Genomic DNA, 57671 nt, shown 5'->3' on the forward strand with positions numbered 1-57671 from the left:
GTTCCCTTCGTGGTGGAACTCCCCCAGGGTTTGCTGAGCACGGTGTTGTACGGACTGCCCACCCGCCGACTCTGGGTCCGACTTTTAGTTGATCGGCGTTGGCGGCTGCTGACCGCCGAGCACGGCGAGGGCGTTGTCCGCTGCAAGTACTGCCATTGCGGTGCGTGTTTCCACAGTGGCGGAGCCCAGGTGGGGCACGAGTGCCACGTTCTCGAGCTCAAGCAGCCAGGGGTGGACCTTGGGTTCTTGCTCGAAGACGTCCAAGCCTGCACCGGCGATCTGTCCCTCGCGCAAAGCCAGCGCCAGCGCGGCTTCGTCAACGATGGGTCCGCGGGCGGTGTTGACCAGGTATGCGGTGTCCTTCATAGCTGCGAGTTGTTCGGCGCCGATCAGATGATGCGTGTTCGGCCCGTACGGGCAGTGGAGCGATACGACGTCGGAGACGGCCAGCAGTTCGTCGAGTTCAACCCTGCGGGCGCCCAGTTCCGCGGCGATGGCGGGATCGATTTCACTGCGGGACTGGTAGACGATCTCCATGCCGAAGGCCTTGGCGCGGCGTGCCGTGGCCTGACCGATGCCGCCCATGCCCACCACGCCGAGGGTCTTGCCTTGCAGGCTCGAGCCGAGCAGGAAGAACATGCCCCACTTCCACGCCTGGCCGGCGCGGATGAGGCGTTCGCCCTCGCCGAGGCGCCGGGTTGCCATGAGGATAAGTCCGAAGGCGATGTCCGCGGTGGCTTCGGTGAGCACTCCGGGAGTGTTGGTGGCGGTGATGCCGCGTTCGGTGCAGGCGGGAACGTCGATGTTGTCGTAGCCGACGGCGACGTTCGCCACGACCTTCAGCTGTGGGCCGGCGGCGTCGAGCAGTTCGGCGTCGACGCGTTCGGTGAGGAGGCTGACGATCGCGTCGGCTCCGGCCATGCGGCGGAGGAGTTCTTCGCGGCTGATTGATTCGGAACCTTCCCAGGCGTCAACGTCGTGGGAAGCGCGGAGCTTTTCGAGTGCGGCTTCGGGGATGCGTCCCGTGACGACTACGCGGCTCATGCGGTTTCGATCCATTCACGCAGGCGGCCCAGGCCTTCACGGATGGCGTCGGCCTCGATGCCGGAGTAGGCCAAGCGGATGTACTGCCGGTCTTCGCCCGGCAGGCGGCGGCCGAAGTGTTCGCGGGTACAGAAGGACACACCGGTCTTGTAGAGGGCGTCGGAGGCAAAATCGCCGACGGCGGTGTAACCCAGACGCTGCATGGCTTCCGTTACGTCGGGGAACAGGTAGAAGGTGGACTGCGGAACAGCCACGCTCATGCCCGGGATCGCGTTGACGATCTCGCAGGCGGCGTCGCGGCGGCCCTTGAGGATGTCGAGCATCTGCTGGACCGGTTCCTGCGGTCCGCGGAGCGCTTCGATGCCTGCCCACTGGACGTAGTGGGTGGTGCAAGACTCGTCGTTGGTGTTCAGGGTGGACAGGACCTGGGCGATCTCGCGCGGGGCAACAGCACAGCCCAGGCGGGACCCGGTCATGGCGAACTTCTTGCTGAACGTGTACAGGATCACCGTGCGCTCGGCCATGCCGGGCAGGGAGGCGATGGAGCTGGAGACGCCCTCGTAACGGGTCTCGAAGTAGGCCTCATCGGAAAGTACCCAGAGGTCGTGCTCGATCGCGATCTGGGCGATCGCCTCACGCTCGGCCGCAGTGGACTCGGCGGAAATGGGGTTCTGCAGGTCGTTGTAGATGATGGCTGCAGTGTTGGGGGTAATGGACGCCCGGACCTGGTCCAGGTCAATCGCGAAGCCCTTGGACGTGGGCACGTAGCGGTACGGAACAGCGGTGCCGCCAAGGTATTCGATCTGCGACTCGTAGATCGGGAATCCGGGGTTGGGGTAGAGCACTTCCTGGCGCGGGTTCATCACCGCCTGAAGGAACTTGGTGATCACGGGCTTGCCGCCGGTCATGACAACGACGTTCTCGGGGGAGAACTCGATGCCACGCCGTGATCCCAGGTCCTCTGCCAGGGCTTCCCGGAGTTGGGGAATGCCCGGGCCCGGGCAGTAGCCCGTGTAGCCGTCGGCGATGGCCTTGTTCATTGCCTCAACGATGTGCGGGGCCGTGGGGATATTGATGTCGCCAAGATGGAAGGGATACACCAGGTTCCCCTTCGCCTTCCAGGCAGCCGCGGCCTGCGCGACGCTGAAAGCAGTTTCCGTTCCCAGGCGTTCGAGCCGGTGTGCGAGTTTCTGCATGTGCTGATTAACTCCTCGTCGAGTACACAATCGATCTGCTTACCAGCTCTAGTATAAGACTAATATATTAGAGTTCGGAAGATGATCGGCGTCTGAAGTTTCAGCGATGTGAACCAGTGGACAGCGCTGAGCGCGTCAATGACGGAAGATGCCCGACGTCGTCGGGGAAACGGGCCTACGCCGCCCGGGCGATCGCGCCCTCGGAATCCGGCCGATCGACAGGCCCTGCTAAGGCTAAAAATCCACCTCAAGCAAGGTGCGTGACAGCAGGACTGCGCGGTCCGTCAGCGCTTCCAGTTCGGCGTCATTGGACTCGGGTGACGCCCACCGGGTGGCCCCTTCCAGTAATGTCATGACCACTTTGACCCGTTCCTCCGCCTGGGGAATTCCCATGTCCACTGCGGCGGCAACGTACATCTGCTGATGCAGGTCAACCCAGTCGTCAACCTGTGCGCGGAGTTCGCGGGGGAGGACGTTCGCCATCCTGTCCGTGGCAACCAGCAGGTCCCAAAGATTGCTTTCCGGCAGCCGCACCTGCCGCGTGAAGTGGAGCCTGACCATGCAATCCCAGAATTCCCCGGCAGACTGCGCGTGGTCAACGGCTTCCAGGAGTGCCACTCCGAAGCGGTGGAAGTGCCAGCGCAGCGATTCCGCCACGATCTCGTCCCTGCCGCCCGGAAAATGCGAGTAGAGGCTGGGCGGTTTGATGCTTACTGCGTTGGCGATGGTCCGCATCGAAACAGAATTGAAGCCATTGGCAATGGCAAGCTCCAGGAACGCCTCGAGGATGTGCTGGCGCGAGGCCTTTTGGCCTGCCCAATCCCACTCTTCCATGCGCTGAGCGAAGGTGTCGCGGGCTTCCTTGTAGGACGTGCTGCTCATGGTTTGACCCTAACAGGAAACCTACAAAAAACCCTTGGCTAACGACCATTAGTTAGGTACTCTGAAAGAGGCGCGAAGCAGCACCAGTTGGTTCCGCCATACGAGTGCCTTGAGCAGGAAGGGGCGGATCATGAACGCCGAAGATTCGGGTCGGGGGACCAGCGGTAACAACATCATCCTTGGCAGTGGACTCTCGGGCATGGTTGCGGCCTATATCAGCGCCAGGGCGCTGGAAGACGACGCAGCCCGCAAGGACAACTGGCAGGCGCAGCAGGCTTTCAAGCCCGTCGGCCAAAGCCGGCGAAGCAAGTGGTTCGCCTCCCGCCGCGGTGGTACCGCCGTCGTCTCCTAGATTTTCCAGGATCCTCCAGAAAGAACCATCCATCATGGCCTCCGCAGAAGTGCTTTCCCCTTGGCCGCATGAATCCCTGCGCCAAACAGACCGTGTGCGCGAACTCTTCCTGATGCAACCCCACGCCGACCTGACCGGGATCCGGCCCATCGTGGCGCGTTCCTGGTACAGAAGCCGGGCCGCCGGTGTTGACGCCGTGGCAGATCGAGGATTTTTCGATGAGGGACGCGTTGACGAGTACACCATCCACGCAGCAGGTCCGCATCTGCAGAAACTGGATGAGGTAGCTGCAGACCTGGGCGGATACGTAAGCCTGACTGCGCCCAACGGAGTCTTGGTCAAAGCGAACTTCCTGCGGGACGACGGCTTCCCCGCGGGCTATTCACTCCTGGAAGAAAGCTGCGGCAGCAACGGTGAAGGCCTCGCGCTGGAAGAGGGCCGCGGGGTTTGGCTCGCCCCGGAAGAGCACTTCCGCGAGGACATGCGGGGGAACTGGTGCTTTGCTTCACTGGTCCGGGACCCATTCCACAACAGGGTCAGGGCCGTCATAGGGCTGACGCTCCCCGCCAACCGGGTTTCCACGCTGGAACCCTCCTCCACGCTACTGATGCTTGAGGGCGTCGCCTCGCGGATCGAACGCGATATCGAGGTGCGGACGTCCTCCAGGGAACGGGCGCTGCTCAGCGAGTACTTGAGGGTCTCCCGCCGCAGGGGGAACCGTGCTGTCATAGCGTTCGATGGCAAGAACTCCCTCCTGAATGCCTCGGCAACGGCATCTTTGGAGGACAGCGATTTCTCGATCATTTCCGGGTATGCCAAAGCCGTGATGTCCTCCGGCCGGGAAATGAACTGCGAGGTTTCGCTGCAGGGCCCCGGTGTCTCAACCCTTGAAGTCTCACCAGTCACCCTGTCGGCAGCCAACGTCGGGGCGGTCGTTGTCGTCCGGCCACACCAGCCTGCCAAGGAGCGCACCTCTGAAGTCCGGACTTTGCCACTGAAGCCGGAGTTATCGTTGCCGGACACCGCGGACCGTCTGATGAAGCACCTGGACGGGACGAGCACGGAATTCAAGCGAACCCTGAATCTGGCCCGAAAAGCCGTTGACCAGGATCGCTCCGTGGTAGTGCTCGGTGAGCTGGGCAGTGGGAAGCGCCGACTGGCTGGAGCCATCGCCGCCTTGCGTGGGTCGGAGATGGTGGTAGATGCCAGGAGCGGTGCACTGAGGAGTCCCCAACTCCGGGACATCATTCACCGCGTATCCACTGATCTGCCATCAACACTGATCGTTGAGCACGCGGACGAGCTCTCCCAAAACGAGGCGGCCGAGCTGACGTCCAACCTCCGGGGCAACTCGTCCACCAAGGTGGTCTTCACCATCACGCGTCCCACCGATGCCACACTGCTTCTCTCCGAAGCGTTCGACGTCCTGGAAATCTCCGTGGCACCCCTGCGCAACAGGAGGGAAGACATCCCGCAACTCGCCAACGCCATAGCGGAGGAACTGGGGGACCGCAGGCTGTCCCGTCGGCTGATCACCACACTCACGCATGCCGACTGGCCCAGGAACATCGATCAGCTGCGGGCAGTGGTGTCCAATGCCGTTGAACGGGCAGACGGCGCCGAAGTGACGATGGATGATCTTCCGCAGGGCTTCCACCGGGTTCTGACCAAGGGCCGCCTGTCACGACTGGAAGACGCCGAACTCAGCGAACTCCGTACCGCGCTCCAGGAAGCCAACGGCAACCGCAGCCTTGCGGCAGAAACCCTCCAAATCGGCCGATCCACCCTCTACCGCCGGATGGACTACTTCCGTAGCCGGGGATTCGACCTCTAGTTCCATACGAAGTGAAGCAGCCGGCCACCATGGTGGCCGGCTGCTTTGGGGTGCCGGATCCCGTTTCCTGATGCGTGGGACAGTGTCCCGCGCGGGTGTCTCGATCTGGCACGGATGGCACTTCCTGTATCGCGTTCTACTTGAAATCACCCGGACACCGGCACCCTCCCAGGAACTGCTTGGCAGAGGACGGGGGTACGACACGAACAGGACGACGACTATGACCCGCGATGCCCAGGGAACCATTCTTGTGGCCCCCCATCACTTTCCGAACCTCGACCGCGAGCACGCGCTCGCCGAGGAGTTCGGCTACGCACTCAACCCGGCGGCGGACGCGGAAGCGTTCCGCAAGGCACTTCCCGAGGCCGACATTGTGATGATCACCCCCTACGCGAAACTCACCGCCGCTGACTTCCCGGTGATGTCCAAATGCCAGGCGGTCATCAGGTACGGAATCGGCTACGACAACATCGACGTTGCCGCAGCCACCCAAGCCGGAATTCCCGTCTCAATCGTCCCGGGAACAGCTTCGGAGGAAGTTGCCTCTCACGCATTCGCCATGGGCCTTGCCTTGGCCCGGCGGTTACCGGCCGGCAACGCTTCGATCCGCGACCTCGGCTGGGCCGGAACCATCGGCTACGACACCCCGGTACTGTCCGAGCTTGAAGTCGGTGTCCTTGGCATGGGGCGCATCGGCCAGCACGTGGCGAGGATGTACCAGGCCGTCGGCGCCCGTGTCCGGGCCTACGATCCGTTCGTCACCGAAAGCTTCGTGGAGCTGACCGACCTGGAAGACATTTTGGAAAACTCCGACGTCGTTTCGCTGCACCTGCCGCTGAACGACGAGACGGCGAACCTCGTCTCAGCAGACGTTCTGGCCCGGATGCGCAAGGGCGCAGTGGTAGTCAACGTGTCGCGCGGTGGCCTCATTGACGAAGCCGCGCTCGCCGAGGCCCTGGCGTCGGGGCACATCGCCGGCGCCGGCATCGACACGTTCGCGCAGGAACCGCTGGCCGCCGAACACCCCCTGCGCTCAGCACCCAACACCATCCTCACTCCGCACATCGCGTGGCGTTCCAACCGGTCAACGGGAGCCCTGCAGGACGGCGCTGTGGAGCGGGTCCGCCTTGCGCTGACCGGCCAGCCGCTCATCGACCTCGTGAACTGAAAAGACTTGAGAACTGAGAAGACTGGAGAACTCGAATTGGGAACAACCAACCATCTGCAAGACCCTGCACAGCTAAGTCCTGCGGAGGACCCGCATCTGCGCCGCGGCCCTCGCGGTTTCCCGTTGCTGCCAGGCGGTTACGGGCGGTCAACCTACTACACGGGAGCGCCGAGCCCCTACGCCATCAAGGGCGAGGGTTACCGGGTGTGGGATGACCGCGGCCGCGAACTGATTGACGCGAACAACAACTTCACCTCCCTGATCCACGGGAACGCACACCCCGAAATTACCGAGGCCGCAACCAAGGCACTCACCTCCGGCGCGAGCTGGGGCATTCCGAACCTCTATGAGTGGGACCTGGCAGAGCTGCTGCTGTCCCGTCTGCCCGACCTTGACCAAGTCCGTTTCGCGAACTCCGGCACCGAAGCCGTTATGTCTGCGATCCGCATCGCCCGTGCCAGCACCGGCCGTGAGCGCGTTATCGTCACCAAAGGCGGTTACCACGGAACGTCGGAGGTGGCCCTGGTCCCGGGAGGACCGTCCTACCAGCGCGGCGTCACCCGCGGCGTCATCGACGACGTCACTGCGGTGCCGCTGAACGACGTCGAATTCCTGCGCCAGGCGGTCGAATCCGCTCCGGACGCCTACGCCGCCATCATCCTGGACCTCCTGCCCAACCGTGCAGGCCTCCTCACCATCAACGAGGAATTCGTCCGGACGGCCCGGGAACTCGCCACCCGGTACGGGATTGTCCTGATCATCGACGAAGTGATCAGCCTGCGTCTTGGCTACAACGGCTTCAGCGGCGAATACGGGGTTGCCCCGGATCTGCTGACAACCGGCAAGCTCATCGGTGGCGGTTTCCCCGTGGGCGCGGTCTGCGGGAAGGCCGAACTCATGGCCGAGGTGGACCCGACCCGGCCGGGTAGCCTGCCGCATGGCGGTACCTTCTCGGGGAATCCCGTCAGCATGGCCGCGGGTGCAGTTGCGCTGCGCCTCTACTCGCAGGAGGAAGTAAAGCGGCTGAACCACCTGGGAGATTCCGCAAGGGACACCGTCAACTCCAGGATTGCCGACGCTGGCTGGGAGATCCGCGGCCGGGGTTCGCTGCTCCGCGCGGTTCCTGCCGGAGCGGAGAAGGTGGACGAGCACATCCAACACCAGTTGTGGTGGGCGTCGTACGAACGGGGGCTGCTCGGATCTCCTGCCAACCTGCTGTCCCTCTCCACACCCATGGACGAGAAAGTGGTGGGAGACATCGCGGACCGCCTGGCCGATGCTGTGCTGGCGGTCGCCGCGCAGGCTCCCGCAAAGGCTGCGCAGGCTCCTGCAACGGCTGCCCAGGCTCCCGCAACGGAAGGCGGCAAGTAACCATGAAGATCGTTTCCTATGAACACGAATCCGATATTCGGGGCGGCGTCCTGATCGAAGGCGAGGTCTATGACCTGGAACTTCTCCTTCAAAGCTCGAAGGAGGCCGTGCACGGTGCAACCACGTCCGTCCGCGAATTCCTTGCGCTCTACGGCGACCGGATCGGAGCGATTTCGGCCGAGATCAGCACGCTGGCCGGCCAGGACCCCGAAGCCCACGTGGGTGCACGGGCCGATATCCGCCTGACCACACCCGTGCCTAACCCGTCCAAAGTGCTCTGCATCGGGCTGAATTACAAGGACCACGTGGCAGAAACCGGCCGTGCTTTCCCTGAGTACCCGGACGTCTTCGCCAAGTTCGCGTCCACCATGGTGGGTCCCGAGGACGAGATCGGCGGGGCGAAAGTCAGCGAAAACCTCGACTTCGAGGGTGAACTGGCCGTGGTCATCGGGCGGAAGGCCAGTGAGGTCACGGAGGAGGAAGCACTGGACTATGTCGCCGCGCTCGCTCCGCTGAACGACGTCACAGCACGGGACCTTCAATATCGCGGAACGCAGTGGCTGGCGGGCAAGGCTGTTGACGGTTCAACCCCGTGGGGTCCTGCGTTGGTCACCTTGGATGAAGTCGGCGATCCCCAAACCCTGGACCTGGCCACGCGCGTGAATGGCATTGAAGTACAGCGCTCCAACACGAGCTACCAGATCTTCCCCATCGCCCGGATCGTCTCCTACCTCTCGAGCTTCCTCACGCTCGAACCGGGCGACGTCATTGCCACGGGAACCCCGCAAGGCATCGGTGCCAAGCGGAATCCGCCGGTCTGGCTGGAGCCGGGGGACACGGTGGAAATCGAGATCGAAAAGGTCGGGCTGCTCCGCAACACGGTGGGCAAACCCCAGCTCTAATTCCCTGCAAGCTCAACGAAAGTAATGAAGACCCATGAGTGAAGTACAGACACAACCAGATGAGGCCAGGTACCGCATCGCGGTGGACACCGGCGGTACGTTTACCGACGTCGTGGTCGACTCCAACAACGGCGACATGGCCGTGGGCAAGGCGCTGACCACCTACGATCGCGTGTTCACCGGCTTCGAAGCCTCCGTCCGCCGTGCGGCGGAATCCGTCGGGTGGAGCGGCGACGATGTTCTGCGCAACGCAGACGTCATTGTTTACGGCACCACCCACGCAACCAACGCAGTGCTCACCGGCAAGGTGGCCAAGACCGCACTGCTGACCACCGAAGGTTTCGCGGACACCCTGCTGCTCCGCGAAGGTGGCCGCCGTGACGCCTTCGATTCCAAGGCTGCCTACCCGCCGCCTTACATCCCGCGCCACCTGACGTTCGAGATTACGGAGCGCATGTCCGCAGAGGGCGATGTGCTTGTCCAGCTCGACGAAGAGCAGGTCCGCAACGTCCTGGGTTCCTTCAAGGAACAGGGCATCGAAGCTGTTGCAGTCTCCTTCCTGTGGTCGATCATCAACGACGCGCATGAAAAGCGGGTTGCGGAGCTCATCCGGGAGATCCTGCCCGGCGTCCCCTACACGCTCTCAAACGAGGCCAACCCCACCATCCGCGAATACCGCCGTTCGTCGGCGGCTTCGATCGACGCTTCCCTGAAGCCGCTGATGGCCGACCACCTTGGCAAGCTCCGCTCGGACCTCCAGGAGTACGGCTTCGCCGGCGACCTCCTGGTGGTCACCTCCGAAGGTGCCGTGCTCGACGTCGTCGATGTCCTGGACCGTCCGGTCCTGCTGCTGAACTCCGGACCGTCCATGGCACCGCTGGTAGGCGCGGCTGCCGCTCCGGATCGCGACACGGTGGTTGTCTGCGACATGGGCGGCACCACGTTCGACGTATCCCTGGTTGAAGAAGGCGTTGTCCGCCACACCCGCGAGGCCTGGCTGGGGGAGCCTTTCGTAGGGCACCTCACCGGCCTGTCCTCCGTTGCGGTGTCCAGCATCGGCGCCGGCGGCGGCAGCATCGCATGGATCGACGGCGGCGGCTTGCTTCGTGTGGGTCCGCAAAGCGCCCGCAGCACTCCCGGTCCGGCAGCCTATGGCCGCGGCGGCGAAGAACCGACGGTCACCGATGCCTGCGTGGCACTGGGCTACCTTGATGCCGATGGCTTCGAGGGCGGGTTCACGCTGGACCGCGAGGCTGCAGTCCGGGCCATCGATACCCGGATCGCCGGACCCCTCAACATGGGCACTTTGCAAGCAGCTCAGGCCATCCTGGACGTTTCGGCGAACCACATGGCCACGGCCATCCGCCAGGCTTCGCTGGAACAGGGCGTGGACCCTCGCGGTGCCTTGATTGTTGCCGGCGGTGGCGCCGGCGCCATGGTCGCGGCCGCGATCGGCGTCCTGCTTGAAGCCGACACCGTCCTGATTCCTGCGACCGCGGGTGTGCTGGCCGCCTACGGCGCCCACCGTGCTCCCATTGCTACGGAGTTCCTCTCGCCGCTGCACAACGACACGCGCAGTTTCGACGCCGGTTCGGCCTCCCGGGCGGTGCAGGACCTGACGGCCAAGGCCGAGGTCTTCGCCAAGCGCTTCGACGGTGTTGGGGAGGAGCCCAACGTCACCTACTTCGTGGATGCCCGCTACCCGGGCCAGGCCTGGGACCTGCGGGTCTACCTGGACGCCGCACCTGACACTTCCGGTGACGCGGCCGGAATCATCGAGCGTGCGTTCCACGAAGAGCACGACCGCCGCAACGGCACACACGATCCCGACAGCCGTGTGGAAATCATCACCTGGGGCGTCCGGGTGGAGATCCCGCGGCCGGAACACACCAAGGACGAGACCGCAGTCTCCGGCACCGCTGAAATCCACCGCACCGATGACATCGTCTTCGGCGGCGAACCCTTCAGTACCCAGCGCTACCGTGGCGTCACACTCGCTCCACGCGACAAGATCGTCGGTCCGGCCGTCATAGACCAGCCCACCACCACCATCGTCGTGCCCCCGGAGTGGGACGCCACGCTCGATGAACGATCCAACATCTACCTCACCCGTAAGGAGGCGTAACCGTGACCCGCGAATTCGATCCCGTAAAGCTCTCGGTACTTGCCAACGCATTCGACGGCATTGTCCGCGAGATGACCAGCGGCCTGCTCCGCTCCGCCCGCTCATCCGTCATCAACACGGCGCGCGACTTCTCCTGTGCCGTGCTGACCGCGGACAACCAGCTCCTTGCCGCTGCCGAAGGTGTCCCGGTGCACGTCTTCGGTGCAGGCCCGCTGGGCGAGGACATGGTTGAGCTGCACAAAGACATCAAGGAAGGCGACGCGTTCCTGCACAACGACCCCTACATGGGCAACTCCCATGCTGCGGACCACGTGATCCTGGTGCCGATCTTCATCCAGGGCCGCCACCTTTTCACTGCCGTGACCAAGGCCCACCAGGCCGACTGCGGCAATTCGCTTCCCACCACGTTCTTCGCCACCGCCCGGGATGTGTACGAGGAAGGTGCACTGATCTTCCCGTGCGTGCGGATCCAGCGCGACTACACAGACATCGACGACATCATCCGCATGTGCCGGTCCCGCATCCGTGTGCCCGACCAGTGGTACGGCGACTACCTGGCCTCCGTCGGTGCCTCGCGCATCGCCGAGCGACGCATCCACGAACTCGCCGAGAAGTTCGGCGTGGATGACCTGGTGGACTTCGTGGACGCTTGGTTCGACTACTCCGAACGCCTCACCGCCAGCGCAATCGAAACGTTGCCGGAGTACGTCCTCCACGGCACCTCCTCCCACGATCCCTTCCCCGGTACAGGCCCGGACGGCGTGCACCTGCAGGCAACCCTCGAGGTGAAGCCCAAGCAGGGCAAGATCGTCATTGACCTGCGCGACAACCCGGACAACCTGCCCAACGGCCTGAACCTCACCAAGGCAACAGCCACGGGTGCCGCACTGGCCGGCATCCTCTCCGGCATCCCGGAGAACCTGCCGAGCAACGCCGGAACCTTCCGCCGCGTGGAGGTGCTGCTGCGCGACGGCTGCGCCGTTGGTGTTCCCAAGCACCCGTACTCATGCTCATCGGGAACCACCAACCTTGCAGACCGGGTCGTCAACATCGTCCAGGCCGCTTTCTCCCAGATCGACGACGGATACGGCACCGCTGAAGGCGCCGCCGGTCAGGCGCCCGCCAAGTCGGTCATCTCAGGTACCGACGAACGTAACGGCAACGCCTATGTGAACCAGATCCTTGTAGGCGGCGTCGGCGGTCCGGCCACCCCGTACGTCGATGGCTGGCCCACCTATCAGCGCCCCGTGTGCGGCGCGCTCCTCTACCACGACAGCGTGGAAGTGGATGAGCAGCGGTACCCGATCCTGGTCCACGAACGCACCTTGGTTGCCGACTCCGGCGGAGCCGGTCGCCAGCGCGGTGGGCTCGCCACGCGCGTCACCATGGAACCCCGTGGCGAGAGCGTCACCCTCACCTACGGCATCGAAGGCAAAATCAACCCGCCGAAGGGTGTCCGTGGCGGTCACGACGGCGCCGAGCCTTCCACCTGGGTGGAAGACCTCAAGACCGGCGAACGCCGTGAGATCCCGGTAGTCGGCCGCTACGACCTGCAGGCAGGCGAGAAGGTCGTATCCATCACGCCCGGTGGTGGCGGCTACGGCGACCCGCTGGAGCGCGACGTCCTGGCTGTGCTCGACGACTACCGCGAGTCCCGGGTCACGGTCGAGGCTGCGGCCGCCGACTACGGCGTGGTCATCACCAACGGTGCCGTGGACGAAGCAGCCACGGCGAAAGCCCGCCAAGAGCGCCTGGCCGGCTAGCTTCCACTAGCCATCGCAACTCATCCCGGGGCGAGGTATTCTCGCCCCGGGATGTTCCAACAATCATTAACGGAGATTCACATGGAACCCATTCGAGTCGGCATTATCGGCGTCGGAAACGTCCTCAATCAGTACCTGGACAAGATCGGCGTCCACCCCGACGTGGACATCGTGGCGCTCGCGGATGTGAACCCCGAGGCCGTGCGGAAGCGTGCTGCCGAGTACGACGTTCCCAAAGCCCTTACGCCCGACGAGCTGCTGGCGGATGACGAGGTGGAGCTGGTCCTCAACCTCACGCCGCCCAAGCTTCATGCGCCGGTCACGCTCCAGGCGATCGCGGCCGGCAAGCATGTCCTCTCGGAGAAGCCCTTCGCGACCTCCCTCGAGGAAGCCAAACAGATCCTGGACGCAGCGCGGGAAGCCGGAGTGAAGGTAGGTTCCGCGCCCACAACGTTCCTGGGTTCCGGCATGCAGACCAGCCGCAAGCTCATCGACGACGGCTGGATCGGCAGGCCGGTGGCAGCCTTCGCTTCCTTCGCGTGCAGGGGCTATGAGCACTGGCACCCGAACGTGGATCCCTTCTACAGCCCCGGTGCAGGTCCCATGCTGGACATTGGACCGTACCTGATCACCAATCTTGTGAACTTCTTCGGCCCCGTGAAGAGGGTCTCCGCCACGGCACCACGCTCGTCCGAGACCCGGCCCCGACCGGGCCAGGAGGGGGAAGTCATCCAGATCCAGACCCCGACCCACGTCACGGGGACCATTGACTTTGAGTCCGGCGCTGCTGCCACCGTGATCGTCAGCTGGGATGTCTGGAACCACAACCTGCCGCACCTTGAGGTCTACGGCACCGGCGGCTCGCTGGCCGCGCCGAACCCCGACCACTTCTCCGGCGCCCCCGTGCTGCGCCGCGGCGAGCCGGGTGACCTCGCGCTGGACATGACCCCTCCCGGCGGCGGTGATTGGCGTGAAACGCCCATCACGCACCGTGACGACGCCTACCGCGGCATTGGCCTGGCGGAGTTCGGCCACGCCATCCGCAATGGACTGGAGCCACGGACCGGCGGCGACTTCGCCTACCACGTGCTGGAAGTCCTCCTGGCCTTCGAGGCGTCCTCGGAGCAGGGCAAGCACATAGAGATCGAAAGCACGTGCGAGCGGCCCCGGCCGCTGCCCTCGGTTGGCCCGCAAGAGCCCTACCGATTCGACTAGGGGCAAAGCAAAACAGCAGCCGACGGCGGTACACAAGTGCCGCCGTCGGCTGCTGTTTTGTTGTGTCCCGGCTTGGGTAGCCCCCGTCCCAAACTGGGACACAACTTTGCTTCTCCCCGGTGAAAACCTGAAGTTCGGGCGAATCGGTTTGCAAGTGCCGACGCACCTACGAATTTAGGAGAACGCATGACTAGCACAGCCGCCGCTGATATCGGCACGGAGGTCAAGATCGCAGCCGATCAAAAGGCCGTCCGTCGCCGCACTGTCGCGCAAGCAATCGTCGAATACCTTCAGGTCCAGTACAGCGAACTGGACGGTGAAAAACGGCGCTTGATCGCCGGCATGTACGGCATTTTTGGGCACGGCAACTCCGTGGGCCTGGCCCAGGGCATCGACGAATACGGTGTGGACTTCCCGCACTACCAAGGCAAGAACGAACAGTCGATGGTCCACGCGGCCATCGGTTTCGCCAAGGCCTCCAACCGTGCCGCCACCTTGGCCTGCACCGCCTCGGCCGGACCCGGATCCACCAACATGGTCTCCGGTGCCGCCACGGCCACCACCAACCGCCTCCCGGTGCTGCTGTTCCCTGCCGATATCATCAACAACAGATTCGGTGACCCCGTGCTGCAGCAGATCGAACACCCCGTGGAACGCGACGTGTCCGCCAACGACTGCTTCCGCCCGGTCAGCCGCTACTTTGACCGCATCACCCACCCGGCGCAGCTGCTGTCCACCCTGCCGGAGGCCATGCGGGTCCTGACCGATCCCGTGGAAACCGGTGCCGTGGTGGTGTGCCTGCCGCAGGACATCCAAGGCGCCGAATTCGAATTCCCGGAGTCCTTCTTCACCCCGCGCACCTGGCACATCCGGCGTCGCCCGGCTGTGGAGGACGAGATCCGCGACGCGGCAGAAATCATCCGCAACGCCAAGCGCCCCCTGCTGATCGCCGGTGGCGGCGTCCGCTACTCCAAGGCGCAGGAAGAACTGGCACGCTTCAGCGCCGAGTTCGGCGTCCCGGTCTCCGAAACCTACGCCGGCAAGGGCAGCGGGCCCATCAGCGAACTCAACCTCGGGGCGCTGGGCGTGACCGGCACCGTGGGTGCCAACGAGATCGCCGACGGCGCGGATGTTGTCATCACCGTGGGCTCCCGCCTGCAGGACTTCATCACTGCCTCACACTCGCTGTTCCAGAACCCTGACGTGAAGTTCGTGAACCTCAACGTCGGCTCGTTCGACGCTCACAAGATGGGTTCGTTCCCTGTGATCGGCGACGCCAAGCTGAACCTGGCAGCCCTGCGGGAGCGGCTTGCCGCCGTCGGATACTCGACGTCGGACGAGTTCCGCAGCGACATCGCGGACGCGCGCAAGGCCACGCTGGAAGTGCGCAAGCACGACCTCCAGGCCTTCCCGGGCGAACTGATGAGCCAGGCGCAGGTGATCGACGTGCTCAACCAGCGCACCACCAGCGAGGATGCCTTGATCCTGGGCTCCGGCGGCGTCGTCGAAGGCATCCACAAGGCATGGGACCCGTCCAACGGCACAGAAATCCACTTCGAGTACGCGAACTCCTGCATGGGCCACGAGATTCCCGCCGGCCTCGGCTACCGTTTGGCTCGTCCTGATGCGCCGGGCGAGGTATATGTCCTGATCGGTGACGGTACCTATTTCATGCAGCCCACAGAACTGGTGACGGCTGTGCAGGAACGCAAGAAGATCATCACGATTGTGATCGACAACCGCGGACACCAGTGCATCTGGCCCCTCCAGGTTGCCAAGGGTGGTCCGGGCCGCGAATTCGGCACCCAGTACCGTGAGCGCAGCAAAGAGTCCGGTCGACTGGACGGGGCGATCCTCGACTTCGACATCGCCGCCAACGCGGCCAGCATGGGCTGTGCTGCCTGGTCCACGACGACGATCGAGGAGTTCTCTGCCGCCCTCACCGAGGCGAAGGAGGTCGAAGGTCCTGCGGTGATCGTGGCCCGTGTGGAGCCTTGGCGCTACCTTTCCGGCAACGGCGCCTTCTGGGACGTTGGAGCTCCGATGACCTCCGAGCGACCCGCCACCCAGGAGGGTATCGTCAAGCACCTCAAGGGCCGTGAGCGTCAGCGCTTCTACGCTGCCACCACCGCACCTGAAACGCGCTAAGCGCACCGGGCGGGACCGCTCCATCCGGCGGTCCCGCCCGCCTCTGTTACGGGATTTATTACCAAGGAGCATTCATCATGAGCGCATTTGCCGTTACTGATCCGGCTACCGGAACCATCCATGCCGAGTACCCCGCAGCCACCGATGCAGAGGTGGAGGCCGGACTTAGCGCAGCCCAGAAGACCTACCAGGAGTGGTCCCGCAGCACCACGGTGGCCGAACGGGCAGCCCTGGCCAAGCGACTGGCTGACCTGTTTGTTGAGCGCAAAGACAAGCTTGCCGCCATCATCAACCGTGAAATGGGCAAGCCACTGCAGCAGGCTGTTGGCGAGGCGGAGTTCTCCGGCTCCATCGCAGCCGCTTTCGCCGAACACGCGGAAGAGTGGCTCGCGGACGAGGAACTGGAGGTAGCGGACGGCCTCCGGACCTTCTTCCGATACCAGGGCCTCGGCGTCATCCTGGGCATCATGCCGTGGAACTACCCGTACTACCAGGTGGCACGGTTCGCGATCCCCAACATCATTCTGGGCAACACGGTGATCGTCCGTCACGCGAGCCAATGTCCGGAATCGGCGTTGGCGCTGGAGGAACTCTTCCGCGATGCAGGTTTCCCGGAGGGCGCTTATGTCAACCTGTTCGCTACCCACCAGCAGATATCGACCATGATCGCGGACGACCGCGTGCAGGGTGTCTCGCTGACCGGCTCCGAACAGGTGGGAGCGATTGTTGCCGAGCAGGCCGGACGCGCGCTGAAGAAGTGCGTGCTGGAACTTGGCGGCGCAGACGTATTCCTGGTGCTTGATACCAACGATGTGGACCTCGCGGTGAAGAAGGCCGTGATGGGCCGCATGGGCAACACGGGCCAGTCGTGCAACGGTTCCAAGAGGATCGTGGTGCTGGACAAGTACTTCGACGAATTCTCGGCGAAGTTCAAGGCCGCCATCGCCGGCCAGTCCTACGAAAATGGTGACTTCGGCCCGATGTCCTCGGATTCGGCAACCAAGTTCCTGGCCTCCCAGGTTCAAGGGGCACTGGACCAGGGCGCGGAGATCCTGGTGGGCAACAACCAGCCCCAGGGCAACGTGTTCACCCCGACGGTGATCACCAACATCACCCCGTCCATGGACGTTTTCAGCGAGGAACTGTTCGGTCCCGTGGCCCAGCTGTACAAGGTCAGTAGCGACGAGGAAGCGATCAAGCTCGCAAATTCCTCGCCGTATGGCCTTGGTTCCGTGGTAATTTGCGACGACGCTGAGCGCGCCGAGCGCGTCGGAAACCAGCTCGACGTCGGCATGGTCTTCGTGGGTGCCTACGACCTCAGCGGTGCGGACGTGCCGTTCGGTGGCGTCAAGAAGTCCGGTTACGGCCGTGAACTGGGCAAGGTGGGCATGCTGGAATTCGCCAACAAGAAGCTGTTCCGTTTCGCCAAGTAGGCAGCGCCTGAGACGAGAAGGAGGCCGGATCATCGCGATCCGGCCTCCTTTCTGGCTTTTAGCAGCGGGCTGCCCTATTGCTCCTGCTCTGCGTACGGCATAGTGCCGGCCTCCATCGCCGCCAGTTGCAGCGCAAGCAGTTTGGAGTAGAACCTGCCATCGCCGATGCCGAGGGAAACCATGAACCACAGCTGCTCCACGCCCGTCCGTCGCCATAGGCGGCCGTATTCGCGGTCCGCCCCCACCTTGGCGAACTCTCCGACCCGGTCAGCGATGTCATCGCCGAGGACTTGGCGGACCACGGACGGAGCACCCTGGTAGCCGGTGGCGAACACCACCAAGTCAGCATCCAGGGTGCGGTCGCCGTCCAGCAGGACGCCGTTGGGGGTGAGGCCCTCCACGCTGCCATGGCGGAGCTTGATGGTTCCATCGATGATCAGTTCGGAAGCGCCGGCGTTGTAGTAATAGCCGGTTCCGTTAAGGCCAAAAATCAATCCGAGAACGCCCTGTCCGTCCGGGCCGTCGCTCAGTTCGAAACCGGCTTCGACCAAGCCGTCCAACAATTCCCGGTCCATCGCCTTGATCAACTCCACGTGCTTCGGACCGTGCGCAGGGAGTGCTCCAAAAGGCGTTGAAGCGTTGAGGAGGTCGGCCTCTTCGGTGCTGTACTTTCCGCTGACGTGATTTGCATGCATCACCTTGTGGAAAGTGGAGGTGTTCATGACAAAGGTTCCGGACCGCTGGATCATGGTGACGTCCACGCCGTGCTCGGCCAGGTCCTGCGCAATGTCGTGCCCGCTGACTCCGGAGCCCACAACCACGGCACGCTTCCCTCGCCATTCTGCGTGGCCCTTGTAGTCCACGGCGTGCATGACAGTGCCTTGGAAGTCCGAACGTCCGGGTACTTCAGGGATGTTCGGTGCAGCGTTCATCCCGGTGGCGAAAACCAGATGCCTGGGGTTGATCCTGCGGCGCTTTCCTTGCCGCTTGATGTCGACGATCCACCGGCGGGATGATTCGTCGAACTCCGCGCCCTCTACTGTGGTGGCGGTCCAGACGGCCAGATCCAGGAGTTTCGCGTAGCTCTCCAGGAAGTCGCCCAACTTGTCCTTGGGAGTGAACCGGGGCCACGTCGATGGGAACGGAAGATACGGCAAGTGGTCGGAAGCAAGCGGGGTATGGAGCGCCAGCGAGCTGTACCGCTTCCGCCAGTTGTCCCCAACGCGCTGGTTCGGTTCCAGAACCAAGGCCGGAATCCCGAGGGCCCCCAGGCGTGCTGCCAGCATGAGTCCGTTGTGCCCTGCGCCGAGGATCACAACGTCCGGCTCCTGCCGGGTGAACTCGGGGTCGAGTCCCTCCTGCCAGCCAGTGCGGTTCCGGACCGGCCCGTGGGTTTTTCCGCTCGGGCGGGCGTCAAGATGGCACTCCGGGTGGCTGTCCACGGCGTCGAGGGCAAGGACCAGGCTCGCCGCGAGCCAGGTTCCGTCGTCGTTCTGCTGAACGAGGCGGACGTGACCGAAACCGTTGCCTGCGCTGTTCCTGAACTGCAGGAAAGCGGAGATCGTGCCGGGATTTCCCTCCTCGACAAGCACCGATGCGTTGCCCGGCCGCACCTGGATCGACGTCGGCCGGTGTGCTGCCGGAACGGCGAGGATCGCGGAGATCTCCTGGTGTCCGATTGCATTGCGGAAATCCCAGGACAGGGCCAGGAGGTCACGGATAACGCCGTCGGGCAGGAAAAGCTCCGCGGCGGCGACGTTCTGGGAGGACAATGCGTTCGTGAACTGTCCAACCCATTCGTCCACGATCATGCGGGGTGTTGTGGTGGAGCCCGGCTCCCTTGCCGGGGCGATGGCTACATCAGTCATGAGTGCCGATTCCTTTGTGTGTGTCATGTGTATGGTCTCTTTCCCTGCTGGCGTCCCTTGACGAGCCGCCCGCATTACTGCGCGGTGTATCCGCCGTCGATCAGCAGGTCCGCCCCGGTGACGTAGCTGGCTTCGTCGCTCGCCAGGTACAGGACGCCATAGCTCACCTCGATGGGCTGGGCAGCCCGCTTCATGGGGGTAGCGTTGCTGAACTCGCGGTTGGACTCTTCGCCCTCTTCCACTGCCATGGGCGTCATCACGAGCCCCGGCGAAACGGAGTTGATACGCACTCCGCGGTGTGCGTATTCCATGGCAGCGGCACGGGTCATCATCTTCACGGCCCCTTTCGAGGCCTGGTAGGAGAAGCCTCCGGGGTTGCCGACGGTGCCGTTGATGGAGCACGTGTTGACGATTGCGCCGCCCCCGCTTCGCTCAATCGCTGGTGCACCATGCTTAAGGCCAAGAAAGACGCCCTGTTGGTTGATCGCGGTGGTCTTGGACCAGCCCTCCAGGCCTTCTTCCTCGACGGACTTCATGGTGCCGACGATTCCGGCGTTGTTGATCAGGATGTCGACGCGCCCCCAGCGTTCTTCGGCGGCAGCGATAACCGACTTCCACTCCTCCTCCGAGGTCACGTTCAGATGCAGGTACTGCACATCGTGACCCAAGTTTCGGAGATCACCGGCAACTGCCTCGCCTGTCTCGTCCAGCATGTCGGTGACAAGCACCGATGCGCCTTCTTGGGCAAAGAGGCGTGCATGCGACTCGCCCTGTCCTCTGGCGCCGCCCGTGATGATGGTTACCTTGCCTTGCACACGGCCCATGAGTGTCTCCTTTGGTTATGGATGATGTGAAGTGCTTCACGCTTGGGAAGACGTTACTGCCGCCATTTGACGGGATTTGTGTCAGAAGGAGACATTTTTCGCCTCGGCATCCGGGCCAGCATTGGGCAGAAGCGTGGCACTGAGCCGCGCCGGGATCAAAGGGGATCGACAGTGGGCATGCGGCTTGAAGGCAAAACGGCAATCGTCACCGGCGCAGCATCGGGGCAGGGCCTGGCGACAGTACGGGCTCTGGTAGGCGAGGGGGCCAATGTGGTGGCGGCAGACATTGATGAGGCCGGGCTGGATCGACTGGCAAAAGAGAAAGCGCAAATCGCCACACAGCGTTGTGACATGAGCAAATCCGCTGACGTGGAACGACTCGTTGCTACGGCAGAAGAGACATTCGGAGCAGTCCATGCCCTACTGAATTGCGCCGGATACCTGCGTGCGGCCTCAGTTCTGGAGACGAGTGACGAGGTCCTCGATCGGATCATCGATATCAACCTCAAGGGGGTGTTCTACGGCTGCAAATATGTCATCCCTGCACTGCGACGTGCCGGCGGGGGATCAATCGTGAACTGGGGCTCGGTCAACTCCATGGTGGCCGAACCGGACATCGCGGCGTATTCCGCCTCTAAGGGAGCGGTGCTGATGCTTACCAAATCGGTGGCTGTGGAATATGCCAAGGACAACATCAGGGCAAACTGTCTGTGTCCCGGCGGTGTCCGCACTCCCATGGTTGCCGGTTTTTTCGACGAGGAGTTCCTCAAGGACGAACAAGCACAGAGGGCCTACCAGCCCCTCGGTCTGATCAGCCCGGAGGAAGTAGCGGACGTCGCGGTGTTCCTGGTTTCGGACGAATCACGAAAAATGACGGGTTCAGCCGTCATAGTCGACGCGGGCTATACGGCGGTCTGAACAGATGTCTCACCTTGGGACAGTAGGCGCAGCCCTTGCTGCGTAATCTCGACAGGACCATCCCGCCAGTCGGGGCGCAAACAATCCATAGAGGAGCAATCACGCGATGACCATTGACCAGCAACAGGCCTTCGCAGCCCGAATGACGGAACAACGGCGCAGCCGCCACACAACAGTTCCCCACGTCATCGCGGGACAGAAATACTTCGAGGGCACGCTCCTGCAGCGGGAAGACCCCAGCAACCCCGGCTCGGTGGTCAGTGCTTGCCACGACGCGCCGACGGAACTCGTGGAGCTGGCTGTTCAGGCGAGCCGTGATGCCCAACGCGCATGGTCCCGGGTTCCGGCTGAACAGCGCATTGAACAGGTGCGTCGGGCCATTCCCTTTATCGAGGAGCGCATCGAAGAGTGGGCGGTCCGGGTGGCCCTTGAGATCGGCAAGCCCTACGCGGGTGCGCGGGCCGAAGGCGCAGAGGTTCTTGAAATCGTCCGGCAGTACGCCGATTACGCGTCGGCTGAAGGAGCCTTTGAGGATCAACGCGAAGACGATCCGTCGGGACTGGCCAACGAATCCGTGCTTCGGCCCTACGGCGTGTTCGGCGTCATCACACCGTTCAACTACCCGATTGTCCAAGCTGCAGGTCCTGCCGTTGCTGCATTGATCGCGGGCAACGGAGTGGTGGTCAAGACATCGCACGATGGTCCGTGGTCCGGGCACGCCGTATATGAGCTCTGCGAGGCAATGGGACTCCCTCAGGGATTGGTGAACGTGGTCCATGGAGGCGATGGTCCAGGACGGGCGTTGGTCGCCTCGGATATCGACGGCATCTGCTTCACGGGTTCGGTTGCCGTAGGGAAGTCGATCCTGCGGGACTTCGCCTCCGGTCCGTATCCGCGCCCCGTCATTGCCGAAATGGGCGGCAAGAATCCGGTCATTGTCACTGATACGGCTGATCTGGAACTGGCCGCCGACGGCATCGTCTTCTCGGCATTCGACCTCAGTGGGCAAAAGTGCAGCGCGCTGTCCCGGGTGTTGGTTACCCCTTCCGCCCACGACAAACTGGTGGAACTCGTCGGGGAAAGGGTAAGGGACCTGAAGGCCGGCGACCCCGTGGATGCAGGTGTGTTCGCGGGTCCCGTCGTTTCTGCCGAGGCCGTGGATCGCTACGCCGGACTGCTGGCAACGGCCCGCGGTGAAGAATTCCACGTGGAGACCGGCAAGGCCCAGGATGGTGGCTACTTTGTTCCGGCCACCGTGGTTTCGGGAGTGCCGGCAACCCATCGCTTGGCAACCAAGGAGCACTTCCTGCCCTTCCTGACCATCAGCAAGGTGCCCACCTTCGAAGCGGCCTTGGCCGAGGCAAACAACACAGAAATGGGTCTGACGGCGGGAATCTACACCGGCGACGAGGGCGAGGCAAGGGAGTTCCTTGACTGCATCGAGGCCGGCTGCGTGGACGTGAACGTCCCCGGCCATGCCACCACCGGGTGGTGGCCCGGACCGCAGACCTTTGGTGGCTGGAAGGCGAGCGGTACCACCGGGAAACAAACACTCGGGAAGTGGTACTTCCAGCTGTTCGGCCGCCAGCAGGCGCGGAAACTACCCGCTCACCTGCAGCACCTGCTCCAGCACTGACATCAGCCCAGCCACCATCGGGAAAGAAGGCACTGGCATGGCTTCGAAGGACGTTTCATGGCTCCCTACGGCTTCTTCGCTGCGTGTGGGCGGGAAACCCAACGCAGAGATCCAGTTGCTCAGGGAACGTTTCCTGACAGAACCCGGGGCGACGGACCTGAGCAGCCTGAGGCCGGTCATTGCCAGATCCTGGCAACGGAGCCTGGCCTGCAATGTAACGGCATCGTCGCCCTTTCCGGAGGCTGCTGTCCATCAGGCCGACGAGCAGCTGCTCGCTGCTGCCGAACCCGTCCTGACCGAACTCGAACGCTTGTGCAGCGACTCCGGTGGACTGGTGGTGCTTACTGATGCCGAAGGCACATTGGCCGTCTTCCGTGGAGATGCCACGGAACGCCGGAAGGCGGAGCTGTTGTTTCCGAGCCTGGGAGCGCAGATGGCAGAGGACCTGATTGGAACAAACTCCGACGGAACTGTCCTTGAGGAAGGCGAAGCGGTGCAGGTCTGGGGGGCCGAGCACTTCAATGAAGGGCTCCAGAACAGCTACTGCACGTCTGCTCCCATCCGTGATCCGATACGTCGCTCCGTAAGGGGTGTCCTGGGCTTGATGTTGCCCGAGAAGCTGGCGCGCAACACGGACCCCGGCTCTGTTCTCCTGACGGTCCATGGCGCCGCCGCGGACATCACCAGGAGGCTGGCAGAACGGCTCGCGGCGCGGGAGCAGGCGCTGATGTCCGAATATCTCAAGGAGATCCGGAAACGCGGGGCCGACGCTGTGGTGGCGATGGATGAGCGCACCACCATCGCAAGCCGGAGTGCCTTGCGCATGCTGGATCCCAGCGATTTCGCGGTACTCGCGGCCTTGGCACGGGAGGCCGAACAGCGCGACGGCTTGTCCCAGCACCGCCTGAATGTCAGCACTGGCAGGGAGGTGCAACTTCACATCCGGCCCATGGACTTCCGCGAACCAGGATCGGGGGGAGCGTCCGTGATGCGCGTCCAGGTGCCGTCCGCCACGCACGGTGTGCGGGCGGCGCCAACTGCCCGCGAACCCCAAGCGCAGTTCGACGGGATGGTTGGAACCAGCCGGGCATTCAAGAGGGCTCTTGGGGCTGCGGCCGCAGCGGTGAGCAGGCGGATGCCGGCTCACATCATCGGCGAACAAGGCAGCGGCAAGCGAACTTTGGCGGAGGCTATGGCCGGGCGGCTGTCGGGGGAGGTGCGAGTATTCGACTTCACTCAAAGGCCTGCCCGGGCAACCGTTGACGACGTCGATGCGGCCCTTGAGCAGGGGGCAGCGGTCATTCTCCACAGGGCAGACAAGTGCCCCCCGCATTTCCTGGAGGACTTGGGAGCCCTGCTCCACGTCCTGGAGCAACCCCAACTTATCCTGACAGCGGGCGCAGTCAGCGATGATCTCCTGCCGGTGCTGTCTGCGTTGAGAGGCATTGAGGTTGGGATGCCACCCCTGCGTGACCGGCGCGAAGACATCGTCGGGTTGGCGTCGCATTTGTTAAGGAGGGCAGTCGGCAGGGAAGTCCGCATGTCACCGAAGCTGCGGGATGCACTGGTAGCCGCGGACTGGCCGGGCAACGTGCGGCAACTTCGCGACCTGGTTGAATCCGCTGCCTCGCGGTCCTTGAGCGGGGAACTGCACCTGTCCGACTTGAATGCGGTACAACTCCGCGGACTGGGCACCATGCCGCTTACCCGTTTGGAAGAAGCGGAACTCCAGCAGCTCAGGGCCGCGCTCGCCGAGGCGTCAGGCAACCGCGTGCGGGCTGCTGCGCTGCTGGGGATCGGCAGATCCACCCTCTACCGCAAGATCGAGTCATATGAAGCCAAGGGTTTTGATCTGGCCCTGGGCTGATGTCCCTTCCCGCGACCCATGGTCGGGAATGCATCATCCTGGCACAGTTCCCGTGTCGTTCGAAGATCACAATCTAGGAACTGACCGGAACCCGGTTGAATCTACCGCCAGGTCATAGCAGCACGGCCAAATCGGCCGCCCCTTCACCCAACACAGCGCGAGTCAACGGTGACTCCACTCCTCCGAGGAGAAAACAAGTGAAACAAGAACTCCCCGTCCAACGCGAAGCCGTGGACGAACCAGAAGTCAACGAAACCCGATCGTCGATGTACCAGCTCAGGGGCCGGATGGGAACTACCGGGCTCCTCTTCACGGTGCTTGCCTTCACGGCTCCCCTCGGCGTCGTCTTCGGCTTTGTCTCCGTCAATATATCCTTCGGGATAGGAGTGCCGATCGCTTTCGTCGCTGTTGCCATCCTGATGGCTCTCTTTGCCATGGGGTTCACCGGAATGACCAAGGCCATACCGCGCCCCGGTGCGTTCTACACCTACATACGCGAGGGCCTGGGCCGTCCTTTCGGCCTGGGAGGGTCATTCCTCGCGCTGGTTACCTACGGATTCAATGTGACTTCCTGCATTGTTGTTTCAGGTATCGCCGTGAACAACCTGCTCGGTGCCTTCATGGATGGTGTGTCAACCCCGTGGTGGCTGTGGAGCATGCTGTTGTTTGGCATCGCCTGGGTGCTGAGTTACTTCAACGTGGAGCTCTCCGCCAAGGTCCTCTCCGTCATCCTGGCAGTCGAAGTCCTCTCGGTAGCGATTTTTGACGCTGTCGTTATCGCCAACGGGGGCCCGGAGGGGCCGTCCTTCGAACCGTGGAATCCGGCCAATCTCTTCACTCCAACCATCGGTGTCCTCCTGTTGTTCAGCATCGGAGTGTTCAATGGGTTTGAAGCCACGGCCATCTACAGGGACGAGGTGAAGAAACCGGCCATCACCATTCCCCGGGCCACCTTCCTCGCGGTTGCTTTCCTGGGCATTTTCTACGCTGTTTCAGCCTTTGCCCTCATCCTGTCAGCGGGAACATCGCAGGCAGTGGCGGTTGCCGGGGCCGACCCTACGGCCATGATGCCTGACGCACTGCTGCGCTACTTCGGAGCCTTCGCCAACCAGGTGATCGCCATCCTGCTGGTCACCAGTTTCTTTGCCTCAGGCCTGTCCCTCCAGAACATCCTTTCCCGCTACACCCACTCCCTTGCCGTTGATGGCATCTTTCCGAGGTCGATCGCGGCCGTCCATCCCAAGCATGGGTCTCCGCACCGCGCCGCAGTGGCAGTTGGTGCCGTTCTCCTGCTTGTCCTGCTGGTCTTGGTCCTCTCTGGCGGTGAAGAGAATGCCTTGTACGCAGCGGCGGCCGGCGTGGCGTTCTACGGGATGCTGCTTTTGCTCTGCCTGACTGCCATTGCGATCATTGTGTATTTCCGGCGGAACCAGTCGTCGATGTCGTTCTGGCGGACGCTGATCGCCCCGATCGTGGCTCTCGCAGGGATTGGGTTCGCTTTGTTGACAGCGTCCTTCAACATGGAGCTGCTGGTGGCCGGAGATCCCGTTCTGCTGACGGTCCTGCTCTTGATTCCGTACGTGTCGATAGCGGCCGGTATCTTCCTGGCGCTGGTCCTGCGGAGCCGGAAGCCGGATACCTATGTCAGGATTGGACGCGCCCTGGACTAGGACGCGCTGGACTAGAAGGCGCCCTGGACTAGAAGGCGCGATCGGACTGGAAAAGGCCGGTTCAAAGAAAGCGAAGCACAACGAGAAGGAGGCCGGATCATCGCGATCCGGCCTCCTTCTTTGTACTTGGTGCCTTAGGCCCCGTATGTCGTGTTCCCTGAGACTTCCGGAATCTCCACCCAGTCTCCGGAGCCGGCGCTCTTCAGCGAGGCATCCACCAGCTCGGAGGCCGACCAGCCATCAGCCGCTGAGGGGCCAAGCTGCTTGCCTTCGGCGACAGAGCGCAGGAACAGCGCGGCCTCGATGGTTTTGAGGTCGTTGAAGCCGATACCGGGGCCGGGACCCGGCTGGAAGCGTCCGAACTCGCCGTACGAGGGCGGGGTCATGATGGTGCGGTAGCCGCTGCGGTCCGTGGCAAGCTCCAGCTGGTTCATCCGTTCGAAGTTCCAGCGCAGGGATCCTTCCGTGCCGTAGACCTCGATGATGTATTCGGCGTGCGGACCGATGGCCACGCGGGTGGATTCGAACATGCCGATCGCGCCGCCTTCGAAGCGGGCCAGCATGGCGGTGTAGTCCTCGTTTTCGACCTCACGGGTGACGTCCGAGGCCTGGCCCATGTCGAATGAGTTGGATGAGTTGCCGGCGGGCAGTGGACGGTCCTTAATGAACGTCTCAGTGACGGCATTGAGAGAGGTGATCCGTCCCACCAGGAACTGGGCCAAGTCAAAGCCGTGGCTCAGGACGTCGCCCAGGACGCCGGAGCCGGCCCGTGCCTGCTCGTAACGCCACGTGAACACCTGCGTCGGGTCCGAGGCGTAACCGGTGAGGAGGCGGATCTGCACGTTGGTGATCCGGCCGAGGGCGCCGGAGCGGATGAGCCGCCGGGCTTCCGCGACGGCCGGTGCATGCCGGTAGTTGAACCCCACAGAGGTGATCAGCCCTGCGGCTTCGGCTCCCTGGGCGATCTCGCGTGACTCCCGGGCGCTCCGGCCCATGGGCTTCTCGATCCAGAAGTGCTTGCCCGCCTCGATCGTGGCCAGGGCGATTTCGTGGTGCAGGAAGTTGGGGGAGCAGATCGAGACGACGTCAACATCCGGGTTCTCCAGGACCTTGCGGTAGTCGGTGGCTGTTTCCTTGTATCCGAGCGCGTCCTCGGCGTGGTGACGGCCGGCGTCGTCGGGATCTGCGGCGATCACAAGCTCGGGGTGCCGCGGCAGTTCAGGGAAGAACTGCTTGGTGGCGAGGTAGGCCCGGGAGTGCAGGCGGCCCATCCACCCCACCGATATCAGGCCAACCCCAATGCGGTTTTGCTGTTCCAAGAGGACTCCTTAGTTCTTGCCGCCCTCAGGCGGTGCTGTGCCGCTGACGGTGGCGGCATCTGCTGATCAGCCTAGGAACGTAAAGAGTGTGGGCTGTGTCTCAATGTGAGACATCCAGTGAGGGCGCAAGGCTGTTTATCTAGAACGTACTAGCCCGGGAACGCCAACAAAGAGGAGCTCGTCGACGATGATGGACCGCAGCCACCACCTACGAACGGAACCTTTGCGGGTGCTCGTCACGGGTGCCACGTCCGGCGTCGGTGAAGCCACAGCGAAGCTTTTCGCCCAACGGGGCGCCAAGGTTGCGCTGCTGGGTCGCCGCCCTGCGGAGCTCCAGCGCGTTGCAGGGGAGATCGACGGCGGCGCGCACCAGGTGGTCACGGACGTCGCCGATGCCGAATCAGTCAGGAACGGTGTTCGCGGAGCGATCCACTCACTCGGCGGGCTCGACGTTGCCGTCAACGCCGCCGGGGTGGCGGGCTACGCGCCCCTCGAAGACCTGGACGAGCGCCGCTGGCGCGAGGTACTGGACACCAACCTCTCCGGCACCTTCTTCGTCGCCCGGGAAGCCGGCCTGCACATGCGCAGGTCCGGGGGAGGGGCAATCGTGAACGTTGCCTCTGACCTGGCGGCCATGGGTGTTGCCGGACTGGCCCATTATTGCGCAGCCAAGGCCGGAGTGGTGGGACTCACCCGGGCCCTGGCTTTGGAACTCGCCCCCGACGTCCGCGTCAACGCTGTGTGCCCCGGCCCGATTGACACGCCCATGTTGCGCTCGGGCCTTGAGTCGGAACCGGACCCCGTTCTGGCACTGCAGCAGAAGGAAAGCACCGTGCCTCTCCTCCGGCTCGCGGACCCGGAGGAAGTCGCCGCGGCCATCTACTTCCTGGCGGTCGAAGGCACCTTCGCCACCGGAACCAGCATGGCGTTCGACGGCGGCACGTCCGCCGCGTAGCCGCCTCACCCAAGACCTCATCCGACACGACGTCACAAGACAGACAAGCCAAGGAGCTTTGAAAGATATGCCTGAGTCGAACTACAACGATCTCCGCAGTGCCCGCTGGTTCGCGCCGCACGACCTCACCGGATTCGTGCACCGCACCGCCATCCAGGCCGAAGGCTTCTCGCGCTTCGCCATCAAGGACCGTCCGGTGATCGGCATTGCCAATTCCTGGTCCGAGCTGGTCAACTGCAACATCCACTTCAAGCTTCTTGCCGAGGCCGTGAAGCGCGGCGTCCTGATGGCCGGAGGCCTGCCGCTGGAGTTCCCCACCATCTCCCTGGGTGAGAGCCTGATGAAGCCCTCCGCCATGCAGTTCCGGAACCTGATGGCCATGGACGTCGAGGAATCCATCCGGGCTTACCCGCTGGACGCGATCGTGCTCCTCGGCGGCTGCGACAAGACGGTTCCCGCCCAGCTCATGGGCGCGGCCAGCGCCGACATCCCCACCATCATGTTGACGGGTGGCCCACAGGAGCCGGCCCACTTCCGTGGCAAGCAGCTGGGGGTCGGCACGGACACCTGGAAGTACGCCGACGAGCTCCGGGCAGGCAGGATCACCGAGGCCGACTTCGACGAACTCGAGTCGGCCGCCAAGCCCTCCGCCGGCCACTGCAGCGAGATGGGCACGGCCTCCACCATGACTTCCCTCGTGGAGGCATTGGGCATGTGCCTCCCCGGCAGCGCATCCATTCCGGCTGTCGATTCCCGCCGCGGGCAAGCAGCGGAAGCCACAGGACGCCGCGCCGTGGAAATGGCCCTGTCAGGTCCGAAGCCCAGCGAAATCCTCACTAAGGAAGCCTTCGACAACGCCATCACCCTGCTGATGGCTGTTGGTGGTTCGACGAACGCCGTGGTCCACCTGCTGGCCCTGGCCCGGAGGGTCGGCTACGAACTGCCGCTGGACCGCTTCCACGAGATTTCGGAGCGAACACCGCGGATCGCAAACGTCCGTCCTTCCGGCGAGTACCTCGTGAAGCAACTCTTCGAGGTGGGCGGTATTCCCACCGTTCTGAAGGCACTGGACCCGCTGCTGAACCGGGATGCCCTGACCGTCACGGGCGAATCCCTCGCAACGGGTTATGAATCGGCGCCCGAGCCGGACGGTGTCGTCGTGAGCACGCTCGAGGCTCCCTTTGACGCATCAGGAGGCATCGCCGTCGTCCGTGGTTCCCTGGCGCCGAACGGTGCAGTGATCAAGCGGAGCGCAGCTTCCAAGGACCTGCTGCAGCACAAGGGCTCGGCCATTGTCTTCGAGGACATCTACGACCTCGGCCGCAGGATCGACGATCCTGATCTGGACATCACCGAGGACTCTGTCCTGGTGCTCCGCAACAGCGGTCCCGTGGGTGCGCCTGGTATGCCGGAGTGGGGCATGCTGCCCATCCCGCAGAAGCTGCTGCGCAAGGGAATCCGCGACATTGTGCGGATCTCCGATGCCCGCATGAGCGGCACGGCATTTGGCACAACCGTGCTACATGTATCGCCCGAGGCCGCCGTCGGTGGTCCGCTGGCGATCGTCCGCGACGGCGACCCGATCGTGCTGGACGTCGAAAACCAGCGCCTTGACCTGGACCTCCCCGCGGAAGAAATCGAAGCCCGGCTCGCCGAGCTCAAGCTGCCCGAGCCGAAGTACCGCCGCGGCTACGGCCGGTTGTTCATCGACCACGTGAACCAGGCCCATGAAGGTTGTGACTTCGACTTCCTCAAGGGCTTGCCGGATGAAGAACCGCAACGGCTTCCCTACGGCCTGATGAGCGGCTGGCAAGGCGGCTGGTAAACAACCGCAACGACGAGCAAAAAAGGAGCACGCGTGTCACGACCAAAAGTAATAGTCATTGTCCAGGAGGGCCGCCCGGTTCCTCCCGTTGAGCGCCTGGAGGCAGAAGCCGAGGTGGTGGTGGTCCGGACGGCGGACGAGTTCAGGGCTGCGCTGCCGGGCACGGAGATTCTGTTCCTCAACGATTTCCGGACCAAGCTCCTGCGGGAAGTGGGACCGGGGGGACTGCGGTGGATCCACACATCCAGCATTGGCGTGGATAGCCTGATGACCGAGGAAGTCGTGAACAGCGACATCGTGGTCAGCAACTCGAGGGGCGTCTGTGAGCGGCCCATCGCGGAATGGGTCCTTGGGGTCCTGTTGATGTTCACCAAAGACCTGCGCCGCACCATCGAGCTGCAACAGGCGCGGATCTGGCAGCACCGCGAGACGGAGCCGCTGCTCGGGCGTAAGGTTCTGGTGGTGGGTCCGGGCCCGGTGGGCCGCGAAACGGTGCTGCTGCTGCGCGCGGCGGGCATGGACGTGACCGTCGTCGGGCGGACTGCCCGGGACGATGCGCAGTTGGGCGCCATCGCCTCCTTCGACGATCTGGATGCGCTGCTCGGCGAGGCGCAGGACGTCGTGCTGACGGTTCCGCTCACGGAGGAGACCCGCGGGCTGTTCAACGCGGCGCGGTTCGACAAAATGCGTCCGGGGTCGCGCCTGGTCAATGTCGGCCGCGGTGCTGTAGTGGTGGAGCAGGATCTCCTTGATGCCATTGACTCAGGGCACCTGGGTGCGGCGGCCTTGGACGTCTTTGAGCAGGAGCCGTTGGCGGCGGAAAATCCCCTGTGGAGCCGTCACAATATCCTGGTGTCGCCCCATGCTTCCGGCGACCTGGTCGGCTGGCGCGGCCGGGTGGTGGACTGCTTTGCACGGAACCTGCAGCAGTGGAAAACGGGTCAGCCCCTCAATGACGTGGTTGACCTGAAAAAGCTGGGCGGAACCGCTCCAAAAGACCTGTCTCAAGCTGGTACAGTGCTCCCACAATCCGCGTCGGTAGTGTGATTCAGCACCACAACTTTCGTGACGAGGATTACATGTCAAGCACTACAAGAGGTACGACGATAACGCCGACCCATACGCAGGAGCACAAGCTCAGCGGCAACATGGGAGTGGGTGAGCTCGTGATGAACGTGCTCGCGTTCTCCTCCCCGCTGACCACCGTTGCAGGCACGTTGCCTGTGATGCTCCTTTTCAGCGGCCACACGGCTCCAGGCATCTATCTCCTGGTGACTTTGATGCTGCTGATCTTCTCGGTGGGATTCGTCAAAATGAGCCGGAGCGTCGAGGCACCGGGTGGGTTCTACTCCTTCGTGACGGCCGGCCTCGGAAAGCCGGCAGGGCTGGGAGGCGCGCTCCTCGCCCTGGTGGGGTACGTGTTCATCGGGTTCTTTGCGCCGTCACTGTTCGCCCTCACGCTGCAAAGCTTCGTGGTGAACACCCTCGGTGGTCCGGAGATCCCGTGGTACTGGTACGGGCTGGGAATCATCGCGGTAACCACGATTCTGGCGTATAACCGGATCGATCTTTCCGCGAAGGTCCTGACGGTGGTCATGCTGCTCGAATCGGCCGTGGTCATTGTGTTTGACGTGGCGGCTTTCGCTTCCGGCGACGTATCCCAGGGAGTGGGATTCTCCATGCCATGGATCACTGACGCCGGACTCGGCCTGGCCCTGCTGTTCGCCGTTGGTAACTTCTTCGGTTTCGAAGCAACGGTCATCTACCGTGACGAGGTCAAGAACCCGGACCGGACCATCCCCAGGGCTACCTACCTGGCCGTCGTGGGTATCGGTCTCTTCTATGCCGTGGCGGCATGGGCGTACACGGCGTTCCTGGGAGCGGACAACGTCCAAGCCGCCGCAGAGGCCAACACGGTGAACCTGTTCAACGACGGCGCAACTGCATTGGTGGGCAAGATTTTCGCTGACATCGGCGTGGTGCTGCTGATCACCTCGATCCTGGCCTCGATGCTCTCCATCCAGAACATCGCCGCCCGGTACAGCTTCTCGCTTGCGGCCGACGGAGCACTTCCCAAGGCCTTGGGTCGCGTCCACCCCCGCCATAAGTCTCCATACTTGTCTGCGGTGGCGGTTGGTTTGATCTGGGCAGTGGCCACCGTGATCTTCACGGTGCTGGGGGTTGCCCCGGAAGCCCTCTACCCGATCGCCAGCGGCAGCGGCACCTTCTCTGTCCTGCTCCTGATGTTCATCACGAGCTTTGCCGTACTCGTCTACTTCGTGCGCCGCCGAAGCTTTGCTCCGGAATCGGTGTGGAAGACCATCCTCGCGCCAATTGTCAGCGTGATCTTCCTCGGCCTGATTACCTACCTGGCCATCGCAAATTACCCCGAGCTGATTGGCGGCTCGACCGTCATGACCGCAATTTTCATGACCTTCACTTTCGCCTTGTTCTTTGGCGGGATTCTTTATGCCTACTTCCTGCGCTCAAAGCGTCCGGATGTTTATGCCCGCCTGGGCCGGCAAAAAATCGATTAGCAACCACCCTTATTTCCATATCACCATCGGAGATCTGCAATGACGCAACAGATCAGAGTGGGCCTGTTCGGGACCGGGAGAATTGGTCAAGTTCATGCCATGAGTTTGGCAACCTTGGAAGAAGCGACACTCGCTTGGGTCTGCGACCCCTTTATTGAAGGTGCAAAGCAAACAGCTGCCGAGTTCGGCGGCCGTGTGAGCGACGACCCGCAGGAAGTGTTTGCTTCGGGGGAAGTCGATGCAGTCATTGTGGCTTCTCCAACCGCGACGCACGTGGACCTGATGGAGAAGTCGATCGACGCCGGTGTGCCGGTGTTGTGCGAAAAGCCCATCGACTTGGAAATTTCCCGCGTCGACGCTCTCAGAGCCAAGGCGGCAGCAAGCGACGTCCCTGTTGCCCTGGGCTTCAACAAGCGCTTCGACAGGCACTTTGTGGAGCTCAAACGCCGCGTGGCAGCGGACGAGATCGGCGCGTTGGAGCAATTGATCATCACCAGCCGGGACCCGGGGGAGCCCCCGGCAGCGTACCTGCCTCAATCGGGCGGGATATTCCGCGACATGACCATCCACGACCTGGACATGGCGCGGTACTTCATCCCGGACATCGTTGAGGTTTCCGCGCGGGGCGCCAATGTGTTCAGCGACAGCATCCGCACGGCAGGTGATTTCGATTCGACCGTGGTCACCCTGCGGGGATCCAAGGATGAACTCGTGACGATCCTGAACTCCCGGCATTCCGCGTATGGCTATGACCAACGCATCGAGGCTTTCGGATCCAGCGGCCTGCTCCAAGTGGCCAACAAGAACGACAGCCTGGTCCGGCACTGGGGTGCCAGGTCCGTGGAAGGCATAGGTCCCTACCAAAACTTCTTCCTTGAACGGTACGCGGAGGCGTACCGGCTGGAGGTAGCTGAATTCCTCCGGGCGGTCCGTGGCCTGCCTTCCCGGAGCCCGGGGTTCGAGGACGGTCGTGCTGCCCTCATCCTCGCGGATGCGGCGGAGAAATCGGCGCGGACGGGTGCCGCGATAAGGGTGGATCTGTCCGCGTAGCCCACTGACTGCCCGGCTTGGGCATGGATTCTTTCGCAACTATCCATGCCTGGGCCGGGCTTTGTCCTTTAAGGAATTGAATTGTTTCCCGTGGCAACAATTCAGGGCAGGGCGGTGTTCCAAACTGGCACACATGTCCCATCCTCCAATCCGTCAAAGTTCAAGTAAGTGAAACAGTGTGGCGAGGGTCACGCAGTAACGGGGCTTCCTTGGAATTTCCCGCGAACTGCAGAGTCAAACAATGTAGTTTGATTGGCCGCCGTCAAAGGTGTTTCACCGGTTCATTTGCATGGCCCTATCAAACGAGGATGAGATGACCGACGCACCACCTGCGACCCCTCCCTTGGTCGCCCTCAAGGACATACACAAGACATTCGGGGCGGTGTCCGCATTGCGCGGTGTCAGCATCGATGTCATGCCCGGCGAGACCTTCGCTCTTCTAGGAGACAACGCCGCCGGCAAGTCCACGCTCATGAAGGTACTGACGGGTGTTTACCAACCCGATCGGGGCTCGATCGAGCTGGATGGCAGGAAGACCGAGTTCCCCACGCCGTCAGCCTCCCGCGACCAGGGAGTCGAGATGGTCTACCAGGACTTTGCCTTGGCCGACAACCTGGATGTCCGGACCAACGTGTTCCTGGGACGGGAACCGCAGAAAAACATTCTTGGCCCCTTCCTGCGCATCATCGACCGAAAGAAGATGGAAGCCGAAACCAAGCGTGTGCTGGACCGGCTGGACATTCCCATCAACCCCCGGCTTAAGGTCAAGCGCCTGTCCGGTGGCCAGCGGCAGGCCGTCGCCATCGGACGCGCGCTGGCCTTCGATGCCCGCCTCATCATCATGGATGAGCCCACCGCCAACTTGTCGGTGGCAAAGGTGGACAAGCTCATCGAGGTGACACAGCGCCTCAAGGACCTTGGCATTGCCGTCATTATCATTACCCACCGGCTGGACGAGGCCTTTGCCGTGGCCGACAGGTTCGCCGTCATGCGCCAGGGGCAGGTAGTCGGACGCTTCCACGTGGGAGACGTCACCGAAGCCCAGGTTGCCCACCTCATTTCCCACGGCACCTTGGACGACTACGTCGAGACTGGTGACGGCATCCCCGAGGAGCGCCGCAAGATCGGCAGCACCTCGTCACTGCCTGTAGTGGACGCCATGGCGGCCCGTGGAACGACTACAAGCGGGAGCACATCATGACCCTCACCATGGAAAACCTGAAGACCAAGCTCGGCCCCGCCGACCTCAAGGACGGGTCCCTGTCCACCAAGGTCAAACGTTTTGTGGGGGACTACGGGATCTTGATCTTCTTTGCCCTCATCATCATCTTCCTCGCGGTGGCTGCCCCGAACTTCCTGACCATCAACAACCTGGTCAACGTAGTCCGGCAGTCCTCCATCATCGGCCTCATCGCGCTTGGAATGACTTTTGTCATGATCACGGCGGGCATCGATTTGTCGGTCGGCTCGATCGTCGGGCTGGCCGGCATGGTGTTCGCCATCATGGCTCCTGCGAGCGGCGGGGCTTTCTGGTTACCGCTGATCGCGGGACTCGCCGTGGGATTGCTGGTCGGTTTCCTCAGTGCAGCAATGGTGGTGTGGGGAGCAATATTGCCCTTCCTTGCGACCTTGGCCACCATGGCGATCGCCCGTACGGCGGCCTTGGTTGTGACCGACGGGCAGGTGGTTTCCGGACTCAGCGGACCGGCAGAATGGCTTGGATCCGGATTTGTGGGGCCCATCCCGGTTCCCGTGATCATCTTCCTGATTGCTGCCGTCATCTGTGAATTCGTCCTCAGCCGCACCAAGTTCGGCTCCCACGTTTACGCCGTGGGCGGCAATGAGGAGTCCGCCAAGAAGGTCGGCATCTCCACAGGCCGTGTCCTGTTCATGGTCTACCTGATCGGTGGCTTGACGGCAGCACTGGGTGGCTTGGTCCTGGCTGCCCGACTCGACGGGGCGGCACCAGTTGCAGGTACCGGTTATGAACTTCAGGTGATTGCCGCCGTCGTAATTGGTGGCACCAGCCTCTTCGGCGGCGTCGGCACCATACGGGGCACAGTGATCGGCGTGCTGCTGTTGGGCGTCGTGATGAACGGCATGAACCTGATGGGCGTCTCCTCGTACTTCCAGCAGGGCGTGCAGGGCGTGATCCTCGTCCTTGCCGTGCTGCTGAACCGCTGGAAGTCCGACTAACCAGCACAACCGGGCCCGCAACCCAGGGCCCATATCAACCAAGCAACACATCTTCCCAGCATCAAGAAACATCGAAAGGAACAACCATGGGAATGCGACAGAAGCTCGCTGCAGCGACGGCCATGCTGGCCGCAGGTGCCCTTACCCTCACCGGGTGCGCCGGCAGCAGCAACGCCAGCAGTTCCGAGGGGGCAGGCAAGACCTACAACATCGGCGTTGTGGTCCTGGACCTGCAGGACCCTGACCTGGCACACATGACGGACGCCATGAAGAAGGCCGCTGATGAAAAGGGCGTCAAGCTCAACATCACCGATTCCAAGAAGGACGTCGGCAGCGAACTCAACCAAGTGGAGGACCTGCTCACCCGCCAGGTGGACGCGGTCATCCTTCAGCCCTTGGACGGCGAAGGCAGCCAGAACGCAGCCAAGCGCGTTATCGAAGCCAACATTCCGCTCTTCATCCTGTCCACGGAGTTCGCAGAAGGCGCCGACGTTGCTTACAAGAGCTACATCGGCGTGGACGATACCGTGGCCGGGGAAATGCAGGCCGAATACCTGAACAAGACCATGCCGGAAGGCGGGGACATCGTCTTCGCGGCGGGCATCTACGGCGCCTCCTGGACCGATCGCCGTAAGAAGGGCTTCGACAGCAAGATCAACAAGAACTTCAAGGTTGTGGCTGAATTCCAGGCGAAGGGCAGCCGTGACGAGGCCAAGCGCAACATGGAAGACACCTTGCAGCGCTTCGGGGCGGGCGAGATCGACGCAGTGGTTGCCAACAATGACGAGATGGCCATTGGTGCAGCCTCTGCCATTACCGATGCCGGCCGCACGGCGGAGTTCAAGGCCGTTGTCGGTGTTGACGGTACCAACCCTGCACTGGACGGCATCAAGGCCGGAACCATGACCGCTACCGTCCGCCAGGACTCGGCCGGGCAGGGCGTCAAGGCAGTCGAAGTCGTCACCGACTTCCTCAAGGGAGGCAACGTGGAGAACCGCTACACACTGCCTTTCACCTTGATCACCAAGGACAACCTGTCCGAATTCCAGAAGTAGCCAGCCTGCTTCAACGTAACGGGCACGGTGGAACCATCCACCGTGCCCGTTCTGTTTTGGCACACTGCGGCACCCATCCCGGCTGCCTACACTTCCTTCGGATCACAACGAACGGAGAACGCGACCATGCCCCATGGTGACCATGAGAACACGAACCTGAGGCAGTTGCTGCTGGAGTTGCGCACGCAGGGCATCGAAGTGGACGACTCTCCGCGGAGGCTTTCGGAGTACTCCTACGACGCTTCCAACTACCGGGTCCGGCCTGCCGCCGTCGCCTTCCCGGCAAGCGTCGACGACGTCAGGAAAGTTGTGCGGGCGTGCTCGGCTATCGGCGTCCCCATCACGGCCCGCGGCGGCGGAACGTCGATGGCCGGAAACGCGATCGGCGACGGTTTGGTGATCGACCTGTCCCGTCGCATGAGGTCCATAGGAAACCTCGACGCCGGCCAGGATGCGGTTTGGGTCGAAGCGGGCGCAGTCCTCGGTGAACTGCGTTCCTACGTTGAGAAGGCCACCCAGGGGGAGCTGACGTTCGCGCCGGACCCCTCCTCCGTGACACGGGCCACCATTGGCGGTTCCATTGGCAACGACGCCTGCGGGAACCACTCAGTGGCGTACGGGCGGATGACCCACCATGTGAGGGAAGTGGAAATCGTCACCGTGGACGGGGCCTACCTGCACGCCGGCCGCGGCTTCCTGCGTGCAGTGGACGCCGGAGACCGGCACTCCGTTGCCCGGGCAAAGGAACTGCTGGAAGGCTTGCAGGAGCTGGCGCAGGCGAACCTGGCGCCTCTTCGCACGGAACTGCAGAACATTCCGCGGCAGGTTTCCGGATACCATTTGGGCCATCTTCTGCCCGAGAGCGGTTTGGATGTCGCAGGGGCCCTGGCAGGCAGCGAAGGGACCTGCGCGCTGATTGTGCGCGCCAAGGTAGGCCTCGTCCCCAAGCCGCGCACCACGGCGCTGTTGTGTCTCGGATACGTGGACACTATAGATTCTGCCCGCGATGTCATGACCATCCTCGCGGCCAAGCCAAGCGCCATCGAGGGACTGAATGCCTCGATCGTGGACATCATGCGCCATCGAAGGGGCGCCGCCAGCGTCGATTCGCTGCCTTCCGGCAAAGCTTTCCTCATGGTCGAATTTTCGGCTGACACCCTTGAGGAGGCGGGCACTGCTTGTGAGGGCCTGCTGGAGAAACTGAGGGCCGAAGGCCGGGTCGTGGACCACGCAATCGTCACAGAGCCGGCAGAGCGCGCCAAATTATGGCGGGTCCGCGAGGACGGTGCCGGGCTATCCTCCCGGAGGATCGACGGTGTCCAGACCTGGCCGGGCTGGGAGGATTCCGCGGTAGCACCTGAGAGGCTGGCGGATTACCTCGCGGAGCTCCTGCCTTTGGTACAGAAGTACGGCTACACCCCGTTCATGTACGGGCACTTCGGTGCGGGCTGTATCCACATGCGCCTGGATTACGATCTCCGCAGCGAGGAAGGGCTCAAGGCTTTCAGCGCTTTCACCCGCGAGGCGGCCAGGTTGGTAGTGGCCTACGGTGGCTCTCTTTCCGGTGAGCACGGTGACGGCCGTGCACGGAGCGAGCTGCTTGAGGTGATGTACTCCCACACGATGATGGCCATCTTCTCGGCCTACAAGAACCTCTGGGACCCGCAAGGAATCCTTAACCCCGGGATCATCGTGGACCCTGAGCCCTTCTCGGCATCGCTGGCACTTGAAGGTGTCCCCCAACCCGGCCCGGGCCACGGCGAGTTGCCCGCAGTCCCGGGTGCCGTCGTCGTGCCTTCCCCAGGGGACCGCGGCCTGCTGCCTGTGGCGAGTCCGTTCGTCGGTAATACGCACGCCTGCATCGGGGTGGGGCGCTGCCGGGCCACGTCCGGTGGTTTCATGTGTCCGAGCTACCGGGCAACCAAGGACGAGAAGGACTCAACGCGTGGCAGGGCGAGGGTCCTCCAGGAATTGACGCGGACCAAGGGAACCAGTCACAACGGCTGGTCCAACCCGGAAGTGCGGGAGGCCCTGGACCTCTGCTTGTCCTGCAAAGCCTGCTCCGCCGACTGCCCCACCGGTGTGGATATCGCCGAGGCCAAGTCGCAGCTGGTCGACGAGCATTACCGTGGCCGCCTCCGGCCATTCACGCATTATTCGATCGGCTGGCTGCCGCGTTGGCTTCCGCTGCTCACCCGGGTTGCCTCCGTCGCCAACGCGGGGACCGCGTTCCGCCCGTTCCGTCTGGTGGGTGAATGGCTGGGAATCAGTGCACGACGGCGGCTCCCGGACTTCGCGCAACAGGCCAGGATCCGGCGGAGTGTACGGGAGGCCGGCTTCGCCGACAACGGCGACGTCCTACTCTTCATCGACAGCTTTACGCGTGCCTTCCGGCCGGAGGTGGTGCCGGCTGCGGCCCGGGTCCTCCGCGACTCAGGCAACTCCGTAGGCTGCACACCGGACGCCTGCTGCGGCCTCACCTGGATCTCCACCGGGCAACGTGAAGGTGCCCGACGGCGGCTGGCCCGGTTGATCAGCAAGCTCGACGACGGTACAGGACGGGACATAGTGGTCCTCGAACCCAGCTGCGCGGCGACCATCCGCGACGAAGGTCCGAAGTTGGTGGGCGGGGCAGCCGCCACCCGGGTTGCGGCGAGGGTCCGGTCGTTCTCTGTGGCTGTCGACGAGGCGATCAAACGCGGGTGGAAGCCCACCGCGGCGCCGCCCGAATCCGCTGTGCTGCAAACACACTGCCACGAGCACGCTGTTTTTGGTTCGGGCGCCCAGAAACGCGTCCTGGAAGCCTGGGGCGTGCCACGAGTGGTGGAATCCTCGTCCTGCTGCGGCGTGGCAGGCAACTTCGGCTTTGAGGCGGAACACTTTGATCTGTCCATGAAGGTTGCCGAGCACTCCATGGTGCCTGCGCTCGCAGGCGGTGCCGATCTTGTCCTCACGGACGGGTTCAGTTGCGCAATGCAGGTCTCGCAGATCGATCCAGGCCGTTCAAGCAAACACTTGGCCCTCGCACTGGATCCCGGCGAGGCCGGGCGGGCCTGACGTGTCCGGTGTCCCAAACTGACACGGTTGGCATTGCTCCAAAAGACGGATTCTGGAAGTGACCAAATGGCACCACTAGTTTTCGGAGAGTTGATTCCGATGATGAACAGGAAGCTCGCACAGGGACGGCACGTCGAGTGGTTGCGCGCCTCGGCTCGTTGCAACGAGACGGACCTTGGCGAGCGGAGCGATCACCAGTTGAAGCGGTCCGGCAGGAACGTCCACCGCCTACTCAAGGACATGGCAGAAGGCCGCGACATCAGCGAAGCCACGCCCTGGCCGTACCCGGGTTCCTGAACCCGCCTCAAAGACCGCGAACCGCAGCGCTTGGACCTGGCACTGTTCCGTGCGTTGCGGTTCGCTTTTCCTTTTCCAGCGATGGAGGCTCGGACAGCATGGCAGTTCAGGAAACATCTGTTGGTCCGGTTGGTTTCGGCACACTTCCCGGGGCCACTTGTGACGACGCTCCTTTCACGCACACGCTCACCGTCACTTTTGGTGGACCCCATGGGCCGGATCTCCGGATGGCCTGCCTTCTGCTGAACACTCCCGAGCGCATCCTGGTCCGCAGGCTTTGCCGGAGCAAGCACACGGTGAAAACCTTCGCCGCTCCTGAAGCCTCCCCGTTAATAGATATTCCATGGACTGGCGAGTGGTTCATGATGGCCCAAGCGAGCAGGCAGATGAGGCCGGTGCCTTCCGGGTCTCTGACACTTTCAGCCGCTGGAGCCACTATCGCAAGCCGCGATTGCTATTCCGACGAGCTGCTAGTGGGTCAGGTCGCCGGCGGTATCGCGAGCTGCATGCCGGAAATCCAGAGGGGCGATTCCATCTGGCTCCGCCCGGAGTGAACCTTCAGCGCTTAACTCTACTAACGACCGTTAGTTAGTTATACTGGAGAGGAGACGTTACTCCCAGTTGAATTGGATGAGATGAGCCAGTTGCCCCGCGACCGGGCGAATACCGCCGTCAGGGAGTTCCTGGCGAGCCGCGATTGGTCCTCGCAAACACCCGCCAGGCGCCGCATTCTCGCAGCCTTTCTGCGCTTGGCAACCACGCAGGGCTACAACTCCGTGACCATGCGAACCCTGGGCCGCGAGTTGGGCATGAAGGCCCCAAGCCTCTATTCGAGCTTTCCGCAAGGCAGGGACGAAATTGTGGCGGAGTCTCTGCGCTGGTTCACTCACACCTTCGCTCGTGATCTCCTTAACTGCGCCGAAAGGGCTGATTCACCCCAGGAGTACTGGGCCGAGCTTGTTCGGTTCCACCTTGCCCAGCAACTGCAGCGGCCGGAGGCGGACCTATGGGATCTGCTTGTTGCCACTGACAGGGTTGCCCGCTTTCTGAACGACGACGTGAGGGCGGAAGTCGAGCTGTGGGTTGACCTCCATGCCGCGATGTACGCCGCAGCGGCCGAAGAGATGGGCTACTGCTTCCCAAGTCAAGGAGCACGCGTGGTTTTCACGCTGCTGGATGGTGCTGCGCGCTGGACCGACTGGAGCGGCAGCGAGGAGGAGCTTGATGGCCTGCTGGACAATGCCGTCAGGTTGACCCGCTCCGTCCTCGAAGTCTTTCAACCGGAAACTATTGCCTAACTAACGCTCGTTAGCCTACAGTCGTTCCTAGGTCCGCTGATGTACCTGCAGGAAGCCTCGACCTACTCAATTACCTGAAGTAATTCGATAGGGACATGAAATGAGCAAATACGCCGATACCGAATCTGAATCGGTACTCCCAATCAACCTTGAATCCCCAACAATTGAACTCCGTGGGCAACTCGGAGTGGGCAGCATTCTTTTCTCCGTCGTCGCCTGGGCTGCGCCTCTGCTTGTGGTGGTCGGCTTGATGCCGTCAATGATCGCATTCGGGGGCAGCGGAATCATTGCTGCTTTGGCAGTCGCCACCCTGATTTTGCTGTTGTTCTCCGTGGGGTACACGGCTGTCACGCGGTACGTTGAACGGCCAGGCGCCTTCTATGCGTACATCACCGCAGGACTGGGAAAGGACGCCGGCCTGGGTGGGGCATTCCTGGCCATGTCCGGATACTTGGTGCTCCTGCTTTCCACTTGGGCCGCCTTTGGCGTGTACGGCCGCCAGTTAGTGGTTGACACTTTCCACGGCCCGGACCTTCCTTGGTACGTCTACGGACTTCTCGGTGCGGTTCTGGCAGGAGTGGCGGCCTACCGCCGGATTGAATTCTCCGCCAAAACGCTTGGTGTTGCGCTGATCCTGGAAGTCGTCCTCGTCCTCGTTTTCAATCTGAGGGTCTTCTTTGACGGTGGCCCCGATGGTCCGCCGGTGAGTGCCCTCACCTGGGACGGAGCCAGCGCAGGCAACTTCGGACTCGTCCTGTTGTTCGCCATGCTGTGCTTCGGAGGCTTCGAGTCCTCGGCCATTTACCGGGAAGAAGCCAAGGATCCCAACAAGACCGTGCCCAGGGCAACGTATGTGGCAGTGCTCCTCATCGGAGTGTTCTACATCGTGGCCGCCTGGGCAATGCTGACAGCCTTGGGTTCAAAGGGCGTAGCCGAGGCACAGGCCGGCGGTGCCGTAGCGTCCATGTTCGGTGACCTTGCCGTCACCTATGTTGGAAGCGTCGTACCAGGAATCATCAATGTCCTCGTGATTTCATCTACGTTTGCCTGCTTGTTGGCCCAGCACAACGCGGTGGCACGGTACGCGTATTCCTTGGGTAAAGACGGCGTACTGCCTCGCAGCCTGGGGGTGGCGCATCGTCGGCACCATTCGCCATTCGTTGCTTCACTCATCGTCACCGCCATGGAGATCGCCGCAGTGCTTGCCATTGCTGTGGGAACCGCCTTTGAAGCTGTAGGTACTGACGCGTTCACGGTGTATATACGCCTCAACGGGCTCGGCGCCATCGTGGTCGTGGCACTCCTTGTCTTGGTTTCCGCCGCCGTGCTGGTCTATTTCAAGCACAACAAAGTACCTGGCCGCGGAGCGTGGAAGACCACCGTAGCGCCTGCATTGGCGCTGGGCGGCCTCGTGGTGGTGCTGATTCTGAGCTTCCTGAACGTTGACACCCTTATCGGCGCCGGCCCGGTGGCTTCGCTCTTGTTCACGCTGATGATTCCCGTTGTCTGCGTAGGTGGGTTTACCTACGCGCGATGGCTCAAGAAATCAAAACCTGCGGTCTACGAAAAGATCGGCCGCCAATAAAGCGCTTGTGCGGCACTACTCACAAACAACTCAAAGGAAAAAACATGACAGAACGTCTGGCCGGAAAAATCGCTGTCATCAGCGGTGGAGCCAGCGGTATGGGCGTCAGCCATACACGCCGGATGATCGAGGAGGGTGCACGGGTAATCTCCTTCGACCTCAAGGAAGGAGCCGGACCCCAACTTGTGGACGAGCATGGCGAAGACAAGCTGCTGTTCCTCCGAGGGGACGTGAGAAGCGCCGAGGACTGGGACAGGGTAGTCTCCGCGGGGCGCCAACACTTCGGAACCCCAAATGTGTTGGTCAACAACGCCGGGATCTCGCCGCTGCAAACCCTGGAGAAGGTGACTGAGGAAGACTACCGGCGCGTCATCGACATCAACCAGGTCGGCACCTTCCTGGGAATGCGGGCCTTGATTCCGTCCCTCAGGGAAGCCGGCGGATCCATCATCAACATCGCTTCCACTGCTGCCTTGGTGGCTTTCGCCGACCTTTTCCCCTACGTCGCATCAAAGTGGGCGGTCCGGGGAATGACGAAGGCCGCCGCGCTGGAACTGGCAGCGGATGGAATCAGGGTTAATGCTGTCTGTCCTGGCGACACTGATACGCCGATGATCCGGGCCATCGCGGATACGCCCTCGGGTGCGCTTCCGCCCGCTGACGAACTGCCCTTCAAAAGGTGGGCCCAACCGGAGGAGATCAGCGCCGCCGTCGTATTCCTCGCTTCCAACGAATCCTCCTACATGAGCGGAAGCGAACTCATCATTGATGGAGCATTCACCGCGCAGTGATCCCCGAAGTGCAGAAAGAGAACACCATGGATCGAGTCAAAGGCAAAGTTGCCATTGTGAGCGGCGCGGCCAGTGGCATGGGAGTGGAACATGTGCGGGCGCTGGTACGCGAAGGTGCGAAAGTGGTGGGTTTCGACCTTGTTGAAGGTCAGGGGCCGGTTCTCGCAGAGGAATTGGGATCCGCCAACTTCCGGTTCCTTGCCAACCGGAGCGTGGCCTCAGCCAACGATTGGGGAGAGGTTGTACAGCACTGCGAGGCTACGTTGGGACCGCCGACAGTCCTTGTCAATAACGCGGGCATTTTTCGATCGACAAGAGTCGAGAGTGCCACCGAGGAAATATACAGGTCTGTCATCGACGTGAACCAGGTTGGTCCTTTCTTGGGCATGCAAAGTGTCATCGCTGCGATGCGGTATGCCGGAGGGGGATCAATAGTGAATATCTGTTCCACCTCCGGCTTGGTGGCCTTCGAGGACAACTTTGCGTACGTGGCTTCCAAGTGGGCGCTCCGGGGAATGACGAAGGCAGCGGCACTCGAACTGGCATCGGACGGTATCCGGGTAAACGCGGTTTGTCCGGGGGAGACCGCAACGCCCATGGTGCTCAACAGCACTGATCCCGGCACAGCCTTGCCGCCGGAGAGCTTTCCTTTTGGCCGGTGGGCGCGGCCTGAAGAAATAGCCGCAGCAGTACTGTTTCTCGCGTCCGATGAGTCGTCGTACATGAGCGGCAGTGAAGTCGTTGTGGATGGGGCGTACACCGCGGGCTAGGTTCGCCAAACCTGCTGTCGCACACGGCCTGCGGGGTGGTGTCCCAACTCGGCACACCACCCCGCAGCAGCCCGCCGATACCGTGATTCAGGACTCAGGAATCAGTGACGAGGATTACATGAACAACACCACGATCAACGACGCACCAAAGACGGCGCGTCGAACGCAGGAAAACCGGCTCAGCGGAAACATGGGCGTGGGCGAGCTCGTCATGAATGTGCTCGCTTTTTCATCTCCCTTGGCAACAGTGGCCGGAACGCTTCCGGTGCTGCTCATGTTCAGTGGAAAGACGGCGCCGGCAATTTACATGCTGGTCACGCTGATGCTGCTGATCTTCTCGGTGGGCTTTGTGAAGATGAGCCGCAGCGTCCAGGGTGCCGGTGGCTTCTATTCCTTTGTCACAGCGGGCCTTGGCAAACCGGCTGGCCTTGGCGGCGCACTTCTGGCACTTTTTGGCTATATCTTCATCGGGTTTTTTGCACCGTCGTTCTTTGGCGTCACGCTTCAAGGGTTCGTGGTGAACACGCTGGGTGGACCTGATATCGCTTGGTATTGGTATGCACTCGGGATCACTGCCGTGACAACGGTCCTTGCCTACAACAGGATCGATCTCTCAGCCAAGGTCCTAACCATCGTGATGCTGCTCGAAGTGGCAGTCATCGTGGTCTTTGACGTGGTTTCCTTCAGCGCGAATGGTCTTGAGGCAGTGCAGGCTGCTGGCTTCGCCCTGCCCTCACTCACAGACGCCTCCCTCGGATTGGCACTCCTGTTCGCAGTTGGCAACTTCTTTGGCTTCGAGGCCACGGTCATCTATCGCGATGAGGTCAAGAACCCGGACAAGACCATCAGCCGTGCCACTTACGTTGCCGTTGTAGGAATCGGAATCTTCTACGCCGTGGCAGCCTGGGCCTACATCGCGTTCTTCGGCGCGAGCAATGCCCAAACGGCAGCCAAGGAGAACACCGTCAATCTCTTCAACGACTCGGTGACAGCCTTGACCGGCAAGATCTTCGCAGACGTTGCCATGGTCCTGCTGATCACGAGTGTCCTGGCATGCATGTTGTCCATTCAGAACATCTCCGCCCGCTACAGTTTCTCGCTGGCGCAGGACCGGGCACTGCCGGCCATCCTGGGGAAGGTCCACCCACGCCACAAGTCTCCCTACGTATCGGCCGTCGCCGTTGGTTTTGTGTGGGCTGCCGCCACAGTGGTCTTCACGGTGCTGGGGGTTGCTCCGGAGGCCCTTTATCCGATCGCCAGCGGCAGCGGCACCTTCGCTGTTCTGCTTCTGATGTTCATCACCAGTGGCGCCGTCCTCGTCTACTTCCTTAGGCGTCGCAGCACAGCGCCGGAGTCTGTTTGGAAGACGATTGTGGCACCCCTGATCAGCGTGGTTTTCCTTGGTGCGATCACGTGGCTGGCCATCACCAACTACCCCGAACTGATTGGCGGCTCGGCTGTCCTGACAGTAATCTTCATGACCTTCACGTTTGCCTTGTTTATCGGCGGGATCGTGTACGCCCTCTACCTGCGGACCAAGCGGCCGGACATCTACGTCCGGCTGGGACGCCAAATAACCGACTAGCCCGGCCTAGCGGTCCTTGTACGCGGATCCGCCAGGCCCCGATGCCTTGCGCTTCTGCGCCCAGAGATCACCTGCGGCAATCCCGGCAACCAGGAATCCCAGCCAGCCTACCGCTGCCAAATTCTCCAGGAGTCCCAGCAGGAAGAACAAGACACCTCCAGCCAAGGCAACCAGCCCCAACGTCCGGCGTGCGACACGGCCGTCGTCGGGTTTGCCCGACTCAAGGCGCCGGGCCAGGGACGGGTCTTCAATGAAGAGCTCGCGTTCAACGTTCTGCAGAATCCGTCGCTCATGTTCAGACAGCGGCACAGGAGACCTCCAGCGTGGATTCAAGGGCTTGTGAATCCACCCGTACCCTTTTCCGGGCGTCTTATGCCCGCAGCATCAAGAAAAGCTCAACCCTGCCGCAGCCCCGAGGCGTCCAGCACGAGGTTCGCCGTGACGAACCGCCCGCACTGCTCCCCGAATGGGTAGTCACCCCGCGGGGTGAATGTCAGGGTCCGCGTAGGCAGGTCAGTCCCGGAAGGAGCAGTGCCGGTCAATGTTGCATCCATGGGTGATTCCGTGAGCACAGGCAACTGCATAAAGGCGTGCAGCGTCCCATCGGGAGACGACGTCGCAGAGCACACACCGTCCGGCGAACACCCTTGGTCGACTGCGGTGTATCCCGGGTTGAGCATCAACGTTTCCTCGGTGCAAACGCCGTCCTGGCAGGCCTTGAGCCGCAGCGACCCCACGGAAGGAACATAGTCGGCGGCCACCGTGAGGGACACTCCTGAAGCCTGTGCGATTGCGGGGCACGGCACGGGTTCGGTGAGGCAGCCGGGAAGCAGTGCGGTAGTGCCGGTGAGGGTCAATGCCAATGCCATTTTGCCCATGCTTCAGGGTAGGCCCGCCCCGGCGCCACGTCAGCAAACCGGAGAATACGGCACCCACATCGTTACTGCCGCCCGGTGCCGTCACCGAACCGACACCCCCGCGTTGCAGATCTCCCGGTCTTGTTCCCATAACCCCACCTACAAGGCGGGGTTGTGCGAACAAGGTGTGGTGCCGGGCGGAGACGCAAGCAAGAAATCTCTTGACTCGTCCCCCTCGACACCCCCGGCACGCAACGGTTACGACGGCAGCCGCAAACCGCCGTCGTGCATTTCGGCCAAACCGTCCTGAAGGAGGCCGTCCAGTGCTCGCTCAAGCTGCTCGGGCGCCGAGTTCAGCCGGTGCAACGCGGCCAGCGGGATCCCGACTCCGGACGGCCCGAAGCCCAGGTCCGCTGGCGCCTGCTCGAACATCTCGCGCGGAACAGGCATGGCGGCTTCACGGAGCACGGCCATCACGGCGCCGCGGACCTGCCGGTCGGTGCCGTGCCACGACTGGCCCTTGGGGGTGTACGACGGCGGGGGCTCACCGGCGGCGAGCCAGGCGCAGCTTGCGCGGACGGGACAGTCGGCGCACTTGGGGCTGCGGGCAGTGCACACCATGGCACCAAGCTCCATGACCGACGCGTTCCATCGGACCGAAAGGCTGCGCTCCTCAGGCAGCAGCGCATCGGCAAGCCGCATCTCGCCCGCAGTCAGCGAGGGCGCCGGCAAAGCATGGCCGGAGATGAGCCGCGCATGGACGCGCCGGATGTTGGTGTCCACCACAGTCTCGCGGCGGCCAAAAGCAAAAGCGGCGACGGCGGCAGCCGTGTAATTGCCGACGCCCGGCAAACCCAGCAGCTCGGGATAGTTGCCCGGCACCTCGCCCTTGTAGTCGTCACGGATGGCGACGGCGGCCGCGTGCAGTCGCAGCGCGCGGCGTGGATAGCCAAGGCGGCCCCAATGTCGTACGGCCTCGCCGGAGGGTTCCGCGGCCAAGTGTGAGGGCGTGGGCCAACGCTCCATCCAATCCCGCCACACCGGCAATACCCGCACCACGGGCGTCTGCTGGAGCATGACCTCGCTGACCAGGATTCCCCACGGGCTGCAGCCCGGTTCGCGCCATGGCAGGTCCCTCGCGGACTCGGCAAACCATGTGTCCAAGGCTTGGTGGAGGCCCTTGAGTTGGTCGGTGGCGGGAAGGGTCATGAGCGCGGATCCTCCCCATGGTCAGTGATTCAGGGCCGGCGGAAGACCGCCGGAAGGCTGCCATCCACTGTAATGGACGCCGGCGTGAGCGCGCCCCCTGCATCCGGGCAGCCAGGGCCCGGGGCCGGACCAAAGCCGAAGGTATTCTTTAACGATGGGTGGCATCGCGCATTCAACCATCACGTTCCAGGGGCACTTCGCCCGCGATTTCCAGGAGTTGGCAATTCCCTGGCGCGCGGAAGAGGCTCCGGACCCGCAGCTGCTGGTGCTCAATGAAGCGCTCGCGGCAGAGCTGGGACTGGACCCTGACTTCCTTCGCAGCCCTGACGGCGTACGCTTCCTGATCGGTAACGACGTCCCGCCCGAGGCAACCCCGGTGGCGCAGGCGTATGCGGGCCACCAGTTTGGTTGGTACTCCCCCAGGCTGGGTGATGGCCGGGCCCTTCTGCTCGGGGAGGTCACTCATGCGGATGGGCGTCTTCGCGACATCCACCTCAAAGGCTCGGGCCGGACGCCGTTCGCTCGGAACGGCGATGGCCAGGCCGTAGTGGGGCCGATGCTGCGCGAATACATCCTGAGCGAGTCGATGCACGCGCTGAACATTCCCACCACCAGGTCTCTCGCCGTCGTCGCGACCGGTAGTTCGGTCCAGCGCGAGGCCCTTCTCCCGGGAGCAGTCCTCACCCGCGTAGCCAGCAGCCACCTGAGGGTAGGGAGCTTCCAGTACGCCCGCAACACCAACAACCTGGATCTCCTCCGCCGTTTGGCTGATCATGCCATCGAGCGCCACCACCCTTCCGCGGCGGGGGAGTCGAACCGGTATCTTGCGCTCCTCAAGGGAGTCATAGCCGTCCAAGCCCGTCTGGTGGCGCAGTGGATGCTGGTGGGCTTCGTCCATGGCGTCATGAACACCGACAACATGACCATCTCGGGTGAGACCATCGACTACGGCCCGTGCGCCTTCATGGAAGGCTTCGACCCCGGAGCGGTCTACAGTTCAATCGACGAAACCGGCCGGTACGCGTACCGAAACCAGCCCTTGGTGGCCGAGTGGAACCTTGCCCGATTCGCTGAGTCACTGGCAGTGCTGATCCACGAGGACCAGGACCAGGCTGTGGACCTGGCTGTGCAAGCACTCCAAGGTTTCCGCGAACAGTACAGTGCGGCTTGGTTCGCGGGAATGAAAGCCAAGCTGGGGCTTGGCAGCGGCCATGATGATGAGGCTTCGGCCCTCGTGGATGAGCTTCTTCAGCTGGTCCAAGAGGCCCGGGCCGACTACACATCGTTCCTCCGCAACCTCGGCAAAGCTGCCCGCGGTGACGCCGAACCCGCCCGCCGCATGGTGCTCGACCTGGCAGCGTTCGATGCCTGGCTTGAGCGTTGGAGGGCCCTGGAACCTGATGCCGCTGCCATGGACCAGGTCAACCCCATCTACATCCCGCGCAATCACCTGGTGGAAGAGGCCCTTGCGGCTGCTACCCAAGGGGACACCGGCCCCGCGGAACGGTTGCTTGAGGCCGTGGCGACTCCCTACAGCGAACGACCCGGGCTTGAGCGTTATGCCGAACCCGCACCGGACAGCTTCGGCCCCTACAGGACTTTCTGCGGAACCTGAGCCGTTCCACTGGCATGGCGGACGTCACACAACCCCGGATTGGTGCCCGGCGGCGTGTAGGTTAGGTTCGCCCGTCAAGCCGCGCCTAGCCTAGAAACATGGCCAACAAGGGTAAGCAGAAGACCACCGCGCGCGGTTCAGCGCCGGCTGGTGGCGCTGCCCGCGCCACATCCCGCCCGGCTGCCCGTACGGGAAGCACCTCGACAAAAAGGCGCCGTCCCAGCCCCGCCGTGTACCGCCGTCGTCGGCTTGTTGTCTTTGGTGGGCTGCTGCTGGTGATCGCGCTGCTGGTGGGTGGCGTGGCGGCCATCAGTAGCGCGCTGGCAGGCGGCGAGGAACCGCAGGCCATCGGCACACCCGTAGCAACGAGCGACCCAACGCCGCGGGGCACGACCTCTGCCGCTGCCGCAACGACGCCCTCGGCGTCGCCCACTCCTGTTTGCGACTTCAACCTTATGACAGTAGCTGCCAAAACGGACAAGCCCGCCTACGGCGCCGAGGAAAAGCCGATGCTCACCATGACCATCACCAACGGCGGATCTGCTCCGTGCGAGGTCAACGTTGGTACTTCCCAAATGGAGTACGTGATCATGAGCGGCTCGGACCGGATCTTCTCGTCCAAGGACTGCCAGACCGGCGGTGTGGACCTCATCAAGACCATCCAGCCGGGCAAGAGCGAAACCGCCAACTTCCCCTGGCAACGCAACCGCACGCTGGAAGGCTGTGGTGCCATCACCGCCAAGCCCGGCGCCGGCGGGGCCTACTACACGTTCGAGGCACGGCTGGGAAACAAGGCGAGCCCCAAGGCCGTTTTCCAGCTGAACTGACGTTGGGGAAAGCGCCCGACGGCGGCCGCTTGGCACGCCCGACGGCGGGAGGCGGCTTCTAGAGGAACCGGTCCAGCAGGCTGGCCTCGGCCATGCGACTCAGGCCCTCGCGGACTGTGCGGGCGCGCTGGTCGCCGATGCCATCCACGGTCATGAGGTCGTCGATGGTGGCCGCCATGAGGTTTTGGAGACCGCCGAAGTAGTCCACCAAGCGGTCGGCGACAGCCTTGGGCACTGACTTCAGGCCGGAGAGCAGCCGGTACCCGCGGGGTTGGACCACAGCGTCAAGTTGTTCCACGCCGCCTGCGAAGCCGATGATTCCGGCGATCCGGCTGAGGTCGATGAGTTCCGTGGGCCCGAGGTTGAGGAGTGCCTGGACCGCTTCCTCGATGTCCTCCGGGGTGGCATCCGGGTCCGCGTAATCCCGGATGATGATGTCGCTGCCGGGACCGCGGCCCATGGTCAGTTCCTCGACCTGGAGGGACAGGAGCCGGCCGTCTTCGCCGAGTTCCAGGACGTACTGGGCGATTTCCTCGGAGATGCGGCGCACCATTTCCTGCCGCTGCAACGTCACGGCCACGTCCCGGACGGTGACCAAAGCCTCGATCTCCAGGGCAGATAGGGAACTGGTGACCTGATCGAGCCGGGCGCTGTACCGCTCGAGGGTGGCGAGGGCTTGGTTGGCGCGGGCGAGGACTTTTTCCGAACCCTCCAAGACGTGGCGCAGGCCGTTCACGTAGAGCGCGATGATCTGCATGGACTGGCTGACGGAGATCACGGGAACTCCGGTCTGGATGGCCACGCGCTCGGCCGTGCGGTGCCTGGTGCCGGACTCTTGCGTCTCGATGCTTGAGTCCGGGACGAGTTGGACGGCGGCCCGCACGATGTTGCTGGCGTCCTTGTCGCACACGATTGCACCGTCCATCTTGGCGAGCTCGCGCAGCCTTGTGGGGGAGAATTCGATGCCGATTTCGAATCCGCCCGAACAGATGGAGTCGATGGTCCGGTCCGAGCCCAGCACAATCAACGCACCGGTACGGCCGCGGAGGATGCGCTCAAGGCCGTCGCGCAAAGGAGTTCCGGGTGCGACTCTGGCCAGAGTCGCCTTGAGCGATTCTTCCGGGCTCCGGGCCATAGGGTTTCCCTTCGAAGGTGCAAGCCACGGCTCACAGACAAGCTGAATCCTGCATCAACGGACGCATGCAAAAAATGGTCCAATGACGACTAGCACCATGATAGGGCTTTCGAGCACCGTTAACCGCACCAGCAAGCCCCAAAGTGGCTCATTTTGTTGTGTCCGAAGCGGTCCTGAAGGTGCCCTTTTCACCGTGTTCTTCAGGGCCACTTTGCCGCTGACGTGGGCGAATATAACAAATTGGTGTACTTAAAGCCCTAGTAATCAACCTGCCGCTTTAGCTTGTTGCCCAGCCACAGCATCGCCAGGCTCACCACGAGGAAGCCGACGGAGATGGCCAAAGCAAAGGCCGCCACACCGCCCCACCCACCTGCCCGGGCGGGATCGATGAACCAGTACGGATACCAGTTCACAAGGGGTCCCCGGATAAGGCTGTAGGTGAGGTATCCGATGGGATAGAGCAGCCAATACCAAATGTGCCTGGGCTGCAGCGTTGCGCGTGGTGGCTGGAAAAGCCAGTCCACCACCATGACGACGGGGATGAGGTAGTGGACCACAATGTTGATCCACGGCAGCATCGAGCCGACGTCTTCGCTGGCCAGCAACGCACCGAACACGAGTCCAACGATGGCCATGGCGATGGTGGCTGTGCCGCGGGTGACGTCGTCCGCTTCGGTCGGGCGTTTGCGGATCAGGACCCTGTAGCCGCTGATGAGTAGGACCACGGCCGCGAACAGGTTGGAGAGGATTGTGAAGTAGCTGAAGAAGTTCCAGACGTCGAAGCCCAAGCCCAGATGAACTGCCAGCTGTGTTCCTACCGCTACCAACGTCAAAAGGCCAAAGAAAAAGCGTCCCCCAATAAGCACTGTCCGTTTGGTCATGGCCCAATCCTTGCCGAAACCGCAGTTCTGCAGCGGCACGACACCCCGGGACGCTACGTGATCAGCAGCTCAAGCGCCTCTGCCAGATGCCCTACTTCACGCACGGAGAAACCATCCGGAATGACGCCTGCGCCCGCAGGACTAGCCGGAACAATGGCGTGCGTGAAGCCCAAGCGATGGGCTTCCTGGATACGTTGGTTGATTCCCGGAACAGGCCGGACTTCACCCGCCAGGCCAACCTCGCCGAAAGCGATAAGCCGCTGGGGGAGAGCCTTCCGGGACTTCGCGGACGCAACGGCCAAGGCAACAGCAAGGTCCGTGGCAGGTTCACTCAGCTTCACTCCGCCCACGGTTGCCACATAGGAATCGTCTTTGTGGAGCATGCAGCCGGCCCGCTGCTGCAGGACGGCGAGCAGCATGGCTACGCGCGAGCTTTCCAACCCGCTGGTGGCACGCCGGGGCTGTGCGTTGGCACTGTCGGCAAGGAGCGACTGGACCTCAGCAAGCAGTGGCCGCCTGCCCTCCATGGTCACGGTGATGCACGTTCCGGAAACGGGCTCACGCGTACGCGAAACGAACAGGCCGCTGGGGTCCGCGAGCCCTTCGATGCCGGCCTCGTTCAGGTCAAAACACCCGACGTCATCCGTAGCCCCATAGCGGTTCTTGACTGCGCGGAGCAGTCGAAGCCGGGAGTGCCGCTCACCTTCGAACTGGCAGACGACGTCCACCAGGTGTTCCAGCAGGCGGGGCCCCGCGATGTTTCCGTCCTTGGTTACGTGACCCACCAGGAGCGTGGTCATGTTCCGCCGTTTGGCAGCGGCGATGATGGACGCAGCCACCTCCCGCACCTGCGACACGCCTCCGGCACTGCCCTCCACGTCCGCACTGCTCAGCGTCTGCACGGAGTCCACGATCAGCAGTTTCGGCTCGAGCTTCTCCACCTGGCCCAGTGCCTGGCCCAGGTCAGTCTCGGCCGAGAGATAGAGCGTGTGGGCAACGGCGTCGATCCGCTCCGCACGAAGCTTCACCTGCGCGGCGGACTCCTCACCGGTGATGTACAGGACGTCCTGGCCGGTCCGCGCGAATTTCGCTGCGACGTCCAGCAACAGCGTGGACTTCCCGACGCCGGGTTCTCCGGCGAGCAGGATCACGGCACCCGGGACGAGGCCTCCTCCCAAAACGCGGTCCAACTCATCCACGCCCGTGGGAAGGAATGCGGCCGTCGTCCCATCTACCTCAGCGATGCGGCGGGCCGGCTCCAAGACTGTAGCGGCCGCCGTCGTACGCGCTACCGTGGCGCCGTACTCCTCAACGGTGCCCCACGCCTGGCATTCACCGCAGCGGCCCACCCACTTGATGGCGGTCCAGCCGCATTCGGCGCACTTGTAAGCGGGTGTTTTGGACGCACGGGAGGTCTTTGAAGCCATGGGTTCAAGCGTAGTGGCGGGGACCGACAGTATCCGCGAGATGACACTTAATGCCAATGCCAGGCCGTGGGACTGTCATTAATTGCCAACTCGGCGCCCTAGAGCGGAGGCAGCACCGCCCGCGCCTCATCCGATTCCAGCCCGCTCGCCTCCAACAGGTCAACCATGAGGGGCCTGAACAGCATCACCACGGTCTCGCCCTCGAGCTTTTGGACATCGAGCATCTTGGGGTGCAGCCTTGACGCGACCATGGTGAGGTCCGTCCTGGCCCGTCGCAGGTGAACCCGGCGGGCGCCCTCGCTTTGCTCGGACAGTCCGATGGTCAGTTCATCAACGGCCGCAGCCGTCTCCTGCAGCACTTCCGAGATGCTGTCGATGGCTTCGTCGGAGAGGGCAGCATGGTTGATGGCGCTGGTGAGCCGGCGCGCGAAAACGCGGCTGTTTCGGAGCGCAAGGTCAATGTACTCAAGGGAATGTTCCAAGCTTGCGAGCTCGTCCCTGTGCCGCCGGTGCGCTGGTGCCAGCGTAGCCACCTCGCCCGACGCCCGCAGGGTCTGCCGCATCCTGTCCACCAGCGGCTGGCAATTTCGGCCCCGGATCAGCGCATGCCAGGCAGCCGTGGAGTCGCTCTCGATCATTGCCTTGGCACACTCGCGCAGCACCTCGGCAAGTTCATGGAGGATCTTCTGGACATCCTTGCGTGGCTCCCGGCGCGGATCCTTCGGCACCAGGATGGTCACCAGGAGCGCGAAGACGCCGCCGATCACGGCATCCAGGCTTCGCGTAAACGGCCCGCCGGCCGGCGCCGGCAGCAGCACCACCAGCAGCGACTGCAGTCCGAGCTGGGTGGTGAAGATCGTCCCGCTGTCCAGGAACCTGGCCAACAGGATGGAAAAGAGAAGCACGACGGCGGCCTGCAGGATCCCGGCGCCCAGCCAGTGAAGCAGCAAATCACCAACGACGATCCCGAGTGTGCAGCCAAGGCCAACTTCCACCACGCGGCGCAGGCGCGGATCGCGTGAGAAACCCAACGCGATCAGTGACGACGTCGCAGCGAACAGAGGCCCCTGATGGCCGAGCACATATTCCGCGAACGCATAGGCGCCCACTGCGCATACGGTCATCTGGATGGCCGGAACCAGGGAATTGCGGCTGCGGACCAACCCTGTGCGGAACCTTGCACGCAGGAATCTCTTGCTTACGGAAAGTCCCTTCACGGCAGCCATGCCCCCCAGTCTATTTGTGGAACAGCTTCCCCAAACGGAGACTCGGGCCCCACTCAAGGTGCGACGCGCCACATAACCCAATGGTCCGCCGTCGTTCACCTTCCGTTAACTTTTCCCAGCAGATCCCGTTACCTGCGCTCCTTACCTTCAGTAAAGGCACAAAAGGTCCACAGCTCACGCACGCCGAAATCTCCGTTCGGCTCGCATCAGAGAATCCCTGGAAGGGGCACATCCAAGTGAAGGCAACTCACTTCGGCCGCAACGCGGCAATCGCGGTCATCGCAGCAGGCGCACTCGCGCTCACCGCTTGCGGTTCTGACAACGCAACCGGCACCACTGCAGGCACCCAGTCCGCTGCTTCCGGCACCAAGGTTACCGGTACCCTGACCGGCGTTGGTTCCTCCGCGCAGGGCGCTGCCATGGACGCATGGAAGGCCGGCTTCTCCGCGGCCAACCAGGGCGCCACCGTTCAGTACTCCCCGGACGGCTCCGGCGCAGGCCGAAAGGCCATCCTCGACGGCTCGGCCCAGTTCGGCGGATCCGACGCGTACCTGAAGGACGAAGAGTACGCCACCTCCAAGGAAAAGTGCGGTCCCGAGGGTGCGCTGAACATCCCGGTCTACATCTCCCCGATCGCCGTCGCCTTCAATGTCCCCGGCATCACCGAGCTGAAGCTCGACGCCGCAACGGTCGCCAAGATCTTCCGCGGCGAAATCGCCAACTGGAACGATCCCGCCATCGCCGCCCTCAACGAAGGCGTCACCCTTCCGGACCTCAAGGTCACCCCCGTGAACCGCTCCGACGACTCCGGCACCACCACCAACTTCACCGACTACCTGGCAGCTGCTGCTCCCGAGGTATGGACGGACAAGGCATCCGGCGTTTGGCCTGAAAGCTTGAAGGGCGAGAACGCCAAGGGCACCTCCGGCGTGGTCAAGACCGTCACCGACACCCCGGGTGCCGTGACATACGCCGACGATTCCGCTGTTTCCGGCAAGCTGGGCACCGCGCAGATCAAGGTTGGCTCTTCCTTCACCACGATCTCAGCAGATGCTGCAGCCAAGGCTGTTGACGCCGGTTCGCCGGTTGAAGGCCGCGGCGCCAACGACCTCTCGATCAAGCTGGACCGCAAGACTGAAGCAGAGGGTGCTTACCCGATCGTTCTGGTCTCCTTCCATGTCGTGTGCTCAACCTACGAAACCAAGGAAGTTGCTGACCTGGTCAAGGCCTTTGAAACCTACGTCGTTTCCGACGAGGGCCAGAAGACCGCTGCTGACGCCGCAAAGTCCGCACCGCTCTCCAAGACGCTGCAGGACAAGGCCAAGGCCGCCATCGAAACCATCAAGGCCAAGGCCTAAGGTTTCCCGCGGGTTTGCCTGAACCCGGCTGAACACCGAAGTTCCCTGTCCCGCGCGGAGTGGCTGCGAAATGAGCCGCTCCCGCGGGGCAGGGAACTAGCCATGTAAGACCAGTTCACACCAGACTGAAGGATCGTGAAGTGACCACCAACTCCCTGACAACCTCCCAAGGCGCCGGTCGCGCCGGGGACAAGGTTTTCTCCGGGGCCGCAATGGCCGCAGGGTGCCTGATTCTGGCGGTTCTCTTCGGAGTCGCCCTGTTCCTTGTGGTGCAGGCAATCCCTGCACTCGTTGCGCCTGCCGAGGACATCCAAGGCGGCAACGGCTTCTTCGCCTACATCGCCCCGATCGTGGTGGGAACGCTCATCGCCGCCGTGATCGCCCTCGTCATCGCCACCCCCGTGGCCATCGGCGTTGCACTGTTCATCTCGCACTACGCCCCGCGCCGGCTGGCTTCGGGGCTTGGCTACGTGGTGGACCTGCTCGCTGCCATCCCCTCCGTTGTTTACGGCGCCTGGGGTGCGGCTTTCCTGGCCAAGGAAATCTCCCCGGCCTACGACTGGCTGGCCAACAATATGGGCTGGCTGCCGATCTTCCAAG

46 protein-coding genes (1 of these 46 running past the window's edge) are annotated in these 57671 nt (G+C 63.0%); 33 read left to right on the forward strand and 13 right to left on the reverse strand.

Annotated features, from left to right (window positions below; translation table 11 throughout):
* Nucleotides 1–84 precede the first annotated feature (84 nt).
* The 3 genes from AB0N65_RS17820 to AB0N65_RS17830 all read right to left on the reverse strand — a co-directional run bounded on the left by AB0N65_RS17820 (nucleotide 85) and on the right by AB0N65_RS17830 (nucleotide 3122).
* Entirely contained in the window at nucleotides 85–1044 is a 960-nt protein-coding gene (locus AB0N65_RS17820) for a D-glycerate dehydrogenase (protein ID WP_364164621.1), read from the reverse strand.
* Complete coding sequence (locus AB0N65_RS17825) at nucleotides 1041–2240, reverse strand: aminotransferase class I/II-fold pyridoxal phosphate-dependent enzyme (RefSeq protein ID WP_364164624.1); 1200 nt, start codon at nucleotides 2238–2240, stop codon at nucleotides 1041–1043. Before AB0N65_RS17825 ends, AB0N65_RS17820 begins: the two co-directional genes overlap by 4 nt.
* A gap of 234 nt (nucleotides 2241–2474) precedes the next feature.
* A complete protein-coding gene (locus AB0N65_RS17830; protein WP_364164627.1) occupies nucleotides 2475–3122 on the reverse strand; it encodes a TetR/AcrR family transcriptional regulator in 648 nt (215 codons plus the stop codon).
* Nucleotides 3123–3252: 130 nt separating this feature from the next.
* Between AB0N65_RS17830 and AB0N65_RS17835 the strand changes: the two genes are divergently transcribed.
* From AB0N65_RS17835 to AB0N65_RS17880, 10 genes are all read left to right on the forward strand, one after another.
* Nucleotides 3253–3474, forward strand: coding sequence for a hypothetical protein (locus AB0N65_RS17835; RefSeq protein WP_364164630.1), 222 nt, complete (start codon nucleotides 3253–3255; stop codon nucleotides 3472–3474).
* Between the two features lie 34 nt (nucleotides 3475–3508).
* Nucleotides 3509–5308, forward strand: coding sequence for a helix-turn-helix domain-containing protein (locus AB0N65_RS17840; RefSeq protein ID WP_364164633.1), 1800 nt, complete (start codon nucleotides 3509–3511; stop codon nucleotides 5306–5308).
* A gap of 220 nt (nucleotides 5309–5528) precedes the next feature.
* Entirely contained in the window at nucleotides 5529–6476 is a 948-nt protein-coding gene (locus AB0N65_RS17845) for a C-terminal binding protein (protein WP_364164636.1), read from the forward strand.
* Nucleotides 6477–6512: 36 nt separating this feature from the next.
* Nucleotides 6513–7847, forward strand: a complete 1335-nt coding sequence (locus AB0N65_RS17850) for an aminotransferase class III-fold pyridoxal phosphate-dependent enzyme (protein ID WP_364164639.1) — start codon at nucleotides 6513–6515, stop codon at nucleotides 7845–7847.
* A 2-nt stretch (nucleotides 7848–7849) separates the two neighbouring features.
* A complete protein-coding gene (locus AB0N65_RS17855; RefSeq protein WP_364164642.1) occupies nucleotides 7850–8749 on the forward strand; it encodes a fumarylacetoacetate hydrolase family protein in 900 nt (299 codons plus the stop codon).
* A 34-nt stretch (nucleotides 8750–8783) separates the two neighbouring features.
* Nucleotides 8784–10874, forward strand: coding sequence for a hydantoinase/oxoprolinase family protein (locus AB0N65_RS17860; protein ID WP_364164645.1), 2091 nt, complete (start codon nucleotides 8784–8786; stop codon nucleotides 10872–10874).
* 2 nt (nucleotides 10875–10876) lie between these two features.
* Nucleotides 10877–12637, forward strand: a complete 1761-nt coding sequence (locus AB0N65_RS17865) for a hydantoinase B/oxoprolinase family protein (protein WP_364164648.1) — start codon at nucleotides 10877–10879, stop codon at nucleotides 12635–12637.
* 81 nt (nucleotides 12638–12718) lie between these two features.
* A complete protein-coding gene (locus AB0N65_RS17870) occupies nucleotides 12719–13852 on the forward strand; it encodes a Gfo/Idh/MocA family oxidoreductase (protein WP_364164651.1) in 1134 nt (377 codons plus the stop codon).
* A gap of 186 nt (nucleotides 13853–14038) precedes the next feature.
* Complete coding sequence (gene iolD, locus AB0N65_RS17875) at nucleotides 14039–16000, forward strand: 3D-(3,5/4)-trihydroxycyclohexane-1,2-dione acylhydrolase (decyclizing) (protein WP_364164654.1); 1962 nt, start codon at nucleotides 14039–14041, stop codon at nucleotides 15998–16000.
* Between the two features lie 77 nt (nucleotides 16001–16077).
* A complete protein-coding gene (locus AB0N65_RS17880) occupies nucleotides 16078–17433 on the forward strand; it encodes an aldehyde dehydrogenase family protein (RefSeq protein WP_364164657.1) in 1356 nt (451 codons plus the stop codon).
* A 74-nt stretch (nucleotides 17434–17507) separates the two neighbouring features.
* On the opposite strand, the gene AB0N65_RS17885 is transcribed toward AB0N65_RS17880, so the two are convergent.
* Both AB0N65_RS17885 and AB0N65_RS17890 read right to left on the reverse strand, forming a co-directional pair.
* Nucleotides 17508–19301, reverse strand: a complete 1794-nt coding sequence (locus AB0N65_RS17885) for an NAD(P)/FAD-dependent oxidoreductase (protein WP_364164660.1) — start codon at nucleotides 19299–19301, stop codon at nucleotides 17508–17510.
* A 74-nt stretch (nucleotides 19302–19375) separates the two neighbouring features.
* A complete protein-coding gene (locus tag AB0N65_RS17890; RefSeq protein WP_364164663.1) occupies nucleotides 19376–20125 on the reverse strand; it encodes a glucose 1-dehydrogenase in 750 nt (249 codons plus the stop codon).
* A gap of 177 nt (nucleotides 20126–20302) precedes the next feature.
* Between AB0N65_RS17890 and AB0N65_RS17895 the strand changes: the two genes are divergently transcribed.
* From AB0N65_RS17895 to AB0N65_RS17910, 4 genes are all read left to right on the forward strand, one after another.
* Entirely contained in the window at nucleotides 20303–21043 is a 741-nt protein-coding gene (locus AB0N65_RS17895) for an SDR family oxidoreductase (RefSeq protein WP_364164838.1), read from the forward strand.
* A 106-nt stretch (nucleotides 21044–21149) separates the two neighbouring features.
* Entirely contained in the window at nucleotides 21150–22679 is a 1530-nt protein-coding gene (locus AB0N65_RS17900; RefSeq protein WP_364164666.1) for an aldehyde dehydrogenase family protein, read from the forward strand.
* Nucleotides 22680–22716: 37 nt separating this feature from the next.
* Nucleotides 22717–24546, forward strand: coding sequence for a helix-turn-helix domain-containing protein (locus tag AB0N65_RS17905; RefSeq protein ID WP_364164668.1), 1830 nt, complete (start codon nucleotides 22717–22719; stop codon nucleotides 24544–24546).
* Between the two features lie 197 nt (nucleotides 24547–24743).
* Nucleotides 24744–26216 (forward strand): APC family permease, encoded by a 1473-nt coding sequence (locus AB0N65_RS17910; RefSeq protein ID WP_364164671.1) that lies wholly within the window; start codon nucleotides 24744–24746, stop codon nucleotides 26214–26216.
* Nucleotides 26217–26350: 134 nt separating this feature from the next.
* Here the strand turns inward: AB0N65_RS17910 and AB0N65_RS17915 are convergent, their stop codons facing one another.
* Nucleotides 26351–27535: a Gfo/Idh/MocA family oxidoreductase gene (locus AB0N65_RS17915; RefSeq protein WP_364164674.1), complete on the reverse strand. Its 1185-nt coding sequence runs from the start codon at nucleotides 27533–27535 to the stop codon at nucleotides 26351–26353.
* 187 nt (nucleotides 27536–27722) lie between these two features.
* Between AB0N65_RS17915 and AB0N65_RS17920 the strand changes: the two genes are divergently transcribed.
* From AB0N65_RS17920 to AB0N65_RS17990, 15 genes are all read left to right on the forward strand, one after another.
* Nucleotides 27723–28490, forward strand: coding sequence for an SDR family NAD(P)-dependent oxidoreductase (locus AB0N65_RS17920; RefSeq protein ID WP_364164677.1), 768 nt, complete (start codon nucleotides 27723–27725; stop codon nucleotides 28488–28490).
* A gap of 67 nt (nucleotides 28491–28557) precedes the next feature.
* A complete protein-coding gene (locus AB0N65_RS17925) occupies nucleotides 28558–30315 on the forward strand; it encodes an IlvD/Edd family dehydratase (RefSeq protein ID WP_364164680.1) in 1758 nt (585 codons plus the stop codon).
* A 33-nt stretch (nucleotides 30316–30348) separates the two neighbouring features.
* Nucleotides 30349–31362 (forward strand): D-2-hydroxyacid dehydrogenase, encoded by a 1014-nt coding sequence (locus tag AB0N65_RS17930; protein ID WP_364164682.1) that lies wholly within the window; start codon nucleotides 30349–30351, stop codon nucleotides 31360–31362.
* Nucleotides 31363–31394: 32 nt separating this feature from the next.
* A complete protein-coding gene (locus AB0N65_RS17935; RefSeq protein WP_364164685.1) occupies nucleotides 31395–32852 on the forward strand; it encodes an APC family permease in 1458 nt (485 codons plus the stop codon).
* Nucleotides 32853–32891: 39 nt separating this feature from the next.
* Entirely contained in the window at nucleotides 32892–33902 is a 1011-nt protein-coding gene (gene iolG, locus AB0N65_RS17940) for an inositol 2-dehydrogenase (RefSeq protein WP_364164688.1), read from the forward strand.
* 313 nt (nucleotides 33903–34215) lie between these two features.
* Nucleotides 34216–35103 carry an ATP-binding cassette domain-containing protein gene (locus tag AB0N65_RS17945; protein WP_364164691.1) on the forward strand — a complete coding sequence of 296 codons (888 nt, stop codon included), beginning with the start codon at nucleotides 34216–34218 and terminating at the stop codon, nucleotides 35101–35103.
* Nucleotides 35100–36098 carry an ABC transporter permease gene (locus AB0N65_RS17950; RefSeq protein WP_364164694.1) on the forward strand — a complete coding sequence of 333 codons (999 nt, stop codon included), beginning with the start codon at nucleotides 35100–35102 and terminating at the stop codon, nucleotides 36096–36098. Before AB0N65_RS17945 ends, AB0N65_RS17950 begins: the two co-directional genes overlap by 4 nt.
* Before the next feature lie 86 nt (nucleotides 36099–36184).
* The gene (locus tag AB0N65_RS17955) at nucleotides 36185–37153 is read left to right on the forward strand and encodes a sugar ABC transporter substrate-binding protein (RefSeq protein ID WP_364164697.1); all 969 of its coding nucleotides are present in this window, start codon (nucleotides 36185–36187) and stop codon (nucleotides 37151–37153) included.
* Nucleotides 37154–37279: 126 nt separating this feature from the next.
* A complete protein-coding gene (locus AB0N65_RS17960) occupies nucleotides 37280–40210 on the forward strand; it encodes an FAD-linked oxidase C-terminal domain-containing protein (RefSeq protein WP_364164700.1) in 2931 nt (976 codons plus the stop codon).
* 66 nt (nucleotides 40211–40276) lie between these two features.
* Nucleotides 40277–40507 carry a hypothetical protein gene (locus tag AB0N65_RS17965; RefSeq protein WP_364164703.1) on the forward strand — a complete coding sequence of 77 codons (231 nt, stop codon included), beginning with the start codon at nucleotides 40277–40279 and terminating at the stop codon, nucleotides 40505–40507.
* Nucleotides 40508–41142: 635 nt separating this feature from the next.
* Nucleotides 41143–41805: a TetR/AcrR family transcriptional regulator gene (locus AB0N65_RS17970; protein WP_364164706.1), complete on the forward strand. Its 663-nt coding sequence runs from the start codon at nucleotides 41143–41145 to the stop codon at nucleotides 41803–41805.
* A 100-nt stretch (nucleotides 41806–41905) separates the two neighbouring features.
* Nucleotides 41906–43390, forward strand: a complete 1485-nt coding sequence (locus AB0N65_RS17975) for an APC family permease (protein ID WP_364164709.1) — start codon at nucleotides 41906–41908, stop codon at nucleotides 43388–43390.
* A gap of 44 nt (nucleotides 43391–43434) precedes the next feature.
* Nucleotides 43435–44181: an SDR family oxidoreductase gene (locus AB0N65_RS17980; RefSeq protein WP_364164711.1), complete on the forward strand. Its 747-nt coding sequence runs from the start codon at nucleotides 43435–43437 to the stop codon at nucleotides 44179–44181.
* Nucleotides 44182–44207: 26 nt separating this feature from the next.
* Entirely contained in the window at nucleotides 44208–44951 is a 744-nt protein-coding gene (locus AB0N65_RS17985; protein ID WP_364164714.1) for an SDR family oxidoreductase, read from the forward strand.
* Between the two features lie 118 nt (nucleotides 44952–45069).
* Entirely contained in the window at nucleotides 45070–46536 is a 1467-nt protein-coding gene (locus tag AB0N65_RS17990; protein WP_364164716.1) for an APC family permease, read from the forward strand.
* 6 nt (nucleotides 46537–46542) lie between these two features.
* Here AB0N65_RS17990 and AB0N65_RS17995 read toward each other — a convergent pair whose 3' ends face one another.
* From AB0N65_RS17995 to AB0N65_RS18005, 3 genes are all read right to left on the reverse strand, one after another.
* Nucleotides 46543–46845, reverse strand: coding sequence for a DUF3040 domain-containing protein (locus tag AB0N65_RS17995; protein ID WP_364164719.1), 303 nt, complete (start codon nucleotides 46843–46845; stop codon nucleotides 46543–46545).
* Nucleotides 46846–46931: 86 nt separating this feature from the next.
* Nucleotides 46932–47414, reverse strand: a complete 483-nt coding sequence (locus AB0N65_RS18000) for a hypothetical protein (RefSeq protein ID WP_364164722.1) — start codon at nucleotides 47412–47414, stop codon at nucleotides 46932–46934.
* A 237-nt stretch (nucleotides 47415–47651) separates the two neighbouring features.
* Nucleotides 47652–48602 (reverse strand): A/G-specific adenine glycosylase, encoded by a 951-nt coding sequence (locus AB0N65_RS18005; protein ID WP_364164725.1) that lies wholly within the window; start codon nucleotides 48600–48602, stop codon nucleotides 47652–47654.
* 154 nt (nucleotides 48603–48756) lie between these two features.
* Between AB0N65_RS18005 and AB0N65_RS18010 the strand changes: the two genes are divergently transcribed.
* Nucleotides 48757–50217, forward strand: coding sequence for a protein adenylyltransferase SelO (locus tag AB0N65_RS18010; RefSeq protein ID WP_364164727.1), 1461 nt, complete (start codon nucleotides 48757–48759; stop codon nucleotides 50215–50217).
* A gap of 98 nt (nucleotides 50218–50315) precedes the next feature.
* On the forward strand, nucleotides 50316–51044 hold the full coding sequence (locus AB0N65_RS18015; protein WP_364164730.1) for a hypothetical protein: 729 nt from the start codon (nucleotides 50316–50318) through the stop codon (nucleotides 51042–51044).
* Between the two features lie 58 nt (nucleotides 51045–51102).
* Here the strand turns inward: AB0N65_RS18015 and disA are convergent, their stop codons facing one another.
* From disA to AB0N65_RS18035, 4 genes are all read right to left on the reverse strand, one after another.
* A complete protein-coding gene (disA, locus tag AB0N65_RS18020; RefSeq protein WP_364164733.1) occupies nucleotides 51103–52179 on the reverse strand; it encodes a DNA integrity scanning diadenylate cyclase DisA in 1077 nt (358 codons plus the stop codon).
* A gap of 257 nt (nucleotides 52180–52436) precedes the next feature.
* Nucleotides 52437–53060, reverse strand: a complete 624-nt coding sequence (locus AB0N65_RS18025) for a Pr6Pr family membrane protein (protein ID WP_364164736.1) — start codon at nucleotides 53058–53060, stop codon at nucleotides 52437–52439.
* A 53-nt stretch (nucleotides 53061–53113) separates the two neighbouring features.
* The gene (gene radA, locus AB0N65_RS18030) at nucleotides 53114–54487 is read right to left on the reverse strand and encodes a DNA repair protein RadA (RefSeq protein WP_364164739.1); all 1374 of its coding nucleotides are present in this window, start codon (nucleotides 54485–54487) and stop codon (nucleotides 53114–53116) included.
* Between the two features lie 98 nt (nucleotides 54488–54585).
* Nucleotides 54586–55713 carry an FUSC family protein gene (locus AB0N65_RS18035; RefSeq protein WP_364164742.1) on the reverse strand — a complete coding sequence of 376 codons (1128 nt, stop codon included), beginning with the start codon at nucleotides 55711–55713 and terminating at the stop codon, nucleotides 54586–54588.
* 236 nt (nucleotides 55714–55949) lie between these two features.
* Here AB0N65_RS18035 and pstS point away from each other — a divergent pair, with 236 nt between their 5' ends.
* Nucleotides 55950–57071, forward strand: coding sequence for a phosphate ABC transporter substrate-binding protein PstS (pstS, locus tag AB0N65_RS18040; protein WP_364164745.1), 1122 nt, complete (start codon nucleotides 55950–55952; stop codon nucleotides 57069–57071).
* Between the two features lie 140 nt (nucleotides 57072–57211).
* Nucleotides 57212–57671: the beginning of a phosphate ABC transporter permease subunit PstC gene (pstC, locus tag AB0N65_RS18045; protein WP_364164748.1), read on the forward strand. Its footprint extends 473 nt past the window's final position; only the first 460 of its 933 coding nucleotides appear in the window; the start codon lies at nucleotides 57212–57214; the stop codon falls past the right edge of the window.

Origin of the sequence: Paenarthrobacter sp. NPDC089322, assembly GCF_040684895.1 — a bacterium.
Classification (GTDB): Bacteria; Actinomycetota; Actinomycetes; order Actinomycetales; family Micrococcaceae; genus Arthrobacter.

What these genes read in the sequence shown, in the direction of transcription:
- AB0N65_RS17820 (WP_364164621.1), bottom strand. Translation starts at nt 1,044, where the DNA reads ATGAGCCGCGTAGTCGTCACGGGACGCATCCCCGAAGCCGCACTCGAA.
- AB0N65_RS17825 (WP_364164624.1), bottom strand. Translation starts at nt 2,240, where the DNA reads ATGCAGAAACTCGCACACCGGCTCGAACGCCTGGGAACGGAAACTGCT.
- AB0N65_RS17830 (WP_364164627.1), bottom strand. Translation starts at nt 3,122, where the DNA reads ATGAGCAGCACGTCCTACAAGGAAGCCCGCGACACCTTCGCTCAGCGC.
- AB0N65_RS17835 (WP_364164630.1), top strand. Translation starts at nt 3,253, where the DNA reads ATGAACGCCGAAGATTCGGGTCGGGGGACCAGCGGTAACAACATCATC.
- AB0N65_RS17840 (WP_364164633.1), top strand. Translation starts at nt 3,509, where the DNA reads ATGGCCTCCGCAGAAGTGCTTTCCCCTTGGCCGCATGAATCCCTGCGC.
- AB0N65_RS17845 (WP_364164636.1), top strand. Translation starts at nt 5,529, where the DNA reads ATGACCCGCGATGCCCAGGGAACCATTCTTGTGGCCCCCCATCACTTT.
- AB0N65_RS17855 (WP_364164642.1), top strand. Translation starts at nt 7,850, where the DNA reads ATGAAGATCGTTTCCTATGAACACGAATCCGATATTCGGGGCGGCGTC.
- AB0N65_RS17860 (WP_364164645.1), top strand. Translation starts at nt 8,784, where the DNA reads ATGAGTGAAGTACAGACACAACCAGATGAGGCCAGGTACCGCATCGCG.
- AB0N65_RS17870 (WP_364164651.1), top strand. Translation starts at nt 12,719, where the DNA reads ATGGAACCCATTCGAGTCGGCATTATCGGCGTCGGAAACGTCCTCAAT.
- iolD (WP_364164654.1), top strand. Translation starts at nt 14,039, where the DNA reads ATGACTAGCACAGCCGCCGCTGATATCGGCACGGAGGTCAAGATCGCA.
- AB0N65_RS17880 (WP_364164657.1), top strand. Translation starts at nt 16,078, where the DNA reads ATGAGCGCATTTGCCGTTACTGATCCGGCTACCGGAACCATCCATGCC.
- AB0N65_RS17885 (WP_364164660.1), bottom strand. Translation starts at nt 19,301, where the DNA reads ATGACTGATGTAGCCATCGCCCCGGCAAGGGAGCCGGGCTCCACCACA.
- AB0N65_RS17890 (WP_364164663.1), bottom strand. Translation starts at nt 20,125, where the DNA reads ATGGGCCGTGTGCAAGGCAAGGTAACCATCATCACGGGCGGCGCCAGA.
- AB0N65_RS17895 (WP_364164838.1), top strand. Translation starts at nt 20,303, where the DNA reads ATGCGGCTTGAAGGCAAAACGGCAATCGTCACCGGCGCAGCATCGGGG.
- AB0N65_RS17900 (WP_364164666.1), top strand. Translation starts at nt 21,150, where the DNA reads ATGACCATTGACCAGCAACAGGCCTTCGCAGCCCGAATGACGGAACAA.
- AB0N65_RS17905 (WP_364164668.1), top strand. Translation starts at nt 22,717, where the DNA reads ATGGCTTCGAAGGACGTTTCATGGCTCCCTACGGCTTCTTCGCTGCGT.
- AB0N65_RS17920 (WP_364164677.1), top strand. Translation starts at nt 27,723, where the DNA reads ATGATGGACCGCAGCCACCACCTACGAACGGAACCTTTGCGGGTGCTC.
- AB0N65_RS17925 (WP_364164680.1), top strand. Translation starts at nt 28,558, where the DNA reads ATGCCTGAGTCGAACTACAACGATCTCCGCAGTGCCCGCTGGTTCGCG.
- AB0N65_RS17935 (WP_364164685.1), top strand. Translation starts at nt 31,395, where the DNA reads ATGTCAAGCACTACAAGAGGTACGACGATAACGCCGACCCATACGCAG.
- iolG (WP_364164688.1), top strand. Translation starts at nt 32,892, where the DNA reads ATGACGCAACAGATCAGAGTGGGCCTGTTCGGGACCGGGAGAATTGGT.
- AB0N65_RS17945 (WP_364164691.1), top strand. Translation starts at nt 34,216, where the DNA reads ATGACCGACGCACCACCTGCGACCCCTCCCTTGGTCGCCCTCAAGGAC.
- AB0N65_RS17950 (WP_364164694.1), top strand. Translation starts at nt 35,100, where the DNA reads ATGACCCTCACCATGGAAAACCTGAAGACCAAGCTCGGCCCCGCCGAC.
- AB0N65_RS17955 (WP_364164697.1), top strand. Translation starts at nt 36,185, where the DNA reads ATGGGAATGCGACAGAAGCTCGCTGCAGCGACGGCCATGCTGGCCGCA.
- AB0N65_RS17960 (WP_364164700.1), top strand. Translation starts at nt 37,280, where the DNA reads ATGCCCCATGGTGACCATGAGAACACGAACCTGAGGCAGTTGCTGCTG.
- AB0N65_RS17965 (WP_364164703.1), top strand. Translation starts at nt 40,277, where the DNA reads ATGGCACCACTAGTTTTCGGAGAGTTGATTCCGATGATGAACAGGAAG.
- AB0N65_RS17970 (WP_364164706.1), top strand. Translation starts at nt 41,143, where the DNA reads ATGAGCCAGTTGCCCCGCGACCGGGCGAATACCGCCGTCAGGGAGTTC.
- AB0N65_RS17975 (WP_364164709.1), top strand. Translation starts at nt 41,906, where the DNA reads ATGAGCAAATACGCCGATACCGAATCTGAATCGGTACTCCCAATCAAC.
- AB0N65_RS17980 (WP_364164711.1), top strand. Translation starts at nt 43,435, where the DNA reads ATGACAGAACGTCTGGCCGGAAAAATCGCTGTCATCAGCGGTGGAGCC.
- AB0N65_RS17985 (WP_364164714.1), top strand. Translation starts at nt 44,208, where the DNA reads ATGGATCGAGTCAAAGGCAAAGTTGCCATTGTGAGCGGCGCGGCCAGT.
- AB0N65_RS17990 (WP_364164716.1), top strand. Translation starts at nt 45,070, where the DNA reads ATGAACAACACCACGATCAACGACGCACCAAAGACGGCGCGTCGAACG.
- AB0N65_RS18000 (WP_364164722.1), bottom strand. Translation starts at nt 47,414, where the DNA reads ATGGGCAAAATGGCATTGGCATTGACCCTCACCGGCACTACCGCACTG.
- AB0N65_RS18005 (WP_364164725.1), bottom strand. Translation starts at nt 48,602, where the DNA reads ATGACCCTTCCCGCCACCGACCAACTCAAGGGCCTCCACCAAGCCTTG.
- AB0N65_RS18010 (WP_364164727.1), top strand. Translation starts at nt 48,757, where the DNA reads ATGGGTGGCATCGCGCATTCAACCATCACGTTCCAGGGGCACTTCGCC.
- AB0N65_RS18015 (WP_364164730.1), top strand. Translation starts at nt 50,316, where the DNA reads ATGGCCAACAAGGGTAAGCAGAAGACCACCGCGCGCGGTTCAGCGCCG.
- disA (WP_364164733.1), bottom strand. Translation starts at nt 52,179, where the DNA reads ATGGCCCGGAGCCCGGAAGAATCGCTCAAGGCGACTCTGGCCAGAGTC.
- AB0N65_RS18025 (WP_364164736.1), bottom strand. Translation starts at nt 53,060, where the DNA reads ATGACCAAACGGACAGTGCTTATTGGGGGACGCTTTTTCTTTGGCCTT.
- radA (WP_364164739.1), bottom strand. Translation starts at nt 54,487, where the DNA reads ATGGCTTCAAAGACCTCCCGTGCGTCCAAAACACCCGCTTACAAGTGC.
- AB0N65_RS18035 (WP_364164742.1), bottom strand. Translation starts at nt 55,713, where the DNA reads ATGGCTGCCGTGAAGGGACTTTCCGTAAGCAAGAGATTCCTGCGTGCA.